Source organism: Nocardia sp. NPDC058499 (genome assembly GCF_042719915.1).
GTDB lineage: Bacteria > Actinomycetota > Actinomycetes > Mycobacteriales > Mycobacteriaceae > Nocardia.
The window spans coordinates 116,420-167,377 of record NZ_JBHXMZ010000002.1 but is presented as its reverse complement, the minus strand read 5'-3'; the positions used below and the strand labels follow the sequence as shown (position 1 = coordinate 167,377).

The following is a 50,958-nucleotide window of genomic DNA, read 5'->3' as shown; positions in this document are numbered from 1 at the left end:
AGGAAAGGGGGTAGGCGAGGGGTTCGTGGGCGATGCGGAAGAAAAACGAAAAAAAAACCAGAATCGCCCACCCCAACATCCCGCCCCCCCCCCCCCCCCACTGCTGTTCGTGGCTCAATCGCCCAGCCACTGCGTCGCATCGAGCCGGAAAGCATTCGGTGCGGCGACGGTGCGTAGACCGTCTTCCATCGCACGTAGATGCTGCTCGCCCAGGGCTTCTGCCCACTGCTCGCGCAGCCGGTCGAAGATCGCGGCCGAGAGGGTGAGCATGTCGTATCCGAGCGTGGTGAGGCGAACGAGCCGACGGCGCGCGTCGGTGGGATCGGCGGCGCGTTCCGCATAGCCGAGGGCGATGAGGCGGTCGACGGTTTTGCCCGCGGCCTGTTTGGAGATGCCGAGCCGGCGGCCGATATCGCTGGCGGTTGCTCCGTCGGGTCCGATCGCCTGCATAGCGAAACCGTGGGCGGGTCGCGCGTGCGGGTGGCCTCGGCGCGCGAGTTCGTCGTGTAGTTCGTCGATGAGGGTGCGGAATCCGGCCAGGAGGAGCAGCGGGAGTTCGTAGCCTGCCCGGGCGCGGTCCATGTCTTTCCCGGTCATCGCACGACCTTGGCAGGATGGACAACCTGGTTTACCATCATTTCGTCAACCATGTTGTCCATACTAGGAGTCGCGATGTTCGACCCGCATACACTCGAAACCGCCCCGGAGGGGTCACGCGCAACGATGGCCGCCATAACCGCCGGTGGCGGAGCGGTGCCCGACGCGGTCGCCCGGCTGGCCGCCTCACCGGAGCTGCTCACCGGATTCCTGGATATGACCGCGCGTTTCGACCGGTGCACGCTGGATCCGATCGCGCGGGAAGTGGTCATCATGACGGTGGCGGTACACAACGACTGCCATATCTGCATTGCCATGCATACCGGGAAACTGCGCACACTCGGTGCCCCGGCCGAACTGGCCGCGGCCCTGCGTGCGCAGCGGGCACTCGACGACCAACGCCTCGAAGCGGTCCGGGTGTTCACCCGCGAGGTCATCGCGACCGCCGGAGCCGTGGATACTCGGGCGCTCGACGCCTTCTCGGCGCACGGCTTCACCGAACGCAACGCGCTCGAAGTCGTCCTGGGTATCGGGACCTATACGATCTCGACGCTCGCCAACCGGCTGGTCAGGGCTGCGTAGGGGTGGCACGTTCGCGGGCGGCCGGAGTTCGGTTCGTCCAGCAGACACCGATCGCCCTTCGTGCACGAAAAATCTGGTAGCACCCGATAGCGTCGGGCGCTATGAAGGGTCCATGACGCGCTGGCCAGGTTTGCGGGTACTCCTGACGCTGCGGACGAACTTGCGGAAATCGACGCCGCGTTCGGAGAGGACGAGCTGGATGACTGAATGTCTGGATCCGTTGCCGACGGTGGTCTCCGCTGTGAAAGGCCGGGAGCGGAGTGATTCCCCGATGTACTGTCGGTCGGGGACCGGCCGGCCGAACGAACGGCGGGGCGGCGGATGGTGATCAAGGGGGCACAGTGGCTGAAACCACGCCGGTATTGCCGGTAACCGAACATCGGTTGGACGGTGTTCGGTGCGCGGTGTACGACAGCGGGCCCGCCGACAGCACGGAGGCTGTGGTGTTCGTGCACGGCAATCCGGGGCCGATGGACGATTGGGCGGAGCTGATCCCCGCGGTGGCGGGATTCGCGCGGGTGATCGCTATGGATATGCCCGGTTTCGGGCGATCGGAGCGGCCGCGTGCCTTCGATCACAGCATTGCGGGGCATGCGCGATACCTCGGCCTGCTGCTCGACCATCTGGGGGTCGAACGCGCGCATCTCGTCCTGCACGATTTCGGTGGGCCGTGGGGTTTGCGGTGGGCACTGGACCATCGCGACCGGCTGGCCGGGCTGGTCCTGATCAACACCGGTGTACTCGACGGCTACCGCTGGCATCGGTACGCGAAGGTCTGGCAGACACCGGTACTGGGCGAGCTTTTCCAGCTGGTGAGCAATAAGCGTGCCATGCATATCGCCCTCAACCGCGACAATCCCGTACCGCTGCCGGACTCCTATATCGACCGGGTCGACCGATACGCGGACTGGGCGCACAAGCGAGCAGTCCTCGAGCTGTATCGCAATTCCCGCGACCCGGTCAGCGCGTTCCCGGAAATGAACACCGATATCGCGGGAAGCGGTCTGCCGGTCTGTGTGCTCTGGGGCGACGGTGACCCCTACATCCCGGTTCGGTTCGCTGGGCTGCAGCGTAACTTCTTTCCCGAAGCCGAAGTCCATATCCTCGAAGGTCTCGGACATTGGCCTTTCATCGATGATCCGCAGGCAGTTCGGACCCCGCTGACAGCGTTCCTCCGCGCCCACGTGGGCGCCTGAATCCGCGATTGTGCCCCGGTCGCTGATGCCGGAGAAATCGGGGCTGTGGGTATTCCGGGCCACTGCGCGTATCGGCTCGGTGGACAATGGTTCGGTTCTTCCCCTTTCGCCGGGGCAGCTGGGCGGGTGGTTCGCCCGGCAGTTGGCGGCCGATGTGCCCTTCGTGGTGGCGCAGTACGTCGAGTTGCGCGGTGCTGCTCAGGACAGTGCCGGAAGCACTTCCCGTTCCAGGAGTTCGATACCGCTGGTGTCGTAGGCCGCTTCCGGGAAGTTGAAGATGGCGTAGCCCAGGCCGCGATCGCGGACGGCGGACAGCTTCTCCACGATCTGCTCCGGGGTGCCGACGGCGGCACCGCCGGTGGTCAGGTTGTCGATGTAGGCACGGGCCTTCTCCTCGCCCAGGACCGGGGCCAGCCGCGCCGCGTTCTCGGAGATGCGCTGCGCGACCTCGGCTTCGGTGGCGCCGATGACGACATTGAAGTTGGCGCTGCGCACGATGGCATCGAAATCGGTGCCGACATCGGCGCAGTGGTCGCGCAGGATCTCCGATTTGCGGGTGAATTCCTCAGGGTTACCGGCGAAGTTCGTATAGTTCGCGTATTTCGCGGCGATACGCAGTGTTTTCTTCTCACCGCCACCGGCGATCCACAGCGGGATCCCGCCCTCCTGCACCGGCAACGGCCGCACGATCGCGCCATCTACCCGGTAGTACTTGCCGTCCAGGGTGGCGGTGCCCGAACTCCACGCCTGCCGGAAGATCTGCACGCCCTCGTCCAGCCGGCCCAGCCGCTCCCCGGCGGTGGGGAAGCCGTACCCGTAGGCGCGCCACTCGTGTTCGTACCAGCCGCCGCCGATCCCCATCTCGGTGCGGCCGCCGGAGATCAGATCCACGGTCGCCGCGACCTTCGCCAGGTAGGCCGGGTTGCGGTAACTCATCGCCGTACACATCTGCCCGAGCCGCACCCGCGAGGTGGACGCGGCGAACGCCGACATCAGGCTCCACGCCTCATGAGTGGCTTCCTCGGTGGGTTCGGGCACGGTGTGGAAGTGGTCGTACACCCACAACGATTCCCACACCGGATTCGCATCGGCCCGCGCCGCGAGACCCCGCATCACCTCCCACTGCGCGGCGGGTTCGATACCCACCAGATCCAGCCGCCAGCCCTGGGGGATGAAGATTCCGAAGCGCACAGCACTCTCCTCCGTTGTCCGGGCCCGCGGGCCGCGCGAGATATATCTCGGCCTCCACTCTGTCGGCCGAATGGCGTCCGGGCAATGATTCCGCGCCGGCCGCGCGGAATCGGGTATTGCGTGCGGATTCTGTGGCCTTGACTGCGACGTAGCGTCACACCCCACGCTTGACGGTATGAGGATCAGTGAAATCGCCGCGGCCGCCGGAACCACCCCCCGCGCCGTCCGCCACTATCACCGGCTGGGCCTGCTCCCGGAACCCGTCCGCCCCGACAACGGCTACCGCGATTACGGCATGGCCGAACTGACCCGGCTCATGCGGATCCGCTGGCTTGCCGACAACGGCCTGCCGCTCGGTGCGGTGGCCGCCGTATTCGCCAACGAGCACGGCGCCTCCGATACCGAAGACCTGCGGGCCGACCTCGCCGCGCTGCACGACGAGATCACCCAGCGCATCACCCAGCTCGAGCGCAAACAGGAAGGTGTGGCCCGGATGCTGGCCGCGGTCGACGCCGGCCGCCGCCTCACCGCGCTCCCGGACGAGGTCGCCGATGCCTTCGACCGGGCCGCGAGCAGGCCGACGAACCGGAGCGCGCCGCACTCGACCAGGAACGCGACATGCTGGAGGTCTACGCCCTCTCCGGCGACACACCCACCGAAATGTTCACCTGGTTCACCCATGCCCTCGCCGACCCGGCCGCCCGCACCGGTTACCGCCGGCTGCTGCGCGGCTGGGAAAGATTGCACGGCCGCCCGGTGACGCAGTCCGCCGAACTGATCGAAGAGATGGCGCAGGAAATCGCCGGCCAGTTGCGGCGGCTCGATTTCGACAGCGTGGTCGCGGCGACCGCGGATATCCCGCACAGCGCACCCGCGCTGTCGGAGGACACCCTCGTCCCCGACCCCGCACAACGCCAGGCGGTCCGCCGCGCAATGGAACTGCTGACAGACACCAGTGGGGGACAGTCGTGACCGGGCTCGGGAGACGCCTCCGCAACCAGGCCCGGCTGTATCGCGGCCTGTGGCTGTGGCTACGCCGCACCACCGACCGCGACAGCCGCGACCAGCAGCCGCTCACCGCCGCCCGCGGCGTCCTCGCGCTGCCGATGGCCTTCCTCGCGGCGACCCTGATCGAAGTGGTCGTATTGCACCTGGTGATCCCCTGGGCGTGGCTCGGCATCACGCTGGCTGTGGTTTCGGTGTGGTCTCTGGTATTTCTGTTCGCAGTGGTCGTCGCCGATATCGTTTATCCACACTATGTGACCGGCCGAGAAGTGGTGCTGCGCCGATCCGGCCGCGTGATCGCGCGAGTACCACTCGACCGGATCGCGGCGGTCGCCGAATGCCGCCGCTTCAACCACACCGCGACCGCGTTCGATGACGGCAGGCTGTTCCTCGCGGGCCCCGACGGCACCACCACCGACCTGACCCTGCGCGACCCGGTCGCCGTGCATATCGACTCGCTACTACCCAGCGGTCGCATCACGGCCCGGACGACCCGGATCTGCCTCTCCCTCGACGACCCAGCCTCGCTGCGCACCGCGCTGAACGCACCGAACACCGCGACGGTCGCGTCGAACGCACCGACACGCGCCACCGTACCGAGCAGCGGGCCGACCGTGCCGAGCACCACCCGGGGCGCGGATGCTCAACCGAGCAGGTAGAAACGCCAGAATCCGAAATCCTCGATCGGCAGGACATCGAACCTCGTGAAACCCGCCTCGAGTGCGTAGTCCCGTAAGGTCGCGGCCCGCATCACGGTGCCGGTCCCGGCGCTCGGCGGGCTCGACATCCCGTCGGGCAGGCAGACGAACAAGCTGAACCCGTACATCAGCCGTTCCAGATCGTCCCCGCCGGGCGCGAACTCCGGCGCGACCGCCTCGTCCATCACCACCATGATCCCGCCGGGCCGCAGCGCCCGGCGCACGGCCGCCAATACCTCGACCGGCCGGGGCATATCGTGCACGCATTCGAACGCGAACGCGATATCGAACTCGCCCGCAAGTAGCTCCGCCGCATCCCCCATCGTGAACTCCACCCGATCCGCAACCCCCGCCGCGGCCGCATTTGCCACCGCACTCCGCACCGACGGACCATCGATATCCACCCCCCGCACCCGCGCCGCCGGATAGGCCCGGGCCAGCGCAATCGCCGACCAGCCCGCCCCACAACCGATATCGAGAACCCGCGCGCCGGGCGCCCCCAGCACCTCCATCACCTCGGCGTTGTCGTTCAACGCCGCCGCGAGCCGTTTCTCGTACCACGGCCGATTCCCGTCTGCCTGCCCTTCCCGCGCATCGTCGCCGAGCTCGTCCCAGCTCACCCCGCCACCGGTGCGGTAGGCATCGAGCAGTTTCGGCAGCGCCGGCCCCACCGCACCGAACAAACGCGCGATCGGGGCCAGATACTCGAGGCTGTGCTCGTCGGTGAGCACTTCCGCCGTCGCCGCTGGCACGGCGAACTCCCGCTCCGCGGCGCTCCCGTCCCGGTGCACACTCAGCAAACCGGTCACCGCCTGCTGTTCCAGCCATTCCCTGGCATACCGCGGATGGGTGCCGGTTCGCGCGGCCAGTTCGGCGGCGGTCGCCGGTCCGTCCGCGACGAGGCTCCGGTACCAGCCCAGGCGGTCCCCGACGAAGATCGCCAGTAGGTCGACGGCGCCCAGCACGGACTGGAATACGCGTTCGGCCGTCGCCGTCGCGGAACCCCTCTCGGTGTCCATGTGGGCCACTATCCTCCGCGGCCGGTGCATTGTCAGCAACCATTCGCCGGTGGTGCCTACTCGGCGGCGCGGTATGTGCCGGGCTCTTTCGCGCCATCGCCGACAGCGAAGTTACGACCGGACCTCGGTCAGCCGTCAGTCGATGCCTTCGACGATGCGAAAGTCGCGCTCGACGCCGTCGGAGAGGGCGGCCAGTGCCTCCTGGTAGGCCGGACTCTCGTGCGCCGCGACGGCCTGTTCGAAGCTGTCGAACTCGATCAGGATGGTGCGCTGGGCGATTCCGGCGTCATACGCCACGACCCGGCCGTCACGGGCGAGGATCCGGCCGCCCCCGGCCTTGACGGCGGGGCCGGCCAGTTTGTTGTAAGCAGCCAGTTTCTCGGGGTCTGAAATGGTGCGGTAGGCGCTGACCCAGTAGCCCTTGGGCATGGAACCTCCAGTGTTGGGGATGGGTGCATCTGAGTTACAGGTTGATCGTCGGTGGGTCATCGGACCTCAGGGAGGAAGTCGGCGAAGCGAGGCGCGCCGGGCTCGTACGGCACACGCGTAGCGCGCGCGGCGAAGCTGACGGCGTGGTACCACCCGCACAGCAGAAGAAGATCGAGCAGCTGGAGCTCGTCGAAGACCGATACGAGCCGTGCCCACAGCGCGTCATCGATATCGGAACGCTCGTGCAGCGCGTCGACGGCGAGGATGAGCAGCTGTTCCCGCTCGGACGTCCAGCAACTGTCGGCGGGGCCGCCGTGTACCAGGGATATCGCCTGCTCGCGGGTGAACCCGACCCGTTCGGCGAACATCATCATGTGTACGCCCCACTCGTACTCGCAGCCGCACAGCACGCATGTCCGGTCGATGGCGATCTCGCGCTCCCGCATGGTCAGAGTCAGCTGCCGGCCCAGCTCGTAGCGCCCCCATTCGTGCATGGCGGAGGCCATCGGGAGGTTCCGGGCGAACATCCGGAACAGCCCGATGGGCGGCGCGTCCCCGGGCATCATGCGTGCGAGCAGCGCACCGGCTCGGTCGGCGTACGGCGGTTCCAGCAGGGCTATTCGCGACATCGGAGCTCCCAGGTGAGATTGTTTCGGAATTCGAAACACGGTTTGGATGCTAGTGTTTCTGAAAACGAAACGCAAGGAGGCTTATGCCGACGCCACGCCCAGGAATACCGGTTCGTGGATCGACTACCGGCCGTCCGATCATGGCCGCGCTGGACCTCTTCGGCCGTCGGTGGGCACTTCGAATTCTCTGGGAAATGCGTGCGGGTCCGGTCGGTGCGCGTGCGCTGCTGACACGGTGTGCAGGTTTGTCATCCAGCGTCCTCTATCAGCGGCTTCGCGAACTCACGTCGAGCGGGATCGTTGCTCCCTCAGCCGATGGCTACGAGCTCACTCAGCTTGGGGCAGCACTCATTCAGGCCCTCCGCCCGCTCGACGAATGGGCGATCACCTGGGCACAGGCGCAAGAGCGGGACGAGCAGAATCCTGTGGAGGTATGAGATCGCGGACGCCGACAGTACGCCCGGAGAAGGTTCGGGGCCTTGTCGGCGGTCACCCCGCAGACACGCCCGGGAGTGTGAAACGCCGTGTGACGAACGTTGCGATGCCGGTTTCCCGGCCCGGGGATGTATCCTGCACAAGGATGCGTTCGCATTCATAGACTATTGATCCGGATGAGCGGCGTGCTCCGGCGCGCGGCGGTGACCGAGAAGGAGGTGGTGTTGCAATGCGCAGCGAACCTCCCAGTCGAAGGCCGCGCGGCGCCGTCCTCCCGCGTTTCCGCTAGCGATCTCTGCCGGCGGAGCGGCCCGGTTCGGCGCCTCGCGGTGTGACTTCTTTCGAATCACTCGCAAATCAACGCTGTGCCGAGGACTTCTCATGTCGCAGATCGAACTCATCGAAGCGCCGACGACGCTGTCGGAATCCCTCCAGAACGTGGTCGAAAGCCATCGCGTCGACGCCGCGCTGCACTGGCTGGACAATCATCCGCCGCATGTCATCGCCGACGAGCTCGCGCGTATGGACGCGGTCGAGGCCGGTGTGGCATTCCGCCTGCTCGACAAGGATCTGGCGCTGGCGGTGTTCGAGGAACTCGAACCCGTCGACCAGCAGCAGATCCTGCAGGGGCTGCGCGATCAGACCTTCCGTGAACTCGTCGAGGGGATGGCCCCCGACGACCGCGCCCGCATGCTCCGCGAAGCCCCCGCCAAGGTGGCGAAGAAGGTGCTGGCCGGGCTGAGCCCCCGCGACCGGCGGATGACCGCCGCGCTGCTGGGCTATCCGGAGGGGTCGGTCGGGCGGTACATGTCGCCCGAGGTCGTGGCGATTCCGGGCACCCTTTCCGTCGCCGATGCGCTGCGGATCGTGCGGGTCAAAGGCGAGAACGCCGAAACCGTCTACACCCTGCCGGTGGTCGATGCCGGCCGCCGCCTGCAGGGCATCGTCGAACTGCGGGAACTGGTGCTCACCGGCCCCGACACGATGGTCGCGGATCTGGTGGTCACCGAGCCCGCGTTCGTCCGTGCCACCGATTCGGCGGAGAAGGCCGCGCGCCTGATGCGCGAAACCAACGACATCAACCTGCCGGTTGTCGACAGTGAGGACCGGCTGGTGGGGTTGCTCACCATCGACGACGCCGTGGAGGTCATCGAAGCGGCCGACAGTGAGGACGTCGCCAAACAGGCCGGTTCGGCGCCGTGGGAGGGCCACTACATGGCGGCGGGCGTTTTCCAGCTCGCCCGTTATCGCGCGTTGTGGCTGATGCTGCTGCTGGTCGCCGCGACCCTCACCGTCAGCGTGACCGGTTTCTTCGAGACCACCCTCGAACAGGCGGCCCAGCTGGCGCTGTTCATTCCGCTGCTGATCGGTGCCGGCGGTAACGCGGGCGCCCAGGCCGCCACCGCTTGTGTGCGGGCGGTCGCGGTGGGGGAGGTCCGCGGCGGCGACCTGTTCAAAGTGATCTGGCGTGAATGCCGGGTCGGTCTGGTGCTGGGCGGGATGCTGTCGGTCGTCGGCCTGGTGATCGGGGGCCTGTTCGTGGGCCCGAAGGTTGCGGTGGTCGTCGGGATCACCCTGATCCTGATCTGCGCCTGGGCCGCCACCATCGGCGGCACCATGCCGCTGCTGGCCAAGCGGTTGCGTATCGACCCGGCGGTGGTCTCGGCGCCGATGGTCACCACCCTGGTGGACGCCACCGGACTGATCATCTACTTCACCACGGCGAAGTTGGTCCTGGGAATCTGAGACGACGCCTGGCTATGCATTACGTAGGGTCTGACCCTGCGTAATGCATAGTGGCCGACGATCCGGGCACCGGGTGCGAGCAGCGCGTAATTGCCGCAGTGCCTGTGGTGATTGCAGCCTCGAGCACCTGAGACCCGTCGCTTATCCGCGCTGTGAGGCGGTCGCCCAGGCCTTTCGGACGACTTTCAGTGCCGTGTCGGCGGTGATGGTGAGGCGGGTTTGTCCGGCAAGTTGCGAATTCCAGTCGTCCGCATGTGGTGGCCGATCGAAAAGATGTGGCCCCGGAAGCCGGTTGGTGGGTCCGAGCCGTCGATAGAGTTCTCCGGCAGCGCTATCGATGCCGCCGATAGTGCTCAATGCCCAGAGATCCCAGAGGTCGCGCGATGCTCGCCTGTCGTGCCATGTTGCGGTTTTCGCGGCCGCGAATGCCGGCAATGTGGGCACTAGCAGCCGCGCCGGTGGAGAGTCGCTGTACCGCTGTTCGAGCTCTCGGGTTTCCGCCGGCCACACAGTTCTGCCGCGTGATGAAAGCAGTTGAATCTTGACCGACAATCCTGCCGCTGAGCGAAGAAGGGAGGCCGAGGTGTTTGTGACCTCGGCCAGTGCGGGGGCCCATTCGAGTCTGCCGTGACTGCGTGCGACGGCACGCGGCAGTGCCGTATCGAGTTCCTGCGCGAGCGCGGTGCGATTACCGATCGCGACCAGGTCGATATCCTCGCTGAGCCGACCATCACTGAGGTGGGTGCGGGAGAGCGCCGTGCCGCCTATGAAGTGAAGGCGATCGGCAAAGTGGCTACTGATCGCTCCGAGGAGGTGCGAGATGAGGTGGTCCCGGTCGACCTGCTCGGTGGACACGCCGAACCGGGTGGCGACAGCGTCGCGTTCGTCGAGGTCCACTACTGTGCGTCCATCCAGGCTTCGGCGCGGCGCAGGGCCGCGATACGTCGTTGTTCTGCGGCGAGTTCCGTGAGCCGTCGAGGATCGCAGCGACGGTAGAGGACGGCTATCGCGCTGCGTACTTCCCGCTCGGCGTTGCCGAGCTGTGGGCGGTGCGCCAGATCGAGCACTGTCTGTTCGGGAGTTGTGGTCAGTGCCGGACCGAGCGATGTCTCGATTCGTTCGGCGTCGAGCGAATCGGTGTTGCGGCGAACGAATCTGACAATTGCCGGACGGTCGATCAGGGGGATGGGGCGGTGCTGCTCGGGAACCGCAACAATTGCGGTCGCCAACGCGCGGGGTATCGCACCCAAAACCCGGGCCGCGCTGATCCCCATCAGTACGGCCTGATCTGCACCGTAGACCGAGGCCGCGATACCGGCCGCGGTGGCTTCGAGGCCGGGAATCCATGAACGACCGACCTGATCCGGCGGTACGACTGTGTAGAAACCGCGGGCCACCCGGTGTAGTACGCCGTTGTCCACCAGTCGTGCGAGCTCCGGCCGGGGGTGTGCGTAGGTCGCCGCCGCATCCTGTGGGCGGAGGGTGCGCAGGGGGCGGCGCCACAGTGCGCTCGGAACCGATGTGGTGTGCGTCCTGGCCATATCCACCTGCCTTCTTTCCCTCAGTATGCACTATGTAGGCTAAAACCCTACGTTTTGCATACAGTGTCGCTGCGACTCGAGGTGTTGGATTCGTTGCAACCCCGTATTCACCGCAAAATATGCGGTGAATACGGGGTACTATCACCGCATGGCCCCCGAATACCGCAGGTACATCTGGCAGCATGCCGATTGGCCTGCGCTCGGGTACGACGCTGGGCGACTGGTAGGGCCGCTTGCCGAGGTCGCTCACCAGCAGGGGCGCCTGCTGGGACGCCTCGCCGAGACCGCCGAAGGCGTCAAAGACGAGGCGAGCCTGTCCGTGCTCACCCAGGATGTCGTGAAAACCAGTGAGATCGAGGGCGAACTGCTGGACGTGGCCTCCGTCCGGTCCTCGCTCGCCAGGCACCTCGGCGTGGATATCGGGGCGCTCGCTCCCGCCGACCGGCATGTGAACGGTGTCGTCGAAATGATCCTCGACGCCACCGCGCACCACGATCATCCGGTCACTGCGGATCGGCTGTTCGGCTGGCACGCCGCGCTCTTCCCGACCGGATACTCCGGCAGAACCCGGCTCACCATCGGCGGCTGGCGCACCGACGCCGCCGGTCCTATGCAGGTGGTATCCGGTGGTTACGGTCGGGAGCGCGTGCATTTCGAAGCTCCTCCCGCCGCCCGGCTGGACGCCGAAATGCGGAAATTCCTGGAATGGGTGAACACCGACGCGGCCGAATCTGCGCTGGTCAAAGCAGGCTTGGCGCATCTGTGGTTCGTCACTGTGCACCCGTTCGATGACGGAAACGGACGTATAGCCCGCGCCCTCGGCGATCTGTGGCTGGCCCGCGCCGACCACAGTTCCCGGCGCTTCTACAGTCTTTCAGCGCAGATCCAGAGCGACCGCGCGGCGTATTACCGAATCCTGGAGCGCACCCAGAAAGGCACTCTCGATGTCACGGACTGGCTCATCTGGTTCCTCGAGACGCTGCACCGGGCCATCCGGCATTCCGACGAGACGGTCGACAAGGTTCTCCAGAAACCCCGTTTCTGGCGTCTGCGGCAACCGGCCCGGATGAACGATCGCCAGATCGCGATGTTGAACCGGCTGCTGGAGGGTTTCGATGGAAAACTCACCACCCGGAAATGGGCGATCATCACCAAATGCTCACCGGACACCGCGCTGCGAGATATCAACGAGCTGGTAGACCTCGGCGTTCTGGAACGCTCGAACTCGGGCGGCCGCAGCACGTCCTATGACCTGGCCGCGTTCTGAAGTGGACGAGCTTACCGCCGTCGACATATTCGAGGCGTGGGCCGTCCTCCGCACGATCCGCTGAGCAGGCGATCGGGTGGTCAGCGTTCCCACAGCTTCCACATCGACAGCTCGTCGTCGTAACCGCAAACCCGGTCGACCGCATGGGCCATATCGCGGCCGGCGGTCAGTTCGTAGAACAGTAGGAGTACTGCCAGGAATGCGGAATGACCGTCCGGCGAGTCGGTGGGAGCGAAATACCTGCGCGCCCCGGCGTCCAGAAATGCCTGCGCCAGCGTCTCTTCGCCGGTGTCGCAGCCGGTGCAGATGACTGTGCTGCCCGGTATTCGCAGGTACTTACGAACATGTTCGGGGCGGAGTTCGTCGAGGAACGGTTGTGCGTCGGCCACGGGTCCGTCGAGTTCCTGGAGCAGGATTCGGCCGTCCGAGCCGTGACAGCTCAGGACCACGTACGGGGCGACAGGTCGTGCGCTACCCAGAGCAGCTGTCAGATGTCGGCTCTGACCGATCGGGAAATAGTTGACTCGGATACCGAACTGCTCCAGCGAGACCCGCACGAGCTCAGCGGACCGGTCGTCGATATCGAGTAGATCGACCTCGGTCCATCCGAGCTTGCCGTCGATCACTTCCTGAATACGCGATACGGTCACCGCTCCAACGTATCCGAGGTCGCGCATGCCGGCCCCTGTTGGGCAGGGGCGGTGCAGGCGGCCGCTGCGGCGCGGTTTGCGCCTCACGTTACGTCAGGGTTTACCGTCGGCTCGGTGACCATCACTGTTCTCGACTCCTACTCGGCGATGAAGCAGATCCTGCGGGCACCTGTGGCCGAACGCGAAGACCTGCTGCGCACGATGCTCGAACCGACGACCGGGATGTACCGGTACTTTCCGGGCGAGGTCGATCTGATGGCGTTCCACCATCAGTCGGCCGGGTTCCCGCTCGACCGCGACGAGCAGCGTTGCCTCGATGCTCTCGAAACGCTCGCGGCGGCCGATGCCTGGAAGCGTATGCAGCGGGCGGTCGACGATGCGGCGGCGGTACTGCTCGCCGCGACACCCGGATTCCAGGCCCCGGACATCACCGTGCTCCTGGTGCTCGGCGACCCGGGCGACACCAATTTCATGGTTCCGAGTCTCGGCGTCACCGGTTTCGGCGGTATCTCCGGTTACATCACGATCACCCTGTGGCCCTACCTGGAGAACCTGGAGCGCCTGGAATGTACTGCGGTGCACGAACTCCACCACAATCTGCGCTACAGCCCCGGCGGTGTGGTGTGGGATCCGATGACGGTCACTGTCGGCGAGCATGTGGTGGGCGAGGGTTTGGCCGACGCTTTCGCTCGCGAACTCTACGGTGACGACCTCGGCTACGCCCGCCTCGGCGTGCCCACCCTGCACGACGACGAGGCGTTCGCGAAAGTTGTTTCCGGGCTGGACGTCACCGGTATGCAGAACTTCTCGGCCTGGGTGCACGGCGACACCATTGCCGAGCACCTGGGCGTGACCCCGGTCGGCGTGCCGACGGGCGCGGGGTACTCCGCCGGCAACCGGTTGGTCGACGCCTACCTCGCGGAAACCGGTAAGACCGCAGCTCAGGCCCTGCACGCCGGCAGCGCGGAAATCATCGCTACCGCGCTCGCGGCGAACGGGTAGGTGCGGTCGCCGTGGTCCGGCGGTCGTGACCGGTTCCCCGGCGGAGCACTCGTGGTCCGATCCGGGACGACAGCAGCCCCTGGTCTCCAGGTATCGGGTGTTCGAAGGTGGTTTCCGATCAGGGTTTGAAGCGGTGGAACGCCGCCAATCGTTGGCGATGGTATTCGTGATCGTCATCGTCGTGTTCGATTCCACGCGCTACAGCGATGTCGAAGTAGGCGGCCTCTCTGCGTAGCCGATGCCGCATGAGCTGGCTGACCGCGAGGTCGTCGAGTTCACCTGCCGTGCCGCCCGCGGCGTGATATGCGGCGACGAAGGCGCGAACGCCGGTAAGGTCACCGCGGATCTCATCGGTGAATTCCAAGGCAGCCGAGGCGAGTTCGAGTTCTGGAGGGCCGATCAGGGCTTCGTCCCAGTCGAGGACGGTGGTGATATGCCCGTTGTGGCACAGGAGATTACCCGCGTAGTAGTCGCCGTGCAGGGGCTGGTGGCGGGCGCTGCGGGTGAATTCGGCGAGCCAGCGGTCGAGATCGGGGTCGGGCAGGTGCGCCGACGGTGTGCCGTCGAGCCCGATTTCGAGAAACGATCGCGCCGGCCGGGGTGGTGGCCGGTAGGCGGCGAGGGCGCGATGTAGCCGGGCAAGGAGGCCTGCGGCCTCGGCGAACTGGGTGGCGTCCGCGCTGTCGGCCCACTGTCCGTGGGCCAGCGGCCATACCGTGATCGGATGGCCGGCCACCACGGTGACCGTGGAACCATCGGCGCGGGGTAGCGGTGTGACGGCCTCGGGGACCGAACGTGCCGCGGCCGCGGCGACGCCGTTGCACCATTCGATCTCGGCGGGATCGCGGGCGGGCGAGCCGATACGGACGACGACCTCGCCGAGACGGTAGGCCGCGGATTCCTCGCCACCGTGCAGTCGTTCGCCGGTTCCGCGGTGGCCCCACTCGGCGGCGACGGCGTCCAGAATGTCCTCGGTCAGCGGGATATCGATGTACACCACGAAGCCACCAGTACCGATACCGATGGCCGGGGTGCAACCGATTTGTCACACCGCGGTGTGCGTTACGAACCTCGAGGTGCCTTCTTCTTTCCGGGAGCCCCCTGCCCGACACTGTGCAGGGGGCGGAAAACGCCCCGGACACCACGTGGAAGGTTGATACGAGTGACTGTCACACCGACAACACTGCCCGGCGGCACCTGGACATCGGGGGGCCTAACCGTCACGAAGTTCGGGTACGGGGCGATGCAACTGGCGGGCCCCGGCGCGATGGGTCCACCGGCAGACCGCGATGGTGCGCTGGCGGTCCTGCGCGAAGCGGTCGATCTCGGGATCACCCATATCGACACCAGCGCCGCATACGGGCCCTTCGTCACCAACCAGCTGATTCGCGAAGCCCTGCACCCATACCCGGACGGCCTGCATATTGTGACGAAAGTCGGCGCGAACCGGGACGCGCAGGGCGGATGGCCGCCGGCACGGAAACCGGACCAGCTGCGCCGCCAGGTCGAGGAAAACCTGGAAACCCTCGGACTCGACGTCCTGGACCTGGTGAATCTCCGCCTCGGCGACGCCGCGGGGCCTGTGGCGGGTTCGATCGCCGAAGCGTTCGAGACGCTGGCCGATCTCCAGCAGCAGGGGGTGATTCGTCACCTGGGCGTGAGCAACGCGACGGCCGAGCAGGTGGCCGAGGCGCAGCAGATCGCTCCGATCGTCTGTGTGCAGAACATGTACAACCTCGCGTACCGCCACGACGACCAGCTGATCGATCGCCTCGCAGGCGAGAACATCGCGTACGTGCCGTTCTTCCCGCTCGGCGGGTTCAGCCCCCTGCAATCCTCGGCGCTTTCCGCGGTCGCAACCCGCCTGAATACGACGCCGATGGCGGTCGCTCTGGCCTGGCTACTGCATCGCTCGCCGAACATCCTTCTCATCCCTGGTACTTCATCGGTCGCTCACCTCCGCGAGAACCTCGTCGGCACGGCCGTCACGCTCTCCACCGCCGACCTCGCTGCCCTGGACGGGATCGCGGAATAGGTTTCCGGGTTCGCGTCGCCAGGCCTTGTCGACGACGACAGCTTCCGAGTCGAACTGTTCGACGCGCATCGAAGCCAGGTCGCCCGCAGCCCGGCCGACTCCGGCGTCACGTTGATGATCATGCTGACGTAGTCGGCTACTCATCTCGGTGTGCAGGCATACCCGTCTTGCGACGATCGCGGCCATGGCGTCTAATCGATGAGGGTCTGGGACGAGCCGGATACGGCTCGGCGGAACAGTCCCGGCAATGACGCCTGGCTGTTCGAACGGCAAATGACCGCTGGTTGCGGTCCTGGCTATGTCATCGACAGAGTTGTCCGGATCGAGCCTGCTTCGGCTCGTGTCGAGTGTGCGGTCTCGGAATACCGCGGGTCTGTTTCGCTGCCGTCGGCGCGTATGACCCCATCAGCCGAGCCAGAGGTTCATTCCGTAACAAGGATCGAGATCGTGGTGTGGAAGTGGCCGTTGGTGGGAAGGGATGCCGAATTGGCATTCGTATCGGCGGCCATGCGGGGCCGGGACCGTTCACGGCCCGGAGTGGTGGTTGCCGGGCCGCCCGGAGTCGGTAAGACTCGGTTGGCGAGCGAGGCTTTGGCCGGCGCCGTCCGCAGCGGTGCCCGCGAACGCTGGGTGGTCGGTACCAAGTCGGGCCGGTCGGTACCGCTCGGTGCACTGTCCAGGTTTTTGGACGAAGGCGGCCCGGCGAGTGAATCCGGGGGGTCGGCGTTTCCCGCCGCACGCGCACTTGCCTCGCGAGTCGATGGTCGCCGCATCGTGGTCGGCGTCGATGACGCGCATTTGCTCGATGAGCAATCCGCGGTGGCGGTGCACCAGCTGGTGTTGACGGGGATGACCCCTGTGATCATGACAGTAGGGACCACCGACAGCGCACCGGATGCGATCACGTCGCTGTGGAAGGACGGGTACCTCGAGCGGATAGATCTGCTACCACTTTCGCTGCGGGAGGTCACGACTCTGCTGGAGACCGCGCTGGGCGGTGAAATGGAGCGTTCGAGCGCAGAACGCCTGTGGCGACTCGCCGGCGGTACCGTGTTGTTTCTGCGCCTGCTCGTTGCCGCCGAATGTGAGGCGGGCCGGTTGCGGCTCGAGTCCGGTGTGTGGAGATGGTCCGGTGACATAGGGTTACCCACCACACTGACCTGCTTGATCGAAGCGCAAATGGGTGCCCTCGACCCGCTTGTTCGCGAGGTTGTCGACATTCTTGCCATCGAGGAACCGCTCACTTTGAGTGCATTGGAAGAACTCACGGGACGTCGAGCGATCGAAGAGGCCGAGGAACGTGGGCTCGTGACGGTGCAACTCAGGGATGGACAAGGCTTGTCTGTGGGCCTCGCTCATCCTCTGTACGGCGAGGTCCGGCGCGATCGGGCGGGGACACTGCACACGCTGGCCCTGCGAGGAAGAGTCGCGCAGGCACTCGGCCGGTCGCCGTGCTCCTCCGCCGCCCGGTTGCGGGCAGCCGTCCTGACCATGCAGTCCGACCGCCCACCCGAACCGGAGCTCTTCATGGACGGCGCGCGCATAGCCCTGGGTCGAGGGGATGCGGAGCTGTGTGCGCAGCTCGCCGGTGCGGCAGCGACCGCGGGGAGAGGTGTGCCGGCGCGATGGTTGCGCGCGCACGCGTTGACGATGAACGGGGACGGCGCACAGGCAGAGCACGAGCTGGCGGCTTTGGCGGACGTGGGAGACGACGCTCAGCGTGTGCGGGTCGCGATCGACCGCGTGGCGAACATGTTCTGGAGCCTGGGCCGGGTCGGTGACGCGAAGCTGGTCCTGGCGCAGGCACGGTCGGCTATCACCGATCGTGACGCACAGCAGAGCTTGATCGCGCTCGGCGCCGTCCTCGATTTGTGCTGTGCCCTTCCACGGCCGGCCGCCCGGGCGGCGCGAGGAGTTCTCGACAGCGGCTGCGCGGACCCCGCCGCCGTCGCGCAGGCGTGTTATGCACTTGTCGGCGCACTCGGGGTCCTCGGTAGAACAGACCAGATCGGTCCCTTCGCGGACCGCGGTGCCATCGCAGCGCGCAGTCACGATACGAGTGTTTCGCCGATCACGGTGCATATGGAGCATGTCAATGCCTTGGTCAATGCCGGATATCTGCATCGCGCCCAGGCATTGGTCGCCGACGTCCGTGAGATGGTCGCCGATGCTCCGGCCCCGATCCGGACCGCGGCAGTGTTCGTGGACGGGCGCGCCGCACTGCGTTGTGGTCGCGTCGCCGAGGCGCTGCGCGCGTTGCGCGAGGCGATCTCCGGCCTGGGCGGGCACGGTACGTTCGGAATGCGGTATGCCTGTCGCGTTTCGCTCGTACAGGCCCTTGCACTCACCGGTGACGGCGACGAGGCGGCGGATGCGCTGACGGAAGCGGAGGCCGCCCGGCACCCGGGATACTCGTTCCTCGACCCCGAATTGATTCGGGTACGGGCATGGGTGGTGGCGACGCGGCAGCCGCCCATCGACACCGCGATCGCCGTCGCGCATGAGGCAGCGGACTTGGCCGCGAAGAATGCGCAGTTCACGCTGGAAGTCCTCGCGTTGCACACAGCGGTCCGATTCGGCGATATCTCCTGTGCCGAGCGGCTCTCGCGACTGGCGTCCTCGGTGGACGGCCCGCGAGCCCCCGCCGTGGCTCGTCAGGCCGCTGCGCTCGCCGACCGCGACGGGTCCGCGCTGGATGAGGTCTCCGCGGAATTCGAACGATACGGCGACCTGCTGGCCGCAGCAGATTGCGCTGCGCAGGCAGCAAGCGCACACGCGTACCGCGGGATGCGGGTTCTCGCGCTCGCATCGGCGGCACGCGCTCGCCGTATAGCCACCGAGTGCGGGGCGCACACGCCCGCTGTCCAAGCGATTATCGCGATCGACGCCAGGCTCACCGACCGGCAGCGTGAGATCGCGACCCTGATCGGACATGGCCTGACGAATCAGCAGATCGCGGACCGGCTGATCGTGTCGGTCCGCACCGTGGAAGGCCACATCTATCGGGCCGGGCAGCAACTCGGTGTCAATACGCGTGAGGCACTTGCCGCCATCGTCAGTGGACGTTGACCGACGGCCGCGGGAGATCGACTCGTGAGCGCGGATCGGCGTCGCGTACTCCACTGCCGTCGCTGAGGTAGTCCACTACGTGCGCCATCGGTGGCCGGCCGGGTCGATAATCGACTTCGACACCCGTGGCGGGTGCGGGTCGAGGGATCGGTTCATCCGCCACCTGCATGGAGTGCGGGGTCGTCAGAGTCCCCTGTTCAGCGGCTGGAGGGATCGCCCATGCCCGAAAGGTTCATTCCGCGTTACCGATGTGACTCACTGCTGCGCCCCGGCACGAGCGAACTGCGCGTGCGTCGTCGTGGGCCGCAGGAGCGCACCGAGCGGAATGTGGTAGGCGAGGGCGAGGGGGATTCGACCGCACAGGCCGCGGCCGGGCGGCAGCCGCAACTCGGTCACCGAGCTGATCGCGTCGTTGTGGCGGGGCAGTCGCGCGGCCTGGCGGGCCGTCAGATGGAACGGCATGGCTGGTCGGGGAGAGTCCGTGTCCTGGTGGGAGGGCCTGCGCAACCAGCCCGGAATCGTATCGAAGATCATTTCCCCGCCCGGAAAGGCGTGCGCACATACATCGATCAAGCCGAGCGCCTCCGCGGGCTGCAAATACCCCAGCAGTCCCTGTGCGGTGATCAGGGTCCCGTCTTCGGCATCGACGCGCCCGATCCAGCGGGTATCCAGCGCCGAGCACCCGATGACCTCGGCCCGAGCGTCTTGCGGCATGACCTGCTCACGGATCGCGATGACTCCGGGCAGATCCACCGACAGCCAGCGCAGCGAATCGGAGTTGCTACGCCAGAATCCGGTTTCGAGCCCGTCGCCCAGCGCCACGACGACACCTCGCGGATGCCGGCTTGCGAAATCGGCGACCCCGCGATCGAAGCACAGTGGCCGAAGCGCGTGCGATTGCCGTATCCGGCCGAACTCACCGAAGTCGTAGTCGATTCGCCGATACGCCTGAATCGCGACCGGATCGACGATCAGTGGTCGCGGCCGCATCGCCGCATGTGCGCGGTCTCGCAACGTCCACAGGGTAGTCGCCGAAACCTGGTCGAGTGTCACCGTCACCTTGCGTTCGGACATGAGTTCCTCGCTGGTGCAGTCAGGCCGTCGGATATGTCGCGGATTCCGGTGACACAACGCCCGGAACAGTGGGGTACGCGCCAGTACTTCGTTCGGCGTGTTTCGGAGTATTCCACATTCGATGAACGCGCAACTTCGGGGCGGTGCACGCTCCTGACCGAAGGGATAAGCGTATGAACTGCGAGGATTCGGCCGCGACCGCGGCGACCGCGTCCGCTCTGCCCCCGGGAGCATTCGAGCTGTCACCAGCACAGGCAGGTCTGTGGCATGCCCAGCAACTCCTGCCGTCGGTGCCGCTGTGCGTCGCTCAGGTTCTCGATATCGAAGCCGAGCTCGATGTGGCGCTCCTGCAACGGTGTGCCCTGGCCGCCGGGCATGAGCTGGGGTCGCCGTTCCTCACTTTCCTGTGCCGTGACGGCCGGGTTGTCCAGCGGGTGGACCACAGCGTGCAGCGCATGATTCAGGTCGACGATTACAGCGAATATCCCGACCCCACGACAGCCGCCCGGGCATGGATCGAGGCGGACCTCCGCGCGCCCATCGATCTCCTCGTCGATGAGCCGGGGTGCTCGCACTTGCTCCGAGTCGGCCGGAATCATTACTGGTGGTATTCGCGTGCACATCATGTGGGCATCGACGGCATCGGCGCGATGATCTTGTTGCGCCGCACTGCTGAACTGTATTCCGCCGCGTGCGCCGGAAGCGAAGCTGCGGCATCGGGCGCCCTCGCGCTGCCGGATATCGCCGACGGCGAGCGCGCATACCGCTGCTCCGCACGCGCCGAGCGTGACCGGGCCTACTGGCGGGAATGCCTCGCCGGCCTTCATACGGTGCCCTCGCTCAGCGACCGGGTCGCCCCGCCGTGCGCTGTCCCGCTCGCTGCACGCGCTGTACTGCCCCCCGAATCGGATGACGCATTGTCGGCTGCCGCCGGTCGCTTCGATGCGCAGACTCCGGTGCTCATCGTGGCGACGGTGCTCGCGTATCTCGCCCGGATGACGGGGACGCGCGACGTCGTCGTCTCGCTCCCGGTCGCTGCCCGAACCACCGCGGCATTACGTCGCTCGGCGGGCATGGTGGCAAATACCGTCCCCCTGCGTGCGCATATCGGTTCGGACACGACGGTCGGGAACCTGGTCCAGCAGGTGCGCCTGGCGGTGACCGGGGCGTTACGTCACCAGCACTACCGGCTCGAGGACATCCGGCGCGACCTGGGTCCGGGAGTCGCCGGCCGTGGTGCTCTCGGGCCGGTGATCGACCTGTTGCTCGTCGATGAATCGCTGCGGTTCGGTGCCGCGACCGCCGGCGTGGAGGTGCTGTCGGTAGGCCCCGTCGAAGACGTGGCATTGACCGTCTACCGATACGGCGCGCACGCTCCCCTGGGCATCGACCTCTCGGGGAATCCGGACCTCTACACCGACGCTGTCCTGACCGAACACCATGCCCGGCTACTGACCCTGTTGAATGCGGTGGCAGCGGCAGCGCCCGATACGTTGGTGTGCACCTTGCCGCTGCTCACGCCCACGGACGAGGCGAACGTGCACGATCGCGCGGTCGAGTACGACGAAATATCCTCCGCTGAGTTACTTCCCGACATCCTCGCCGAAGGTGTGGCACACGCACGCGCGGGCGCCGTCGAGGCAGGAGATGTCCGGTGCGCGTACGACGAACTCGATCGCCGATCCTCGCAATGGGCCCGTGAGCTCATCGCGGCGGGTGCGGGACCCGACACTGTGGTGGCGGTGCTCGTCGATCGGTCGCTCGTTTCGGTGCCGGCGTTCTGGGCCGTCGCCAAGACCGGTGCAACGTGGATGCCGATCGACCCCGCGACCCCGGATGAAAGGGTCGCCGGGATGCTCGCCGACGCTCGTCCGGTAGCCGGGCTCACCGTCGGCGAATACGCCGGTGGGCGATCCGGCGGGTTCCGGTGGATTGTCCTCGACGACGCGACAACGTGCGCCCGCGTCGGCGCGCGTCCGGCCTCGCCCGTTCTCGATTCGGAGCGGACCCGCCCGTTGCGTGGTACACACCCCGCCTACCTGATCTACACATCCGGGACCACGGGCTCGCCCAAAGGCGTGTCGGTCACCCATCGCGGACTTGCGAATCTGACCCGATACGCCGTGGAACAGTATCGGGTGCGGCCGGATTCCCGCGTATTGCTGGCGCACGCTCCCGGCTTCGACGCGGCATTGCTCGAACTTCTCGCCGCGTTCGGTGCCGGTGCCACCATGGTCGTCTGTCCGCCCGACGTCATCGGCGGCACCGCACTCACCCGGTTGCTTTCGAGTCGGCGGATAACCCACTACCTGTCCACCCCGGCGGTACTCGCGACATTGGATCCGGCGGCGCTGCCCGAACTGGAGACGGTCGTCACCGGCGCCGAAGCGTGCCCACGCACCATCGCGGCGGCGTGGAGCGAACGACACCGGCTGATCAACAGCTACGGCCCGACCGAGACGACCGTGATCGCCACCCAAACCGCACCCCTCAGCAGCGATGGGCCGATCACCATCGGCACCCCGGCCGCGGGTGCGGCGGTGGTCGTGCTCGACCGGCAATTGCAGCGGCAGCCGCGCGAGGCACGCGGTGAACTGTATGTATCGGGTCCAGGTATCGCCCGTGGCTATCACCACGCCCCGGCCTCGACCGCCACCCGCTTCGTCGCGAATCCCTACGGCCCCGCCGGTAGCCGGATGTATCGGACGGGTGACCTGGCGCGGCAGCGCCTCGACGGGGCTTTCGACTACCACGGCCGTGGCGACAGCCAGATCAGCCTGCGGGGTATCCGGGTCGAACCACATGAGATCGAATCCGCGTTGGCGGACGACCCGCAGGTCGCCCGCGCGGCGGTCGCGATCCGTCCCGGTTCCTCCGGTGACGTGCTGGTCGCCTATCTCGTCCCCGCCGGCACCGAACTCGCCGCCGATTCGGTGCTCTCGCGCGCACGGCGCATACTGCCGCAACCGCTCGTACCGTCCACCGCGATCGTGTTGCCGGAACTGCCGCGGACCGCCAACGGCAAACTGGATCGCGCCGCGCTGCCCGCTCCCGCGCTGACCCCGGCGCGCTACCGCGCGCCGCAGACCCCCACAGAGCAGGCGGTCGCGTCCACGGTCGCGGAGCTACTCGGCATCACGCGGGCAGGGCGCGACGACGACTTCTTCGCCCTCGGCGGCCACTCACTGGCCGCTACTCAACTCGCGTCACGGCTGTCCGAATCCACCGGCGCGGTGATCGGGGTACGTGACATTTTCGAGCATCCGACCGTCGTTGCATTGGCACGTCGTATCGATGACGGATCCGCGAGCGCCACGCGTGTGATCGATGAACTCACCCGGCAAGATCCACGGCGGGGACGCATCCCGCTCGCGCCGGCACAGCGACGATTGTGGATCGCCAACCAATTGGACCCGGACAGCCCCGCGTACAACATGCCGTTCGCGGTCCGGCTCGACGGACCGCTCGATACCGGCGCGCTGACCGATGCGCTCCGCGATGTGCTCGAACGGCACGAACCGCTACGAACGGTGTTCCCGGCCGATGCGCAGGGGCCGGCCCAACGCGTACTGCCGGTAGCCGAGATACAGCTCGAACTCGCCCCGCAACCGATCGAACCGGAGAAACTCGGCGCACGGCTCCACGCGCTGGCGTCTGCGGGTTTCGACGCTTCCGTCGAGCCGTGTTTCCGGGCTGCGCTGCTGCAGCCGGCGCCCGCCGAGCACGTGCTGGTACTCGTCCTGCATCATCTGGTGGCCGATGGCTGGTCGATGGGGCCGCTGGCCGGCGATCTCGCCGCCGCCTACTCCGCTCGCTGTGCCGGCCACCCGCCGGGATGGTCCCCGCTACCGGTCTCCTATGCCGACTACGCGCTATGGCATACGCAGGCCCTCGGCGATACGTCGAACCCCGGCTCATACGGCGCAGAGCAGATCCGCGGCTGGCAGCAGCGGCTGGCGGGCCTGGCACCGGAGCGCGTACCGCCCTCCCGTCCCGGCGCGATCCGACGCACGGATCGCGGCGACCACATCACATTCACTGTGGACCCGGTGTCGTGTCAGCGACTGTCGCGCATCGCGCACACCGTCGGTGCGACAGATTTCATGGCCTACCAGGTGTTGACCGCAGTGTGGCTGCAGCGCCTGTCCGGTGGCGGCGACACCGTCGTCGCCACACCGACCAGCGGCCGTGGTGATCGCCGGCTCGACGGGCTGGTGGGAATGTTCGTCAACACGATCCTGCTGCGCGCGCAGGCGCACCCCTTCGACAGTTTTCGCCGCATACTGTCGCGAGTCCGGGACTTCGACATCGCCGCATTCGCGCAATCCGACGTTCCGTACGAACAAGTTGTCGCGGCGATCGGCGAGTCCGATATACAGCAGGTGCAGACGATGCTGATCGTGGAAACGGCCGTCGGCGAGCAACCGCCGCTTCCCGGGCTGCGGCTCACCGAGGTTCCCCTCGAACTGTCGGTCGCGCGGTTCGACCTCGACATCACCCTGACGCAGCGGCGTGACGGTGCCGGGACTCTGATCGGCGTCGACGCGCGACTCGGCTACGCCGCAGACCTTTTCAGCCGACGCACCGCTGAGGCCTACGCACGTATGTTCTCGACGCTGGCCACGACGCTGGCCGAAGGCCCGGACGTCGAGCTCAGCCGCCTCGAACCGACCGCTCCGCCGGTCGCACCACCCGATCCACCGCCGCCCGCCCGGACACTGCCCGAACTGCTCACCGCCGGCGCCCATCGAAACCCTGACGGGCTCGCGATCCGGGACGGCGACCACACCTTGTGTTACAGCGCCCTGGAATCGCAAGCAGCCCGGTTGGCGCGCGAGCTGATCGAAATCGGCGTGGGACCCGAGCAGATCGCCGCCATCGCGATCCCACGCAGCCTCGAATCGGTGCTCGCCTGGTGGGCCGTCACGATGACGGGGGCCGCGACGCTGATGATCGACCCCGGCCAGCCGCGCGGGCGGATCACGACGGTCATGAACGACGCGCGGCCGGTATCCGGGGTCACGTTCGCACGCCATGCCGCGGTGCTGCCATCACCAGCCCGCGGCTGGGTAGTCCTCGACGATCCCGAGACCAGGACGCGTATCGCCAGCCGGTCCTCGGGCGTGGTGACCGACGACGAACGCACGGCGGGATTGCACATCGATCATCCCGCCTACGTGACGTTCACCTCGGGCACCACCGGACGGCCGAAGGGGGTCACAGTCACCCACCGCGGGCTCGCGGCCCTGACCGCACATCTGGCCGACCGCTATCGCGTCGGAGCCGAAGCACGGATCGCGCACGCGCACGCCCCCGTCTTCGACGCCTCGTTGCTCGAATTGCTCGCCGCATCGAGTTGCGGCGCGACCCTGGTCGTCGTTCCGCCCGGCATCGTCGGCGGCGCCGAACTGACCCGGCTACTCGCGCGCGAACGCGTAACCCACTACCTGTCCTCTCCCGTCGTACTGTCCAGTCTCGACACCGAACAGCTGACAGATCTTCGAACAGTGGTCACCGGCGGCGAGCCGGTCGATACCCGGGTGATCACCCGGTGGGCACACTCGCAACGCCGCCTGATCAACAGCTATGGACCGACAGAAGCGACCGTGGTGTCCACACAAAGTGAGCCGCTCACACCGGGCGAACCGGCGTCCATCGGAGCACCCATACCCGGCGTCAGCGCACTGCCACTGGACAGGTGGCTCACCCTACGCCCGCCCGATGTACCCGGAGAGCTGTATCTGGCCGGCCCCGGACTCGCACGCGGCTACCACCGCGCCGCCGCCACCACCGCCGCCCACTTCGTCGCCAATCCCTACGGCCCGCCGGGCAGCCGCATGTATCGAACGGGTGATCTCGTATGCCGGCGGGACAAGGGGAGACTGGACTACCACGGGCGGGTCGACAATCAGATCAACCTGCGCGGGCACCGAATCGAGCCGGGAGAGATCGAATCCCTCCTCGCTACCCACCCACAGGTGTCGCACGCGGCGGTCGCGGTGTACCACCAGGGGCTGCCCGACGCGCGACTGGTCGCATATCTGGTCCCCGAAAACGGTGCGGTCGATTCGGATGACGTGCTCGCCAGGGTCCGCGAGTTGTTACCGAGCCACCTTGTTCCCGCCAGTGCATCCGTGGTTGCCGCGCTGCCGACGAACCAGGCCGGCAAACTGGACCGCGCTGCCTTGCCCGCACCCGCACCCGCGCCCGCGTCGGCGCGCCGACCCGCTGCCGGTGATTCCGAGAAACTTGTCGTGCAGACTGCCGCAGAGCTACTCGGCGTCGAAGACATCGCCGCAAACGACAACCTCTTCGCACTGGGCTTGCATTCGCTCACTGCCACCGAACTGGCGGGGATCCTGCACGCGCGAACCACGACTCCGATCACTGTGCGGGATATCTACACCCATTCCACACCCGAATCGATTGCTGCACATCTCGATCGAGGTGTGGCCGCGGACCTGCCCGATCCGGATGCCGCACTCCGCACTGTCCTGCCGATCAGTACGGCCGGGACACTGCCGGCGTTGTGGTGTATCCACTCCGCGGTCGGTCTCGCGTGGTCGTTTGCCGGCTTGACCGCTCACCTCGACCCCGACACACCGATCTACGGACTACAACTGCCCCAACTCACCGATCCCGCCGCCGAATTCGACTCCGTCGAACAGCTCGCCGACCACTATCTGACCGAGATCCGGGCTCACCAGCCGAGCGGGCCGTACTGCCTGTTGGGCTGGTCGGTCGGCGGCGTGATCGCCCATGCGCTCGCCGTGCGGTTACGGGCCGACGGCCAATCCGTCGCGCTACTCGCGATGTTGGACAGTGCGGTGCCGGCCGACGAGGCTTTCGTGAACGACACACCGGACGCCGCTCGAATACAGCACCTGCTGAACCAAGTCGCGATACACACCGAATCGCTGGACGAGCAACATTGGGAAAACCTGCGCCGCGGCGGTGTGCGCACTATCGAGATCTGCCGGCGCTACAGTCCGGCACGCTTCCCCGGCGATCTCTTGTACTTCGGTGCCGCAAGACGGTCGGAGGCGGATCTCGGTGTGAACTCGTGGCGGCCATTCATCGACGGAACGATCACCACACTGCGCGTCGCCGCCGACCACGACGAAATGACAAGCGCCGCGGCCTGGAACGCTATCGGCCCGCAGCTACGACGGTACCTGCCGCGCCACGCACACCCTGTAGATGGCTCCGACCCCGGAGGGACACCATGACTACGCCGATTACCACACTGACCGGACAGCATTCCGGCTTCGAGTGGATCAACCTCTTCGACCCGGACCAGCTGGACCCCCGTGCGGCTCGGTTGACGCAGTGGTCTCGCGAATATCTCACTCAACCGCACGAGGAACTCGGCAGACCGGGCGCCGTATGCCCGTTCATCAGCCAAGCGATCACGAAGTGCCTGCTATGGGCGACCTTCATCGACGGCGATATAGGCACATCGATACTCGACACTGTGGTCGACGATATGTACGACCAATTCGTCCACCTCACAACAATCTCGGATTGGAAGCGCCCGCACGCGCTGATCACCGTGCTCGGGGAGCTCTCCGATCACACCGTCATCGATGAGGTCCACGCCGCCCGCAAGACGCAGTTCGTCGAGCAGGGATTCATGCTTGGGCAGTTCTACCCCGGTTGCGCGCAGCCCGGACTGTGGAATCACGATTTCCATCCGCTCGACACACCCTGGCCGATGGTCGTGGCGCGCAACATGATGACAACAGACCTGCCATTCCTGATCGCCCGGCCCGACTGGCTGCGGGCCTATTTCAAAACTTTCGCCCCCGCGCTGCCCACTGCCCTCCGGCGTCGTCTGGCCGACGATTTATGTGACCACGGGGACGCGGTAGCGGACATCACCGCCAATCACGCGCTCGTCGGCTCCGAGTACGCCCACTGACGGAGGTGATTGCGCAAATGTGGGGCGGATCAAGAATTGGCCGGAGCGGCGTCACGGGCTGCGAGACGGAGCATTTCCAGGTTCAGTTCGGGGATCGAGAATCTGCGAGATATGGCGTGGGTGACGAGGTCTGGTTCGGGTAGGGTTCCGTGTTTTCTGAGGTAGTGCGGTACGGAGCCGGGCCAGAAGTTGCACAGCGGATATCTTCATTCCCTCGGATATAGATGTACCCCTCAATTTCCGAAACGACGGAGTGTGGAAGAACCCCTCGCCCTCCATCCGTCGCGTTTCCGTGTTGTGGGTCCGTCGTTCGCCGGAATCGGTGACAACTTCTTGGATGGTTCCGTCGAGGCCGGTGATGAACAGTCCTCGGTCGCGTCCGGACCGGTCGGTGACACGGTAGGCGGTGTCGGGTTCGAGGGGCACCGGGTTGCCGCTGCGGTCCCGCCCGAAGGGCCTGCTCCGCCTCGGCGACAGCGGATCGTCCGGCGTAATGGTGCGGGAGGGACGGCCACCGGTGAGATCTTCGTAGGGCACCCGGGGGTGCGCATCCTGGGGGCGCCGGAATGCGCTTCGGTCGCGGGCGGATTCGGTGTCGAGTGTGTCCGGTTCAGGCGTGCGGGCACTCGGCGGATGACCGGTGCCGGCGGGGGTGGTCGTGCCGTCCGGATGATGGGTGTTCCAGGCGCCGTCGGGTGGGATGCGCGCAGGATGTCGATGGACTCATAATGCTTCGACCTCTTGCAGGAGGCCCCAACTGAAACCCGCTCCATACTCATTACCGAAAGAATCTCTGAAAAGATACTCCTCGTATGGTGGCCAATGATCGCCGTCTCTCAGCGGACCGAAGGCGGCCGACAGTTCGGCAATCGTGAGGTTCCAAGGTTCGAGTTCTTCGGGAGATTCGACTCGAGGTCCTACGATCCCAGAGCTGCGTTCGAAGCGAGCTTTTCCAAGAAACCCCATTCTTCCCGGAGCGATGACGAAATCGAAGCCTGGCCAAAGTTGGAGACGGTGTGAAATCTCCGCATCTGTCCCATGATTGTCCGCCGGCGCCAGTATCTGCCTCACTCTGGCGAACTGCCCGGTGTCCAGCTTCGTGATTGGACTTACGCTTTCGCGAATAGCATGGGCGCGGCTTTCTGTTAAGCCGATCTCCTTCATCTTGGCGCGTACCAAGCGTTCGCACTTCATTCCGGTGAGTAGGTAGATCTCGAAATCTATCGATTCTACTGTTCGGTCGGTCAAAAATATCTCCTCGACTATTGTGCCATGAAGTCCCATATAGGACCACGTTCAACTATGACTGATCCGTCCGGCTTGACGATGAGAACTACTTGCTGAGTGGCCAGCTCGGGCAAGATAACCGTCCCACCGCCTTTGGCTGCAGCCGTTCCGCCCACCCCTGTAAAGGCTGATTTCGAAGCTTCCACCGCTGCCTGTACGGCGTCATCGTGAGAAAGATTCATTTCACTTAGTTTACTCGCCAAGATATCTGGCTTTCCGGATCCCTTCGGTAGACCCTTGACCTCCTCGCCGATCTGCTGAGCGCGTTGTCGAATCTCTTCAGGGGTCATCTTCGTCTTCTTGGCTTCATCACCGTGTTTTTTTGTCAGGTCGATGATGCGCTCGAGTTCCTGATTTTCGGCGTTTGGCGGGTTTTTGAGGGAGACGTTCTTTCTCAGCGGCAAGTCGTTGATGACCTTGCGGAGCCTATCAACCCAGTCCTTGACCTTTGTCGCGAATTTTCCGCCACGGATGGCTGTGACTGCCACGCTGCCCATTCCGAAGGTGACAACGGATGCCGCTACAGTCAGGGCGACGTTCACGAGGATCTCTTTCCCGATGTCCTCGGCAAACTGCTCTAGTACCGAGGCGAGTTCGGCACGCACTCGGCGGTGCGCCGCCTCCTGGTCTCGGCAGGAAGTCGAGAGGTCAGCGAACACGCTGAGAAGATCTACCGCGGCCGACTTCAGCGCACGCAGATCTTCGTCGATGAAGGAGACATCAGGTGAGGTGACCTCTTGGAACAACGCCGCGGCGCGTTCCAGTTCGGCCGGCAGGTTCGTGGTGGCCTGCTCGGTCGCCAAGGTGTTCCAACAGGTAGCGGCTTTCGCTAGTTTATCGGCGTCGCCGTCAGGGATCGGGACCCCGATCCTGGTCGCGAGGTCGAGACCGTCGTCGAGCAGTCCGTCGCCGGTGCCTCCTGCCGAGGGCGGCGAGGCCGGGCAGGAAAGGAGGGAGGAGTTCGGTACGATCGGCCTTTCCGGGCCGGGCCCAATTCCGTCGTAATCGGCAATGGCATAGTTGTATCCGGCCTCGATGATGATACCGGCGTAGTTGTCGATGGCGCCGATCAAGGATTTGACGAGGAAGTACGTTTCGGTCGTCTGCTGGTCGTACGAAATCGCCCAGGTCTTGCCGTCTCCGATACTTCCGGCCATGTCTTTCGTATGTCCGGCGAGGTCACCGAATTGTTCGGTGACGGCCGCGAAGAAGGCGGCAGCGGACTCTCCGCATATTCTCGCTGCGTCGAAGTAGACACTTGGAGCAACGTTGATGAACGTCACCGGCCGAACATCCGCCGGTTCGTCTCGATAGCCGTGGTGTACCGGTCGTGCGCAGACTGTGCGGCTTGCCGCATTACATCGATCCCATCAGCGACATCTGTGGCGCCAGTCGCCCACTGCCGGAATGCATCTCTCTGGGCCGCGGCCGCATCGCCGCCCCATGTCTGATGCAGGGTCGCCATGCGCTGTTCGAGGCCGGTGAGGCTGTCGGCGAGAAACCCGACGAAGTTTCCGACACGTGCGGTGATGTTCTCCAGCTCCACAAGGTCGACCTGAAACGCTCGTTCGTCCATCACTTGCCCCTCCTGGCTTCCCTTGTCAAATGTTCAGTGATCCGTAGCTCTGGGAATTGCTTTCGTCTTGTTCGACATAGCTGCGGCTGTTGACACCGAGGAGATCGGCGATCTTTGCCAGGGCCTCGAGCACGTTCACTGCGCCTTGCTTCGTCTCCTGCCAGCCGGCCTGGTAGCTGCCGGCCGAGAGGCCCTTCCATACACCAAGCAGGCCGTCGATATCGGTGTCGAGAGAGTGCAGGGCATTCACCAGTGCGTCCGCGGTTTGCTGAACGTACTGGCCGGCGTCGACCACCTCTTCGGGAACGACCTGTAGATCCGGTGCTTGATTCTCGGATTCGGAAATGTTCTCTCCCCCAATACTTGCCGTCCGAGCCGACCATACCTCAGGTCTGGCGATGCAAGCCCGACGCGACACAGTACTGTGTACTGCGCCTAGGTGGAAGCACGTTTCAGGTCTCGGCAACTGGTTCTGATCACGAGGAGAGTCGGGGGGCGTGCAGGTACGCGTCGGTGTTGCGCCGGGTCGTGACCGTCGGTAACGTCTGCCCGAGCCGGCAGCAGGGGGCGGAGACGCCGGTCCTCCCCGGGGCCGGACCAGTGGTGGTATCGGCGGTGGAGGTCGGCATTGGTGATCGCGGGGAAGCGGCGGCTGCTGATTGCGGTGGTCAGCGGGGCGGTGCTGGCGCTTACGGCGTGTGAGTCGTCCACCACCGAGGGGGAGGCTGTCGAGTCGACTGCCTCTATGGCACCAGATGCGCCTACCAGCTATGACCCGTGCACAAATGTCCCCCAGTCCGTATTGGACTCGGAGGGCCTCCGGATGAAGAAAGACGATGACTTCAGTGCGGGGGAGGTCAAATGGGAAGGGTGTATGTGGGGGCAGCCGGATGGCTACGCCGCTAGCATCCAGACGACCAACCTGACACTGCAGATGGTGCGAGACAAGGGTTACCCCGGAACCGTCGAGTTCACCATCGATGGCCGGAAGGCGATCGCCTCGCAGCAGCAGGAAACAGACACCGATGCATCTTGCAACGTAAATGTTGAGATGGATGGTGGCAGCCTGGAATTCGGACTGACCAATCCACCATATGTCGAAAAGACTGGACACTTGGACACGTGCACATTGGCACGGACACTGGCCGAAAAGGTTGTTCCGACAATACCGGCCGGCGCGTGATCGAGTAGGTGACCGGGAGGCATGAGTTGTGAGTGACGAGCCGGCGCCTCGGCCAATGACCAACCTGATCAATGCGGCGAACGACGGGCAGGTTTCTGTCCAGATGACGCCCGAAGAATTCATCTACTTGGACCGAGATTGCGATACGTTCAAGACAACAATTCTTCAGATTCAGCGCTTGGCGGAAGAGGTTTCGATACAGGACACCTGGGGTCTGGGCGAAGCCAACGACGCGTTGGTATCCGCTCGCGCGATGGTCGGGCGCTACAAGGTGAAAGCCAAGGGCGCGCCGGACGGGAATGGTATCTGGGAGATCATGCGGCAGCACTATCTGATTGTCGAAGACATCCAGAATGTCTACCGGACTATCCGCGATCGGATAATGCAAGCCGATGATGAATGGGCGGCCGCGTACAACTCGCTGAGCGCGAGCTTGCCGGAACGTCCGCCCGTTGTGGTGGCCACCGGCCGCCCCCTGCCCGATGGATCTACCGAATGACGGAATACGAGGACCCGATCATCGGGCTCGGTGGCGAGCACCCCAAGAGCTGGAACCATGCCAGTATCAAAAGTGCATTCGACCCGCTGGTTGTCCAGGATGCGATAGCCCAATCCGATAAGTATTGGGCGATGCGAGTGTCGTGGGAGGAGGGAGTGGAGACTTTCATCCGGTCGATCAATACCTCGCTCGCCCAGGCATGGTCCGGCCCGGCCGCCGAGCAGTCCCGGCAGGCGATCCAGGACTACATCGAAAAGCATGCGCGACCGGTGACTCCTGCGCTGGAGGCACTGTCCAACGGGGTCAGTAATGCTGCCGAGTACATTTTGAACACCAAGCGGCACGTGGGGGACCCGCTGATCACCGAGGGTGAGTGGTTCACCATGGACGGCGCCAAGGGGTTTTTCAACAGTATGATCAGCCAGGATGAGGCGGATCGACGTACGGCAGAGGCTCAGCAAGCCATGACCACCCAGTACGTCGAACCCTTCGGATTGCTGGATCAGCAGGTCCCTGTGATTCCCGTCCCCGTAGGGCCCACCTCGACCACTGACATTCCTGCACCTCCACCCGGCGGCTACAACACCGATACGGGTAACCCGTCTACTACGACTTCGGGTAACCCGAACGGGACCACCCCCGGCGACACCCCGAACGGTGAAACACCGGGGACCTCGGAGGATCCGCAGGGGGAGACGCCCGGCGAGGAACAGAACGGTCAGCCCACGACCACGTCGCCCGGTGAGACCGCGACCAACCCAGCCGGCACCGAAACACCGAGCACCGCACCCACGGTCCCGGCGAGCACCACACCGGCCGGGGTAACCACCGGTCCCGGCTCGCCGGGTGGTACACCATCGGGTACACCAGGCATGCCAGGAAGCCCTGGCACGCCGGAAGCACCAGGCCCTGGCCGCACCGTTCAGGGCGGCCCCACCACCGGCCCGGGCGCCCCTGCCGGTGTCACTGCCGCCGGCGGGACCACGGCCGCCGGAACTCGCGGTATGGGCGGTATGCCGATGGGGGCGGCGGGGGCCGGGCGCGGTGGCGGGCAGGACGACGAATCGAACCGCTCTGTGCCGGACTACTTGATCAACCAAGAGAACACCGATGAGCTGCTGGGTGAGATACCGCCGACCATCGAGGGTGGTGTGATCGGCTCCAACCCCGAATAAGCTCAGCCTTTTCGGTTCGGCCCGAGTGCCGACCGACCACAGGGTGGGTCCGCTCCGGCGTGGAGACACACGGTTATCGCGCACCTGCCGGAATCGTTGTATCGCATCGAATAAAGGGAACGAGAGATGTCCGAGTGGACCTGGGAACCGGATGACTTCGCGTCGCTGTGGTACAGCGACGCCTACGATCGGTTCCCCAGCCCGCTCCGCTACATCAGCCGATTCGCGTTCAACGACGAATTCCGAGCACATCGAGTCGCGGTGCGGGAGCGGTATTCGCGCGAGGAGCGTGCGGCGATTCAAGTGGCGCTGGATACGCTGGGCACCTCGGGCATGCAGGTGGCGATATTCGGCGGGACAGTAGCGCACAAGCGCAGCACCGGTCGTGGTGACATGCGCAATTACCGGGTCATCGGGGCACGCACCGATGCCCATGCCGTGACGCTGAGTCAGGCCGGCAACGCAGACGATTTCGGTTCGATCCAGGTGCGGTTGTTTCGTCCGGAGAATTTGGCGGCCCGCCTCGTTGCCGCACTTCCCGGATGTGCGCCGGGGTCCGCGGAACCGGTGACCTTTCATCCCGATGATCTCGGCAAGCGTACGGAGCAGTTCGAAGACCCTCGCCGGACTCGTGCGCGTGAGGCCTACCGTCGGCTGCTCGGCCGAGAAGCCGACGGCGGTGGGTGCGCGATCCTTCGGATCGGCCGGTACGACGCCGCTCTGGATCCGATTCGCAAACTGGAGTGGTACGACATCACCGGTGACGGCCGCTATACCGAACATCGTGGCACCCACGTGACGGTTCGACCGGCTACCCCTGCCGAGTTCACCAAGCATTTCAGCACCTGGCTGGATCTCGCCTGGAATCGGTTGGAAGAGGAACGCGCCGACGCCTGGTGAGCTGCCCGGACGCGCTGGTTCTGCTACCCGGAACCCGCCGTGGGCGCGGGAGCGGCGGCCGTCGCCGCCGTGCCGTTCGGATACTGCGCTCACCGGGCCGAGCTCGAATCCGGGTGTGCAGTGCGCAGGCGCAGCAGTGCGTCATGGTTGCGGTCGTCGAGTGCGAGCGCAGCGGTCCACAGGGAAGCATCGAGGCCTTCGGGAATCCGCCAGTTCTCCGGTGGGGTCGCGGGTAGGCGCAAGAGGATGGGCTCCAGATTCGGAACGTGTCGGGGTACCACCGCCCACCACTGCCGGCCGGTTGCGTCGATGATGGCGGCCGCGATCAGGTCCTCGGCGGCGGGTAACCGCGCGGCCGCGGATCGAACCGGCTGGGGAATATGGCGGTTCTGCGCACCGGAATCGAGCTGATCGGCGAACACCGGAAAGACGAATCCGAACCCGAACATGCCGGCGCCGAGAATGGTTCGTAGTTGGGCTGCTTTCACGTGAAGCGGGTTGGGCTCGTCCGCCTTGCGGTCGTGATCCAATTCGACTCGTACGCAGTCGGTGTCGATCGAACGACCGTCGAACCGGAACCCATACAGCATGGGCAACAGCCCGGCAGGCATGGCGAGTAGATAGTGCGCGGTGATCTCCGCGATGGATTCGTCGTCCGGATACTTGATCGTGCTCATCCGGTGTGGCCTTCCGGCATGGCATTCGCCCAGAACTCGTGGCGGATCGCATCCCACAAGCGGCTGTGCTCGGGGAATCGTTCACGCATCTCGGCCAGGTCCGGGACGTACGGGCCGACTGTCGACAGCTCGACCGGGGCGCCGGACGACAAACGCACCCGGAGGATGCGGATATTCTCGCGATCGCAGCGCCATGCGGCCGACCAGCCGTCGACCTCGGTGTATCGCGTGCCTCGAGCTGCCGGACGTGACACGCTCGGGAGCCTTGTGATGGGCCGGTCGGCGAATGCTCCAGTGCGCGGACCGGTGTGCGCTGGGGCGGCCAACCCATTCGCGTTGATTCCGAACCAGGTCCGGTTCGCTCGGCCGGTACTGCGCATCCGCGGTAATGCTCCTTTGCGCCAACGGCTTCCGTGTCTCTCGGGCATGTGGTTATGTTGCTGCACGTCAGAGGCTTGGAATATCTCGATGAGGGGCCTTCGCAGGTTTGGTGTATCTGCCCAGCACGACTCCCAGGGCACGCCTACGATGATTCTCGACCTGAGAAACGCCGAGCGATTCCATTGAGAAACAGGGGAGGCGCTATGCCGAGTAAGGCGGATCTCAGCGGCACCACATTGCCGCGGCGGCAACTCGGGCGGGCGTTGCGCGATGCCCGCCACGCGCTCGGGTCCACGTTGGACCAGGTGGCGCGGGAGACCGAGTTCAGCCGGGCTACGCTCAGCCGGATCGAGCTAGGGCAGTACGAGAAGATCAAGGTCCGAGAGGTCGAGTATCTCTGCCGTTATTACTGCTTGCCGCAGGAGCGGACCGCATACCTGATGGCTGTGGCGGCAGAATCGAACACCAAGGTGTGGTGGCAGAACTACCGGCACTTCCTCCACGAGGGTTTCAGTTCGTATCTCGAACTCGAGTCCTATGCCACTGAATTCCGCTTCTTTCAACCCCTGCTGATCCCTGGACTTCTGCAAACGCCCGACTACGCCAGGGCCGTCTACCGCGCGTCTGCACCTGACGATCCCGATTCGGAGGTCGAGAAGTGGGTCGAGATGCGGATTCAGCGCCGGGCCAGACTCGTACAGCGGCGTTGGAAGGTTGTCCTCGAGTTCTTGCTGCACGAAAGTGTGCTGCACACGGTGGTCGGCTCGAATCGCATCATGGCTTCGCAGTGCCGGCATATGGCAGATGTGAGCACGCACGAGAACACCGTGGTCCGAGTGGTTCCATTCGGTGCGGGTCTCCCGACCGGCCACGTAGTCCCGCCGTTCATCGTGCTGGACTTTCCGGACAGTGAGCCGTCGGTAGTGCATACCGAGGGCGCCATCGGTTCGATGACTTTCGAAGACAACGATGATGTCCAACGGTTCCGGGCGCTGTACGACACACTTCGGTCGGCAACTCTGGACGACGTGAGTTCGCGGGATCGAATCAGAAAGATAGCAAGGAGATACGACCAGTGACGAACGATCTATCGAATGCGGAGTGGTTCAAGTCATCACACAGCGGGAGTGGTGGAGATTGTGTCGAAGCTGCCTGGCTCGACGGGGGACTTGTCGGTGTTCGCGATTCCAAGAACCCGACCGGGTCCGCGCTGGTGTTCAGCCCGGCAGCGTGGGCCGCCTTCACCGCCCGGATGAAGGGCCATGGGGGCCTCTGCCTTTCGCTCTGATCACCATCTGATACCTCTCCACTTTCCTGTTGTGGCGAGGAGTGTAGGGCTTGGTCTTCTGGTGTCGACTCCGGACTCCAACGATGCGCGATTATCGGGTGATCGGCGTGGCGCCGGTCACGGCGAGAGACAGGGACCAGAGCCGGGCCGCCTCGTCCGGGTCGATGGCGTATGCGCGGACGCCACCGTCATCCATGGGGGTGCCTGGAGCCGAAACATAGGCAACGTCGCAGTCCTCCAGGTAGAGGCCGCCGCGGCTGTCGAGGAGCGGGGACGTGGCGGCCCACAGACCGGTGGCGGCCCCCTGGGAGGGGGTCTTGAAACCATCGCCGATGACGTTGCCGTGCTCGTCCACCCAGCCGCGGTCGATCTGCTCCTGGAGGGGCATCTCCCGCTGGAGCCCGGTGATGATCTTTCCGGGATGGAGGGCGAATGCGCGGACGCCGTCGCTTTTCCCGAGGGTGTCGAGGTGTACGGCGAACAGAGCGTTGGCGGTTTTGGCCTGGCCGTAGGCCAGCCACTTGTCGTAGCCGGTGCGGAAGTGCGGGTCGTGCCAGCGGATGCCGGTCAGGGTGTGCCCGGCCGAGCTGTTGACGATGACGCGCGCGCCGTCTGCGGCGGCCAGGAGCGGGTAGAGCTCGCAGGCGAGGGTGAAGTGCCCGAAGTGGTTGGCGGTGAGTTGGCCTTCCCAGCCGGGTCCGACCCGCCGCTCCGGGGTGGCCATGACTCCGGCAACGCCCATCAGGAGATCGAGCCCGTCGAGCCGGTCGCTGAGGTGCGCGCAGGCTGAACGGACGCTGTGGATGTCGGCCAGGTCCATGGGGATGACCTCGCAGTTCTTCACCTCCTTCAGAGCAGCACGGGCAACATCGGGGCGGCGGGCGGGAACGATGACCCGGACTCCGGCGGCCGTCAGAGCCCGGGTGGTCTCCAGGCCGAGCCCGGAGTAGCCCCCGGTCACCACGGCCGTCTTGCCGGAGAGGTCGAGGCCGGCCACGACGTCCTCGGCGGTAGTGGATGCGGAGAAGGCCGAGCCGAGCGGCTGCTGATCAGTAATGGTCATGCCGCCGACGCTACGATCTAGAGCGAGGTCTAGATCAAATCCAGGAGTGAGCGGGATGACGACCACCGAGGCTGCCGTGCAGTCGCTGAGCATCGGCGAGGTAGCCGAGCGGACCGGACTGAGCGTGCACGCGCTGCGCTTCTATGAGCGCAAGGGCCTGCTTGTCGGGCCGGTCCAGCGCACGTCGGGCGGCCGACGACGCTACACCTCTGTCGATGTCGAGTGGTTGCTGATCTGCGTCAAGCTCCGCGAATCCGGCATGCCGCTAACCGACCTCGAGCACTTCGCCGAACTCGTGCGCCGAGGACCGGGCAACGAGGAGGAACGTTTGCGACTGCTGGACGCCCATCGGCAGCGCGTCGACGCACAGATCCAGGCGCTGGAGGAGTGCCGGTCCGTCATCTCCTGGAAGGTCGGCGTCTACGCCGAGCATCTTGCTCGTGGTGAAGCCGACGGACTTTGGGATCCGACCAGCCGGTCGAGGTAGCCGTCCACGGAGGTCCTACCGCAGGCGGGCGACCACCTGCTGCGTGAGCACGATGAGGTCCGCTAGCCGCTTGTCCGACCGTCAGCGGACCGGCCACGGCAGTCGCCGAAATGCCTGCCACTCCGCATCAGTCGCACAGTGCGTGGGTGAGCAGGCTGCGGCTATCGGTGTCGGTGGGTGTCCCGGTGAAAGAGAGGGTGACAGCCCGACCGGCCGAGGTGGCGCCGGTGATCGCGGAGAAGCCGAAGATCCCACCGTTGTGCCCGATGAATTGCGTCCCGCACGGTAGCTGGGTGTATCCGAGGCCGAGACCGTAGAACATGCCGTCACCGGTGCCCATATCCACACCGTCCAGCATCTGCCGCAATTGGGGCTGCGGCACAACCTGCCCAGCCGACAGGGCGGTGTAGAAACGGTTCAGATCGGCACCGGTGCTGACGAGTGCGCCCGCACTCCACGGCAGCGACGGTTCGATGTGGGTGACATCTGTGACTACGCCATCGAGGGCCCGGTATCCGATGGGGTGTGGTTCCCGCAGATCGGTGTCACCGGCAGCCGGCAGATAGGTATCGGACAGGTTCAGCGGCGCGGTAATGCGGTCGCGCAGCTCATCGCTGTAGCGGTGGCCCGTCACCACCTCGATCAGCCGGCCGGCGACGAGGTAGTTGGTGTTGGTGTATTCGAACCGTGCGCCGGGGGCGAACTGCGGGGGATTGCGCAACGCCTGCGTAATCACCTGATCCGGATCGAAAGTGCGGCCATCGTGCGCGGCATGGTATTCGCTCTCACCAGGGGAACCGGTCAGCTCGGGCAGGCCACTACGGTGGCCCAGGATCTGACGGACGGTGATGGCCTGCCCGTTCACGCCGGTTCCGGTGAACAGCTCGGGCAGGTAGGTGGCGATCGGGCGGTCGAGATCGACTGTGTGCTCTGCCGCCAGTTGCAACACGATTGCGGCGGTGAATGTTTTGGTGACGCTGCCGACGCGGACATGCTGCGGACGGTCGGCGGGGATCGGTGACCGGGTGCTGATATCGGCGACTCCTGAGGTCAATACGGTTTCGGAGTCCCCTTCGGTGAGTGTGGCAATGGCACCGACAGCACCTGAACCGATCGCTGAATCAAGGTCTGCTTGCACACTGTCCATGCGAGCGGCGGATACACGAGGTGCAGTGGAGTGTTCCCCGGCCGTGCTGCAGGCGGTGAGCAACACCGAGGCGGTACAGATCGAAGCGGCGACAGCCTGTATACGCATGAATCGACGGTAGGAAACCGTCACCGGCGCGCGCACCGGACTGTAGTACGACATCGGTGTGGCACCGGAGTACGAGGGGAGATCGAGTCTGCAGGAACGAAGTCGAGCGGTCGAACGCCACCCCCGGCGAGAAGCCCACCGGCCTCGTTGTCACGAAGTGGGTTTCGTCGTGAGTAAACCGTCGCTGAGCCGGTGACGGAACCAGTCGCCCACGAAATCCGTGCGTTCGGCGGAGTGGTTGTAGATGGTGTGCTCGCCGTCCTCCCATACTCGCAGCGACGAATCGGCCGACAAGTCGAGGAAGGCACGCTGCTGGTCCAGTGCGATCAACGGGTCGGCCCCGCCGTGCAGGACGAGCACGGCCGCTGACGTGCGGTCGGTTGCCGGATCGATCCAGAGCGTACGGAAAACCGCGGCGACTTCATCGTCGCTGCTCACACCGAGCAGGGCTTGCGACTGCTCGCCGGCCGTACGGAAGGGTGCGGGTTCCGGCCGCGCGGGAGCGCCGTTGACGCAGCATGCGGCGAAGCGGCTGTCGTGGAGGGCAGCGCGCGCGGCGATCAGTCCGCCGAAGCTGTTGCCCCATACCCCGGATGGGCCGGCGAAACCCGTGCGCTCTCGAACGGCATCGAGGGTCGCGCTGAACGCCTCGTCCGCGTGCTCGTCGAGATGTAGACCGTTGACAATCCGGGTTTCGCCCTGGCCGGGGGCCTCGAGCAGGACGGCGGACAGTCCGCGCCGGACGAGGGCTCGGGCTTGCCGGTGGTACGCGGGCCCCCATCCACTCTGTCCGCCCACGATGATGACCGGCGGGGCCGGACGATCCGTGCGCGGCCGGAGGAACCACGCGTTGCAGTGGCTGGATTTGTAAGGGACCTCCAGTCGTTCGATGTGCATATCGGTGTCGAGCCGGGCTGCGTCCTGGTAGGCCTGCGACATTCGGGCGTACAGCCAACGCTTGGCGGCGTTGTCGAAGTTGTAGGCCATCTGGGCGGCCACCAGTGCTGCTGCCGCCCGTCGGTAGCAGCTTACCGCCGTCTCGATATTGCCGTGCTCGACGGCGGTCGTGGCGCGGGCGAGCTGAGCTTCGGCGAGTCCGGCCGCGACTTCGTCCCAGGCTTGTGTGGCCGGTGCCCCGACGAGTTGGGTTGCGTCCCAATGATCCATGCCGTAGTCGAGCATTCGGGTCAGCGTCATGGAGCGCAGGAGCGCGGCTCGCTGCTTGACGGCGTCGTCCGCCGGTCCCGCGGACGGTGCGGTGCGTTCGGTCATGAGGCTCCGATAATCGACGATGGTAGTAAGACTCGAGTAACAAAAATCGTTGTTTCCGACCTCGAAAGGCTTGATCGCCGATGCCGACCGGCCGTAACCGCAAGCTGCTTCCTGCCGAGCTCGACGCTGCGCAGCGAGCGTTGTACGACACGATCCTCGGCGGCCCCCGGTCCGGGCAGCCGGGAGCGGCATCCCTGACCGACGAGGACGGACGTTTGGAGGGTCCGTTCAACGGATTCCTGCTGCAGCCGTCGCTGGGGCACGCATTGCAGGCAGTCGGCGCGACCCTGCGGTACGAATCGGAGTTGCCGGATCGGTGTCGCGAGATCGCGATCCTGGTGGTGGCGGCACGTCGCTCGTCGGACTTCGAGAGCCACGTCCACGAGCCGATCGCCCGATCGCTGGGTGTCACCGATGAGCAGCTGGCCGGAATCCGCGACGGTGACTACGCCGTCCTGGACCCCGCCGAGGCGGTGATCGCCCGCGCCGCGGACGAGATGGTCGTGTCCGGAGACCTGTCCGATGCGACGTTCGCGGAGCTTCAGGCCTCGATCGGGACAGCCCAGGTGTTCGAGCTGACAGCGGTGGTCGGCTACTACGCTCTGCTCGCTCTCCAGCTCCGTGTTCTCCGGGTCCCACTGCCGGAGTAAGCGCCGCACCGGTATCAGCTGCGGTCGAGAGGGTGGACAGGGTCGGCGGCGACGATCGTATTGCGCAGGCTCCCGAGTCCTTCGACGGTGGCGACCACCTCGTCGCCCTCCTTCAGCCACGGGTAGGCCTCTTCGCTGTGGGTGCGCGACAGCTCGAGGATGCAGCCGGTACCGCACGTGCCCGATCCGATCACGTCTCCCGGACGGACCTGGGTTCCGCGTGATGCGTACGAGATCATCTGCGGGAACGACCAGTGAACATCGGCCCAGTTCGCCTCGGCGTAGCGCCGGCCGTTGACCGTGAGCGTCATAGCCCTGTCGAAACCGCTGCGCGTGGCGAACGGAGCGAGCTCATTCCTGGTCACGAGGTAGGGCCCGAGACCGGTTGCCGTGTCCTTGCCCTTGACCGGGCCCATCGACAGCGTCATCTCGCGGTGCTGCACATCGCGACCGCTCCAATCGTTCAGGACGCAGTAGCCGATGATGTGATCCGCTGCCTCTTCGACGGTCAGGTTGGCACCCGCTTTGCCGACGACCGCCGCTACCTCGAGTTCGAAATCGAACTTCGCGGCCCCGGGAGTCATGGGGATCTCGCCGTCGGCGCGGAACGCGTACGGATTGGAGAAGTAGAAGACGGGGATTTCGTACCAGGTGGGGTCCATCTCGAGCCCACGCCAGGCGCGGCCGGCCCGGACGTGTTGTTCGAAGGCGTAGAAATCCCGAAAGGTGGGCGGCGTCTCCAGCGGCGACAGGATCTGCACGGCTGCGGGATCCACCTCGTCGCCGGAAGTCTCGGCCTCGCGTCCGGCCGCCAGGAGTGCTGCCTCGCCGGACTCGATCAGCGGGAGGAGATCGGTGTAGCCCTGCAGGACACGGAAGCCCTCCGGGACGACTACCGCTACCTGGACCTCACCGCCGGGGCGGGCGTATCGAACGAACTTCACTTCGCGACCTTCCTGCTCGTGACCGCATCCTCCGGACCCGATTGGTCGCGGGTCCAGCGCTCGTAGCTCTCTTCGGTGAACCCGCTGGCACCGTACTTGTCGACCGAGGCGCGGATGGCGGTCATGAGCTCATCTGCCGGGGTCTCGATATCGATGGTCTCGACGAACGGCTGGCGCGCCACCAGGCCGGTCTGCCAGTACACCTCGGCCCGATTGCCCTCCGGGTCGAAGAAATACACGCCGACCGCGTTGCCGTGGGACACGATCATGTCGAACTCGGTCCCGTACTCCTTCAGCTGGCGGTACAGCCCGACGACATCTTCGAAAGTTTCGCAACGGAACGAGATCTGCTGGATCAGCCGGCCGTCGACGGGCACGTCGCGACCCTTGGCGAGCAGGAGCTCGTGGTGCTCGTCCTCGGGACGAGCGGAGAGGAAGTAATTACCGAGGGCTGGATCATGATCGGTGACGACCAGCCCGAGCACCTCGGTGTAGAACGCGAGCTGCCTGTCCACGTCGAGACAGCGGATGCCGACGTGGCCGAGCTCTGCGACCTTCCGTCGGGGAATGTCGGTGTGCGCGTGCATGGGGCGTGTCCTTTTCGGTGATGAGCAGTCCATGGCCTCGGCCTGTGATAATTCTGCTCAGCAAACAATGTTCCTGTCAACAGAACAAATACGAGAACGCGAAGAGCCGACTGCGGCAGCGATGGGAATGATTCGACGAGGGGCCGGCAGCTCGTCACGGTGGCTCCCGCGAGTACGCCGAAGGTGCTCTCCGGCCATGTCCGGGAGCAGCTGCGTGGTCGGCGAGGCCCTGCTACGGCTCGCCGAGCAGCGGGAGATCACGGCCGGATCATGACGCAGAGCCGGGGAGGGGCCCTGGCCGGCACCATGGTCTTCCGCATACACGGTTCTGCACAACAGAATACTTTGCCCCGGGTGCGTGGTAGGGTTCGACCGCCACCAGGGGTGGTCTTCATACTTCTCATCATCAGTGGAGGGCACCGATGTCGGCGCTGGCAAGCTATCCGATCGAGTCGGTCGAGAATGCCGCCCGTGTCCTCCTGATGCTCCGCAGCCAACGCGTTCTTCGCGTGGCCGAGGTCGCAACGGAGCTGGGTATCGCCCGGTCCAGCGCCCACCGCATGCTGACGACCCTCCAGGCCCAAGGGCTGCTGCGCCAGGAACCCACGACGCGAGGCTATGCCGCAGGCCCCCAACTCGTGCAGCTCGGCGTCGCCGTCATCGGAGCGAACGACCTGCGGGCAGATGTGCGGCCCACACTCGAGCGGCTCTGTCACGACATCGGCGAGACGGCGCACCTGATCGTGCTCGACGGCGCGACGATCGTATTCCTCGACGGTGTCGAAGGGCGGTTCGCCATCCGCGCTGTGGAACGGACCGGAGACCGGGCGCCCGCGCACGCGTCGGCGGCGGGCAAGGTGCTGCTGGCGTCGTTGACCCGCGAACAGCTGCGAGAGCGATACCCGGGCAGCCGCCTCCAGGGTGGCACGGCCGAGGCGGTGACCAGCCGGCGCCGGCTGGAAGAAGAACTCGAGATCGTCCGCAGGCAGGGTTACGCCATGAACCTCGGCGAGAGCGAGCTGGGTCTGCATGCCATCGCGGTTCCTCTTCGCAATGCGGCCGGCAATGCCCGTGCCGCCATCAGCATCTCCGGTCCCTCGTTCCGGCTGACCGAGGATGAGCTCGCCGGTCACGCTGATGCGCTGCTGGAGGCAACCGGCCAGCTCAGCGCGGCGCTGAGCTAGTCGCCGGCCGAACTTTCCCCGGGGCGACGCCGGGTCAGCGACAGTGCCGGTCGTAGCGCGGCGAGCAGTGCCGATACGTCGGCGGGCTCGGACACCGACCCGAGGACGTAGAAGTCCGGGCGAACCAGTACTGCGACCACGCCGGCCTCCGCCATCCACCGGCTTAACGTCTCGCCCTCCTCCTGAAGCCCGTCGGGTGTACCCACCACGACCGAGCGAAGGCCGATCGAGCTTTCGAGATCGGCCGCCGCGGCACCCGCGGCTGCGTCGAGTTCGGCAAGACTGAAGAGAGTGAACCCGTTGCCCAGGGCGTCGTCGGAGCGCTGGGTCCTGCCGTCCTTGGTGCGCAACAGGGGCTGGATACCGAGGTGCCCGGCCAGCGGATCACCTTCCCGAAAACCTGCCGCGGCGGGCGGCTGGAACGGCGGTGGCAGTTCGGTCGCGGAGCGCAGGGTCTCGCGGCGTTGCGCCGCGCGAACCGGATCGGTCTCGCAGACGACGGTCCCGATCCGGATCGACTCCTCGATATACGCCAAGACCTGCGGCCTTCGCGAGGCGGTGTACAAATCCAGGAGCTGCGGGTCCGCGGCCCCGCGCAGGACGAGGTCGAAAATCCAGCCGAGCGTTGCGGCGTCGCGGATGCCGGAGCTCATGCCCTGCCCCAGGAACGGTGGCATGACGTGCGCGGCGTCGCCCGCCAGCAGGACCGGACCGGCGCGGAACGTATCGGCCACGATGGATCTGAACTGGTAGACCGTCTGCCGGATGAGCTCGCCCTCGTCGGGCCCGATCCAAGGCTTCAGCAGCTTCCACACAGTGTCCGGAGTCGCCATCTCCGCGGGATCGTCACCGTCGACGAGCATGAACTCCCAGCGAAAGTATCGCTGGGCCACCCGACCCATATGATTCGGCCGCGCGGGGTTCAAGACCTGTCCGGTGTGCGGGATGTCCAGCGCGGGTGCGCCGGGCCTCGGGCGGATATCGGCGACCAACCAGTCCCCGCGGAAGCCGAGATCCTCGGTACCGATGCCACAGAGGTCCCGCACCACGCTGTTCGCGCCGTCCGCGCCGACGACGTAGCGGGCGGTGAGGACGGAGCCGCCCTCCAGGGTCACGGCGACGTGGTCGGTGCCTCGGCGGAGGTCGACGACGGCATGCCCGAAGCGGAGGTCGACCGTGGGAATTTCACGGACCGCCGCGTCGAGGACTTCCTCGAGTTCGGGCTGGTAGAAGTGATACGACGCCTCCCATCCGGACGGGGCGTCCCATTCCCGGGGGAGACGGGCGAGTACCTCTCCGTCGGGATCGAGGAACTCGTACAGTCGCGCGGGATCGGCGATACGATCGACCGCTTCGGCGGTACCCATCGCCTGGAATATGCGCATGATCTCGTGGTCGAAGTGACCGGCACGTGGCGTCTCGTAGCGGCCAAAACGCCGTTCGCACACGATCACGCGGTGCCCCGCCCCACCGAGCAGAGCGGCCAGGCTCTGACCGACAGGGCCGTACCCCACGATCAGGACGTCCGTGTCCAGAGTATCGGCCGAGGTGGTGCGAGGGTCCTCGGAAGGAGTCATGTGCTGCCTTTCGCCTTGCCGTCATCGGCCAGTGGCGCGGCCGGCGGGCCGCGCGGGACTTGCACCACGACAGCGGTCGAGTGCGAGCACCCACATTCTGTGAAGCAGACGGTGTTCTGTCAAGCAGATCGAACAGGTCGGAGTCTTCTTCCGGAATTCTTTGCGAGAGAGGCTCTTGTGCGAGTGCGGATTGTGTTCTACTTTACAGACCGCGTTCTGGTGAACAGATAACCGATCGCCCTACTTCGCGCACGTCGGCTTGTCCGTCTTGCTCCGCAATCCGATAGCCGGCAAATGAACGGGATGGTTTCGACGATGGGAAGTGCAGTAGAGAACGCGATCGACCGAGCACTCTCGCGTGGCGAGGTGGGCCTGCAGGTCGCGGCGTACCACCGGGGTGAGCTGGTCGTCGATATCAGCGCCGGGCAGGCGGGGGAGGACCGGGGTGAAGTCGATTCCGGCACGATCTTCTGGGTGGCATCTGCAGGGAAGGTGTCGACGGCGACTGCCCTTCACGTGCAGGTGGAACGGGGGCTGCTCGACTACGGCCAGACGATAGTGTCGATCTGGCCGGAGTTCGGCGCCCACGGCAAAGAGTCGTTGACGGTGCGCGATGCCCTCACCCACCGTGTCGGTCTGCCCGATTTGCCCAGCGACGCGACACCGGAACTCCTCGGCGATTGGGAGTGGATGGTCGAACGGCTCGCCCGCTCGGCCCCGAGTGACGATCCGGCCCATCGCAACACCTATCACGCGCGCACCTGGGGGTACATAGTCGGCGAGATCGCTCGGCGGGTGGACCCCGTGGGCCGGTCGTTCGAGGACCTCGTTCGTGAGGAGGTCCATGCGCCTTTGGGAATCACCGAGATATGGCACCGGCTACCGGAATCGGTGCAGCCGGACGCCGCCGTAGTGAAGGGGGAAATCCTCGGCGGGGAATTCACTGTCACTGCTGACCACGAGATCAACACGGCCGCGTATCGAGATCGGATCGACCCGAGCGGGGCATGGGTGACAGCACGAGCGGCTGCGCGCCTCTGGGCGCTGTACGCCCAGGGGGGCGAGCTCGACGGCGGGCGGCTGGTGCCCGCCGATCGCATCGAGACCTTCCTGGCGCCGCGGGCGTGCGCCTTCCCGGCCGGTGCGATCGCCGGCCCACGGGCTGTCATCGGTATGGGCGGACTCATGGTGGGCGGAGCCGTCACCGCATGTGACGAGCTCTTGGGTTTCCGGGGGAATCGTGTCCTCTGGCATCCCGGCGCCGGGGGCGCCCTCGGGTTTGCCGACCTGGACGCGGAGCTCGCCGTCATGATCTGTCACAACGAGTTCTTCGACGAGCGGCCACATCCGCAGCATCCGTTCGCATCCCTCGTCCGCGCCGTATACGCCGATATCGCCGGGTGAACGCCGAACCGTCGAGATCTGTTGAGCTGTAACGAAAGTGATCAACGCCGCCCAGGCCGGTCCCGCTGACCGAGCGAGGTTCGATCCCGGCGCTGCTGCGGTGTCACGAACTCGGCGCAGGGGTGGCGGCTTGTTGGTCGAGACGCCGAAACCCGGGCCGTCTATCCCGGTCCGCGGGACGAACGAAAAATTGAGACTAGACACACATCTGGCACTGTGCCAAACTGCAATCTGACGAACAGTCAGATTGTGTAAGAGAGGTACAGAACTCATATGTCAGGCCTCCCGAAAATCATCAGCGTCGACGACCACATAGTCGAGCCCGCCCATTTATGGCAGAACTGGCTGCCGCAGAAATATCGTGAGCACGGCCCTCGTGTCGAGCGCCGCGGAATCGGCGAAATTCGACATGTCGGAGGCGGACGATACGAGCAGACCTTCGACTCAGACGGGCCGTTGGCGGACTGCTGGGTATTCGAAGATCTCGTATATGTTCATAAACGTCACGTTGCCGGGGTCGGATTCAGCCGTGACGAAATGACGATGACCCCGATGACGTACGACGAGATGCGCCCAGGATGCTACGACCCGATCGAGCGTGCCAAAGATATGCTCGCCAACCACGTCGACGGATCGCTCTCGTTCCCGACCTTTCCCCGGTTCTGCGGACAGACGTTCACCGAGAATTCGGACAGAGAGCTGGGGCTGGAATGCATCAAAGCCTACAACAACTACATGGTCGAGGAGTGGTGTGGTGACAGCGATGGAGTTCTTATTCCGCTGATTATCGTGCCACTGTGGGATGCCGAATTGGCCGCCGCCGAAGTCCGGCGCAATGCCGAAAGAGGCGTCCATGCCGTCTGCTTCAGCGAAATTCCACCACATCTGGGGTTGCCGAGTATCCACAGTGGGTTCTGGGACCCGTTCTTCCGGGCCTGCGAAGAGACGTCCACCACGATCAACATGCATATCGGGTCCTCGTCGAGGATGCCTGCGACCTCGGCGGACGCGCCGGACGGAGTCGCTGCCACGCTTTCCTTCAACAACTCCATGACATCGCTGGCCGACTGGCTGTTCTCTGGAAAGCTCGTCCAGTTTCCCGATCTGAAAATTGCTTATTCCGAGGGCCAGATCGGCTGGTTGCCATATCTCCTCGAGCGCGCGGATACCGTCTGGGAAGAGCACAGAGCATGGGTGGGACGTAACGGTATCACCCCGGAACCGCCGTCGGAATATTTTCGCCGCAACGTGTTCGGCTGCTTTTTCAAGGATTATCACGGAATCGCCTCACGAGACGTGATCGGGATCGATAACATCACGTTCGAGACCGACTACCCCCATACCGACTCCACATGGCCGGAGTCGAAAACGGTCGCCGAGAAGCATCTGCTCGGTTTGAGTGATGATGAGAAGTACAAAATTCTTCGCGGCAATGCCATCCGAATGCTGAGCCTGGAACGAGTTTAACGGAACTGGCGCACTTCTGAATCCGAACCACCCCGTTCCGGCGGTGCCGGCCGCCGTAAGGATATCGCCATCCAGTTCAGAATCGAATGGGACCGATCAGCTATCGGATCGGTCGCATTTGGAAGGTCCAGATGAACGACAAGATCTATATCCATGAGTATATCGACATAATCGGCCACAACCGAGACAAGTACATGTACCATATGGCCGCGAATTTCAGTCCCATCGGTCAGGAAGAACGCAACCAGAGCTGCTACGGAATCTGGGGAGTGGTGGGGAGCAGCGGGTATTGGCCGCAGGTGGTGAATATTTGGGAAGAAGAAGGGCTTTCCGGACTCGCCGCATCTTTTCGGCACGAGCTACAACATGAAACGCTACAAGATCCGAAGCTCGCAAAATGGTGGGCCACCGCAGCACAGTTTCGTTCGGGTGGCCGTGATCGTCTCCTGCTCCCCGCACCCTGGACCCCCACCTCCGCGGATCTCTGCGCGGCCGGAGTGACCGGCGATGTCTACGCCCAGGAGGAGGTGCACGTCGCCCCCGGCAAGGCCGGTGAATACCTGCTCAGAGTTCGTGAGATCGCCGTACCACTCTACGAGCGCTTCGGGTGGCGGCTCGTCGGAGCCTGGGAGACGTTGCTGACCAACGACAGTGAGGCCTTCCTGCTCTGGGCCATACCGACGTGGACCCAGTGGGCCGAACTGGAGAAAGCCCTGCGCACGGACCCCGCCCTCTCGGCCTGGCGAGCGCAGAGCAACGAGCTGACCACCGGCTTCAACCGGTATCTCCTGGTCGATGCGCCCCTTTCCCCGTTCCGGACCGGCCGCCAGCCGAGGCGAGAGGATCGCACCGAGCAATGGGTGGAGTGATCCAGGGTGCGAGATCGACTGCGGCGCAAAGCCGGTCGTACAGCGACTTACGGCGCACCGAACCCCGTGTTGCGATGGCGGCACCACGAGCCTCAGTGGGAAGGACAGACCGGTCATGACGATCGCGCGCCTGGATTCGATGATGGCGGAGCTGGAGGTCCGCGACCTCCTCGGCCGTTGCGCCCTCTGCGCCGACGAGGGCCACCCTGAGGACTACCGGAACTTCTACAGCGAGGATGTGGTCTGGGAGACCGCCGATATGCGGCAAGCCGGCATTGCCGACGTGGTCGCCGCCGCAGCTGAGCGGCGCAGGATGGGCATCAGTGGACCTGGGTCACACACACGTCATGTGATCACCACGCTCACGGTGGCCATCGACCACTCGGAGGCGTATGCGGTGAGCTATCTGCAGTTCTACCGGAACACCCACGCCACACCGATATTGGAACTGATCGTGCGGTACTCCGACACGCTCTGCCGTGGCGACGACGGCTGGAGAATCACCCACCGCCGCATCAGCCCCGGATAAGCGCCGGATGCCGAACTCCGGAGTCGGCACAGCTATTGATTGGAGCGCTGAACCTCGCGCGACCGAGTCCCTGCCAGCGAATCGGTCGTGGACCGCCGGGTGATACCGAGTTCCGTCGAGCACGGCTCACCCAATTCATGTTGAAGGTATAAAAATGACTTCGAACAGCTCTGTCGATTCGGGAACCCGAGAACAGGTACGTACCAGCTCCTCCTCCAGTAGTTCCCCTCCGAAGATAATCGCGAATGGTGTCGAGCGGTCTTTCGGGTCAGGCGATAGTGGTGTCCACGCGCTGGGCCCGATGGATATCAGTATCGATGAGGGCGAGTTCGTTTGCATCGTCGGTCCTTCGGGCTGTGGTAAATCCACTTTCCTGAGGATAGTGGCCGGGCTGCTGCCGCCGTCCAAGGGAAAAGTCGCAGTGGCCGCGAAATCGGCTCATCCGGCGTCGATGATATTCCAGGATTACGGAATCTACCCTTGGAAGACAGTCGAGGCCAACGTTCGTTTCGGCCTCGATATCCAGGGGGTCCGTAAATCAGAGGGCCGTCGACGTGCACGTTCATGGCTGGAGAAGATGAGACTGGCCGAGTTCGCCGATGTTTATCCGGCTCAGCT

At 65.3% G+C, this 50,958-nt stretch carries 49 protein-coding genes (1 of these 49 running past the window's edge); 27 read left to right on the top strand and 22 right to left on the bottom strand.

Annotation, left to right across the window (positions count from 1 at the left end; genetic code table 11):
• Nucleotides 1–114 precede the first annotated feature (114 nt).
• Nucleotides 115–597 carry a MarR family winged helix-turn-helix transcriptional regulator gene (locus ACFWPH_RS05870; protein ID WP_378748411.1) on the bottom strand — a complete coding sequence of 161 codons (483 nt, stop codon included), beginning with the start codon at nucleotides 595–597 and terminating at the stop codon, nucleotides 115–117.
• Between the two features lie 75 nt (nucleotides 598–672).
• Here ACFWPH_RS05870 and ACFWPH_RS05865 point away from each other — a divergent pair, with 75 nt between their 5' ends.
• Nucleotides 673–1,179, top strand: a complete 507-nt coding sequence (locus ACFWPH_RS05865) for a carboxymuconolactone decarboxylase family protein (protein WP_378748410.1) — start codon at nucleotides 673–675, stop codon at nucleotides 1,177–1,179.
• A gap of 341 nt (nucleotides 1,180–1,520) precedes the next feature.
• Entirely contained in the window at nucleotides 1,521–2,375 is an 855-nt protein-coding gene (locus ACFWPH_RS05860; RefSeq protein WP_378748409.1) for an alpha/beta fold hydrolase, read from the top strand.
• Between the two features lie 198 nt (nucleotides 2,376–2,573).
• Here the strand turns inward: ACFWPH_RS05860 and ACFWPH_RS05855 are convergent, their stop codons facing one another.
• A complete protein-coding gene (locus ACFWPH_RS05855) occupies nucleotides 2,574–3,566 on the bottom strand; it encodes a TIGR03560 family F420-dependent LLM class oxidoreductase (protein ID WP_378748407.1) in 993 nt (330 codons plus the stop codon).
• Nucleotides 3,567–3,741: 175 nt separating this feature from the next.
• Between ACFWPH_RS05855 and ACFWPH_RS05850 the strand changes: the two genes are divergently transcribed.
• From ACFWPH_RS05850 to ACFWPH_RS05840, 3 genes are read left to right on the top strand one after another with little or no spacing between them, the layout of a single operon-like run.
• Nucleotides 3,742–4,326 (top strand): MerR family transcriptional regulator, encoded by a 585-nt coding sequence (locus tag ACFWPH_RS05850; RefSeq protein WP_378748406.1) that lies wholly within the window; start codon nucleotides 3,742–3,744, stop codon nucleotides 4,324–4,326.
• Nucleotides 4,323–4,538 carry a hypothetical protein gene (locus ACFWPH_RS05845; RefSeq protein ID WP_378748405.1) on the top strand — a complete coding sequence of 72 codons (216 nt, stop codon included), beginning with the start codon at nucleotides 4,323–4,325 and terminating at the stop codon, nucleotides 4,536–4,538. Before ACFWPH_RS05850 ends, ACFWPH_RS05845 begins: the two co-directional genes overlap by 4 nt.
• On the top strand, nucleotides 4,535–5,230 hold the full coding sequence (locus tag ACFWPH_RS05840) for a hypothetical protein (protein ID WP_378748403.1): 696 nt from the start codon (nucleotides 4,535–4,537) through the stop codon (nucleotides 5,228–5,230). Before ACFWPH_RS05845 ends, ACFWPH_RS05840 begins: the two co-directional genes overlap by 4 nt.
• On the opposite strand, the gene ACFWPH_RS05835 is transcribed toward ACFWPH_RS05840, so the two are convergent.
• From ACFWPH_RS05835 to ACFWPH_RS05825, 3 genes are all read right to left on the bottom strand, one after another.
• Nucleotides 5,215–6,288, bottom strand: coding sequence for a class I SAM-dependent methyltransferase (locus tag ACFWPH_RS05835; protein ID WP_378748401.1), 1,074 nt, complete (start codon nucleotides 6,286–6,288; stop codon nucleotides 5,215–5,217). The two genes, ACFWPH_RS05840 and ACFWPH_RS05835, sit on opposite strands and share 16 nt — an antisense overlap.
• 135 nt (nucleotides 6,289–6,423) lie before the next feature.
• Entirely contained in the window at nucleotides 6,424–6,717 is a 294-nt protein-coding gene (locus ACFWPH_RS05830) for a DUF1330 domain-containing protein (RefSeq protein WP_378748400.1), read from the bottom strand.
• A gap of 56 nt (nucleotides 6,718–6,773) precedes the next feature.
• A complete protein-coding gene (locus ACFWPH_RS05825) occupies nucleotides 6,774–7,346 on the bottom strand; it encodes a carboxymuconolactone decarboxylase family protein (RefSeq protein WP_378748399.1) in 573 nt (190 codons plus the stop codon).
• A gap of 140 nt (nucleotides 7,347–7,486) precedes the next feature.
• On the opposite strand from ACFWPH_RS05825, the gene ACFWPH_RS05820 reads away from it, so the two are divergent.
• Together ACFWPH_RS05820 and mgtE are read left to right on the top strand one after the other, a co-directional pair.
• Nucleotides 7,487–7,783, top strand: a complete 297-nt coding sequence (locus ACFWPH_RS05820) for a winged helix-turn-helix transcriptional regulator (RefSeq protein ID WP_378748398.1) — start codon at nucleotides 7,487–7,489, stop codon at nucleotides 7,781–7,783.
• A 379-nt stretch (nucleotides 7,784–8,162) separates the two neighbouring features.
• On the top strand, nucleotides 8,163–9,527 hold the full coding sequence (mgtE, locus tag ACFWPH_RS05815; protein WP_378748397.1) for a magnesium transporter: 1,365 nt from the start codon (nucleotides 8,163–8,165) through the stop codon (nucleotides 9,525–9,527).
• Nucleotides 9,528–9,668: 141 nt separating this feature from the next.
• Here mgtE and ACFWPH_RS05810 read toward each other — a convergent pair whose 3' ends face one another.
• Complete coding sequence (locus ACFWPH_RS05810; protein WP_378748396.1) at nucleotides 9,669–10,424, bottom strand: nucleotidyl transferase AbiEii/AbiGii toxin family protein; 756 nt, start codon at nucleotides 10,422–10,424, stop codon at nucleotides 9,669–9,671.
• Nucleotides 10,424–11,068 (bottom strand): type IV toxin-antitoxin system AbiEi family antitoxin, encoded by a 645-nt coding sequence (locus tag ACFWPH_RS05805; protein WP_378748395.1) that lies wholly within the window; start codon nucleotides 11,066–11,068, stop codon nucleotides 10,424–10,426. Before ACFWPH_RS05805 ends, ACFWPH_RS05810 begins: the two co-directional genes overlap by 1 nt.
• A gap of 148 nt (nucleotides 11,069–11,216) precedes the next feature.
• Here ACFWPH_RS05805 and ACFWPH_RS05800 point away from each other — a divergent pair, with 148 nt between their 5' ends.
• Nucleotides 11,217–12,335 carry a Fic family protein gene (locus ACFWPH_RS05800; protein ID WP_378748394.1) on the top strand — a complete coding sequence of 373 codons (1,119 nt, stop codon included), beginning with the start codon at nucleotides 11,217–11,219 and terminating at the stop codon, nucleotides 12,333–12,335.
• Between the two features lie 80 nt (nucleotides 12,336–12,415).
• Here the strand turns inward: ACFWPH_RS05800 and ACFWPH_RS05795 are convergent, their stop codons facing one another.
• On the bottom strand, nucleotides 12,416–12,985 hold the full coding sequence (locus ACFWPH_RS05795) for a hypothetical protein (protein ID WP_378748393.1): 570 nt from the start codon (nucleotides 12,983–12,985) through the stop codon (nucleotides 12,416–12,418).
• 114 nt (nucleotides 12,986–13,099) lie between these two features.
• Between ACFWPH_RS05795 and ACFWPH_RS05790 the strand changes: the two genes are divergently transcribed.
• The gene (locus ACFWPH_RS05790; protein ID WP_378748392.1) at nucleotides 13,100–13,987 is read left to right on the top strand and encodes a DUF2268 domain-containing protein; all 888 of its coding nucleotides are present in this window, start codon (nucleotides 13,100–13,102) and stop codon (nucleotides 13,985–13,987) included.
• A gap of 118 nt (nucleotides 13,988–14,105) precedes the next feature.
• Here ACFWPH_RS05790 and ACFWPH_RS05785 read toward each other — a convergent pair whose 3' ends face one another.
• Nucleotides 14,106–14,987, bottom strand: coding sequence for a phosphotransferase enzyme family protein (locus tag ACFWPH_RS05785; RefSeq protein WP_378748391.1), 882 nt, complete (start codon nucleotides 14,985–14,987; stop codon nucleotides 14,106–14,108).
• 162 nt (nucleotides 14,988–15,149) lie between these two features.
• On the opposite strand from ACFWPH_RS05785, the gene ACFWPH_RS05780 reads away from it, so the two are divergent.
• Together ACFWPH_RS05780 and ACFWPH_RS05775 are read left to right on the top strand one after the other, a co-directional pair.
• A complete protein-coding gene (locus ACFWPH_RS05780; protein WP_378748390.1) occupies nucleotides 15,150–16,022 on the top strand; it encodes an aldo/keto reductase family oxidoreductase in 873 nt (290 codons plus the stop codon).
• A 447-nt stretch (nucleotides 16,023–16,469) separates the two neighbouring features.
• Nucleotides 16,470–19,091 (top strand): LuxR C-terminal-related transcriptional regulator, encoded by a 2,622-nt coding sequence (locus tag ACFWPH_RS05775; RefSeq protein ID WP_378748389.1) that lies wholly within the window; start codon nucleotides 16,470–16,472, stop codon nucleotides 19,089–19,091.
• Between the two features lie 255 nt (nucleotides 19,092–19,346).
• Here the strand turns inward: ACFWPH_RS05775 and ACFWPH_RS05770 are convergent, their stop codons facing one another.
• Entirely contained in the window at nucleotides 19,347–20,165 is an 819-nt protein-coding gene (locus ACFWPH_RS05770) for a class I SAM-dependent methyltransferase (RefSeq protein ID WP_378748388.1), read from the bottom strand.
• A gap of 173 nt (nucleotides 20,166–20,338) precedes the next feature.
• Between ACFWPH_RS05770 and ACFWPH_RS05765 the strand changes: the two genes are divergently transcribed.
• Nucleotides 20,339–27,394: an amino acid adenylation domain-containing protein gene (locus tag ACFWPH_RS05765; protein ID WP_378748387.1), complete on the top strand. Its 7,056-nt coding sequence runs from the start codon at nucleotides 20,339–20,341 to the stop codon at nucleotides 27,392–27,394.
• The gene (locus ACFWPH_RS05760; RefSeq protein ID WP_378748386.1) at nucleotides 27,391–28,086 is read left to right on the top strand and encodes a DUF6875 domain-containing protein; all 696 of its coding nucleotides are present in this window, start codon (nucleotides 27,391–27,393) and stop codon (nucleotides 28,084–28,086) included. Before ACFWPH_RS05765 ends, ACFWPH_RS05760 begins: the two co-directional genes overlap by 4 nt.
• Before the next feature lie 723 nt (nucleotides 28,087–28,809).
• On the opposite strand, the gene ACFWPH_RS05755 is transcribed toward ACFWPH_RS05760, so the two are convergent.
• The 4 genes from ACFWPH_RS05755 to ACFWPH_RS05740 are packed head-to-tail and all read right to left on the bottom strand — an operon-like array spanning nucleotide 28,810 to nucleotide 31,367.
• Nucleotides 28,810–29,334, bottom strand: a complete 525-nt coding sequence (locus ACFWPH_RS05755; RefSeq protein ID WP_378748385.1) for a hypothetical protein — start codon at nucleotides 29,332–29,334, stop codon at nucleotides 28,810–28,812.
• 14 nt (nucleotides 29,335–29,348) lie between these two features.
• Nucleotides 29,349–30,656, bottom strand: a complete 1,308-nt coding sequence (locus tag ACFWPH_RS05750; RefSeq protein ID WP_378748384.1) for a hypothetical protein — start codon at nucleotides 30,654–30,656, stop codon at nucleotides 29,349–29,351.
• Complete coding sequence (locus ACFWPH_RS05745) at nucleotides 30,653–30,949, bottom strand: WXG100 family type VII secretion target (protein WP_378748383.1); 297 nt, start codon at nucleotides 30,947–30,949, stop codon at nucleotides 30,653–30,655. The genes ACFWPH_RS05750 and ACFWPH_RS05745 overlap by 4 nt, the downstream gene beginning before the upstream one ends.
• 25 nt (nucleotides 30,950–30,974) lie before the next feature.
• A complete protein-coding gene (locus tag ACFWPH_RS05740) occupies nucleotides 30,975–31,367 on the bottom strand; it encodes a WXG100 family type VII secretion target (RefSeq protein WP_378748382.1) in 393 nt (130 codons plus the stop codon).
• Nucleotides 31,368–31,580: 213 nt separating this feature from the next.
• Between ACFWPH_RS05740 and ACFWPH_RS05735 the strand changes: the two genes are divergently transcribed.
• The 4 genes from ACFWPH_RS05735 to ACFWPH_RS05720 all read left to right on the top strand — a co-directional run bounded on the left by ACFWPH_RS05735 (nucleotide 31,581) and on the right by ACFWPH_RS05720 (nucleotide 34,706).
• The gene (locus ACFWPH_RS05735) at nucleotides 31,581–32,132 is read left to right on the top strand and encodes a DUF3558 domain-containing protein (RefSeq protein WP_378748381.1); all 552 of its coding nucleotides are present in this window, start codon (nucleotides 31,581–31,583) and stop codon (nucleotides 32,130–32,132) included.
• Nucleotides 32,133–32,187: 55 nt separating this feature from the next.
• Nucleotides 32,188–32,631 (top strand): hypothetical protein, encoded by a 444-nt coding sequence (locus ACFWPH_RS05730; protein ID WP_378748380.1) that lies wholly within the window; start codon nucleotides 32,188–32,190, stop codon nucleotides 32,629–32,631.
• Nucleotides 32,628–33,806, top strand: a complete 1,179-nt coding sequence (locus tag ACFWPH_RS05725) for a hypothetical protein (protein WP_378748379.1) — start codon at nucleotides 32,628–32,630, stop codon at nucleotides 33,804–33,806. The genes ACFWPH_RS05730 and ACFWPH_RS05725 overlap by 4 nt, the downstream gene beginning before the upstream one ends.
• A gap of 126 nt (nucleotides 33,807–33,932) precedes the next feature.
• A complete protein-coding gene (locus tag ACFWPH_RS05720) occupies nucleotides 33,933–34,706 on the top strand; it encodes an ESX secretion-associated protein EspG (protein WP_378748378.1) in 774 nt (257 codons plus the stop codon).
• An 89-nt stretch (nucleotides 34,707–34,795) separates the two neighbouring features.
• Here ACFWPH_RS05720 and ACFWPH_RS05715 read toward each other — a convergent pair whose 3' ends face one another.
• A complete protein-coding gene (locus ACFWPH_RS05715; protein ID WP_378748377.1) occupies nucleotides 34,796–35,383 on the bottom strand; it encodes a hypothetical protein in 588 nt (195 codons plus the stop codon).
• Nucleotides 35,380–35,637: a hypothetical protein gene (locus ACFWPH_RS05710; RefSeq protein ID WP_378748376.1), complete on the bottom strand. Its 258-nt coding sequence runs from the start codon at nucleotides 35,635–35,637 to the stop codon at nucleotides 35,380–35,382. The genes ACFWPH_RS05715 and ACFWPH_RS05710 overlap by 4 nt, the downstream gene beginning before the upstream one ends.
• Before the next feature lie 330 nt (nucleotides 35,638–35,967).
• Here ACFWPH_RS05710 and ACFWPH_RS05705 point away from each other — a divergent pair, with 330 nt between their 5' ends.
• A complete protein-coding gene (locus ACFWPH_RS05705; RefSeq protein ID WP_378748375.1) occupies nucleotides 35,968–36,843 on the top strand; it encodes a helix-turn-helix domain-containing protein in 876 nt (291 codons plus the stop codon).
• The gene (locus tag ACFWPH_RS05700) at nucleotides 36,840–37,052 is read left to right on the top strand and encodes a DUF397 domain-containing protein (protein WP_378748374.1); all 213 of its coding nucleotides are present in this window, start codon (nucleotides 36,840–36,842) and stop codon (nucleotides 37,050–37,052) included. The genes ACFWPH_RS05705 and ACFWPH_RS05700 overlap by 4 nt, the downstream gene beginning before the upstream one ends.
• 91 nt (nucleotides 37,053–37,143) lie before the next feature.
• Here ACFWPH_RS05700 and ACFWPH_RS05695 read toward each other — a convergent pair whose 3' ends face one another.
• Entirely contained in the window at nucleotides 37,144–38,115 is a 972-nt protein-coding gene (locus ACFWPH_RS05695; protein WP_378748372.1) for an SDR family NAD(P)-dependent oxidoreductase, read from the bottom strand.
• 55 nt (nucleotides 38,116–38,170) lie between these two features.
• Here ACFWPH_RS05695 and ACFWPH_RS05690 point away from each other — a divergent pair, with 55 nt between their 5' ends.
• A complete protein-coding gene (locus tag ACFWPH_RS05690; RefSeq protein ID WP_378748371.1) occupies nucleotides 38,171–38,602 on the top strand; it encodes a MerR family transcriptional regulator in 432 nt (143 codons plus the stop codon).
• A 127-nt stretch (nucleotides 38,603–38,729) separates the two neighbouring features.
• Here ACFWPH_RS05690 and ACFWPH_RS05685 read toward each other — a convergent pair whose 3' ends face one another.
• Nucleotides 38,730–39,857, bottom strand: coding sequence for a serine hydrolase domain-containing protein (locus ACFWPH_RS05685; RefSeq protein ID WP_378748370.1), 1,128 nt, complete (start codon nucleotides 39,855–39,857; stop codon nucleotides 38,730–38,732).
• A gap of 150 nt (nucleotides 39,858–40,007) precedes the next feature.
• The gene (locus tag ACFWPH_RS05680) at nucleotides 40,008–41,129 is read right to left on the bottom strand and encodes an alpha/beta fold hydrolase (RefSeq protein WP_378748368.1); all 1,122 of its coding nucleotides are present in this window, start codon (nucleotides 41,127–41,129) and stop codon (nucleotides 40,008–40,010) included.
• Nucleotides 41,130–41,209: 80 nt separating this feature from the next.
• Here ACFWPH_RS05680 and ACFWPH_RS05675 point away from each other — a divergent pair, with 80 nt between their 5' ends.
• Nucleotides 41,210–41,779, top strand: coding sequence for a carboxymuconolactone decarboxylase family protein (locus ACFWPH_RS05675; protein ID WP_378748367.1), 570 nt, complete (start codon nucleotides 41,210–41,212; stop codon nucleotides 41,777–41,779).
• A gap of 14 nt (nucleotides 41,780–41,793) precedes the next feature.
• Here the strand turns inward: ACFWPH_RS05675 and ACFWPH_RS05670 are convergent, their stop codons facing one another.
• Nucleotides 41,794–42,723 (bottom strand): fumarylacetoacetate hydrolase family protein, encoded by a 930-nt coding sequence (locus ACFWPH_RS05670; RefSeq protein WP_378748366.1) that lies wholly within the window; start codon nucleotides 42,721–42,723, stop codon nucleotides 41,794–41,796.
• The gene (locus tag ACFWPH_RS05665; protein WP_378748365.1) at nucleotides 42,720–43,310 is read right to left on the bottom strand and encodes a VOC family protein; all 591 of its coding nucleotides are present in this window, start codon (nucleotides 43,308–43,310) and stop codon (nucleotides 42,720–42,722) included. The genes ACFWPH_RS05670 and ACFWPH_RS05665 overlap by 4 nt, the downstream gene beginning before the upstream one ends.
• A gap of 422 nt (nucleotides 43,311–43,732) precedes the next feature.
• Here ACFWPH_RS05665 and ACFWPH_RS05660 point away from each other — a divergent pair, with 422 nt between their 5' ends.
• Nucleotides 43,733–44,494: an IclR family transcriptional regulator gene (locus tag ACFWPH_RS05660; RefSeq protein ID WP_378748363.1), complete on the top strand. Its 762-nt coding sequence runs from the start codon at nucleotides 43,733–43,735 to the stop codon at nucleotides 44,492–44,494.
• Here ACFWPH_RS05660 and ACFWPH_RS05655 read toward each other — a convergent pair.
• On the bottom strand, nucleotides 44,491–46,071 hold the full coding sequence (locus tag ACFWPH_RS05655; RefSeq protein WP_378748362.1) for a bifunctional 3-(3-hydroxy-phenyl)propionate/3-hydroxycinnamic acid hydroxylase: 1,581 nt from the start codon (nucleotides 46,069–46,071) through the stop codon (nucleotides 44,491–44,493). The genes ACFWPH_RS05660 and ACFWPH_RS05655 overlap by 4 nt on opposite strands.
• Before the next feature lie 315 nt (nucleotides 46,072–46,386).
• On the opposite strand from ACFWPH_RS05655, the gene ACFWPH_RS05650 reads away from it, so the two are divergent.
• The 5 genes from ACFWPH_RS05650 to ACFWPH_RS05630 form a co-directional block, all read left to right on the top strand.
• On the top strand, nucleotides 46,387–47,475 hold the full coding sequence (locus tag ACFWPH_RS05650) for a serine hydrolase domain-containing protein (protein WP_378748361.1): 1,089 nt from the start codon (nucleotides 46,387–46,389) through the stop codon (nucleotides 47,473–47,475).
• A 273-nt stretch (nucleotides 47,476–47,748) separates the two neighbouring features.
• Nucleotides 47,749–48,942, top strand: a complete 1,194-nt coding sequence (locus ACFWPH_RS05645; RefSeq protein ID WP_378748359.1) for an amidohydrolase family protein — start codon at nucleotides 47,749–47,751, stop codon at nucleotides 48,940–48,942.
• A gap of 86 nt (nucleotides 48,943–49,028) precedes the next feature.
• The gene (locus tag ACFWPH_RS05640; protein ID WP_378748358.1) at nucleotides 49,029–49,811 is read left to right on the top strand and encodes a hypothetical protein; all 783 of its coding nucleotides are present in this window, start codon (nucleotides 49,029–49,031) and stop codon (nucleotides 49,809–49,811) included.
• A gap of 115 nt (nucleotides 49,812–49,926) precedes the next feature.
• On the top strand, nucleotides 49,927–50,340 hold the full coding sequence (locus tag ACFWPH_RS05635; protein ID WP_378748357.1) for a nuclear transport factor 2 family protein: 414 nt from the start codon (nucleotides 49,927–49,929) through the stop codon (nucleotides 50,338–50,340).
• Nucleotides 50,341–50,641: 301 nt separating this feature from the next.
• A protein-coding gene (locus ACFWPH_RS05630) for an ABC transporter ATP-binding protein (RefSeq protein WP_378748356.1) crosses the window boundary here: on the top strand, nucleotides 50,642–50,958 show its 5' end (the start). It continues 388 nt past the right edge of the window; 317 of the gene's 705 nt are visible here — the first part of the coding sequence; it begins with the start codon at nucleotides 50,642–50,644; its stop codon lies beyond the right edge, outside the window.

Coding starts and splice junctions, on each gene's coding strand:
- ACFWPH_RS05870 (WP_378748411.1), bottom strand. CDS start 597: ATGACCGGGAAAGACATGGACCGCGCCCGGGCAGGCTACGAACTCCCG.
- ACFWPH_RS05865 (WP_378748410.1), top strand. CDS start 673: ATGTTCGACCCGCATACACTCGAAACCGCCCCGGAGGGGTCACGCGCA.
- ACFWPH_RS05850 (WP_378748406.1), top strand. CDS start 3,742: ATGAGGATCAGTGAAATCGCCGCGGCCGCCGGAACCACCCCCCGCGCC.
- ACFWPH_RS05835 (WP_378748401.1), bottom strand. CDS start 6,288: ATGGACACCGAGAGGGGTTCCGCGACGGCGACGGCCGAACGCGTATTC.
- ACFWPH_RS05830 (WP_378748400.1), bottom strand. CDS start 6,717: ATGCCCAAGGGCTACTGGGTCAGCGCCTACCGCACCATTTCAGACCCC.
- ACFWPH_RS05825 (WP_378748399.1), bottom strand. CDS start 7,346: ATGTCGCGAATAGCCCTGCTGGAACCGCCGTACGCCGACCGAGCCGGT.
- ACFWPH_RS05820 (WP_378748398.1), top strand. CDS start 7,487: ATGGCCGCGCTGGACCTCTTCGGCCGTCGGTGGGCACTTCGAATTCTC.
- mgtE (WP_378748397.1), top strand. CDS start 8,163: ATGTCGCAGATCGAACTCATCGAAGCGCCGACGACGCTGTCGGAATCC.
- ACFWPH_RS05805 (WP_378748395.1), bottom strand. CDS start 11,068: ATGGCCAGGACGCACACCACATCGGTTCCGAGCGCACTGTGGCGCCGC.
- ACFWPH_RS05800 (WP_378748394.1), top strand. CDS start 11,217: ATGGCCCCCGAATACCGCAGGTACATCTGGCAGCATGCCGATTGGCCT.
- ACFWPH_RS05770 (WP_378748388.1), bottom strand. CDS start 20,165: ATGTCCGAACGCAAGGTGACGGTGACACTCGACCAGGTTTCGGCGACT.
- ACFWPH_RS05765 (WP_378748387.1), top strand. CDS start 20,339: ATGAACTGCGAGGATTCGGCCGCGACCGCGGCGACCGCGTCCGCTCTG.
- ACFWPH_RS05760 (WP_378748386.1), top strand. CDS start 27,391: ATGACTACGCCGATTACCACACTGACCGGACAGCATTCCGGCTTCGAG.
- ACFWPH_RS05745 (WP_378748383.1), bottom strand. CDS start 30,949: ATGGACGAACGAGCGTTTCAGGTCGACCTTGTGGAGCTGGAGAACATC.
- ACFWPH_RS05730 (WP_378748380.1), top strand. CDS start 32,188: ATGACCAACCTGATCAATGCGGCGAACGACGGGCAGGTTTCTGTCCAG.
- ACFWPH_RS05725 (WP_378748379.1), top strand. CDS start 32,628: ATGACGGAATACGAGGACCCGATCATCGGGCTCGGTGGCGAGCACCCC.
- ACFWPH_RS05720 (WP_378748378.1), top strand. CDS start 33,933: ATGTCCGAGTGGACCTGGGAACCGGATGACTTCGCGTCGCTGTGGTAC.
- ACFWPH_RS05715 (WP_378748377.1), bottom strand. CDS start 35,383: ATGAGCACGATCAAGTATCCGGACGACGAATCCATCGCGGAGATCACC.
- ACFWPH_RS05705 (WP_378748375.1), top strand. CDS start 35,968: ATGCCGAGTAAGGCGGATCTCAGCGGCACCACATTGCCGCGGCGGCAA.
- ACFWPH_RS05695 (WP_378748372.1), bottom strand. CDS start 38,115: ATGACCATTACTGATCAGCAGCCGCTCGGCTCGGCCTTCTCCGCATCC.
- ACFWPH_RS05690 (WP_378748371.1), top strand. CDS start 38,171: ATGACGACCACCGAGGCTGCCGTGCAGTCGCTGAGCATCGGCGAGGTA.
- ACFWPH_RS05685 (WP_378748370.1), bottom strand. CDS start 39,857: ATGCGTATACAGGCTGTCGCCGCTTCGATCTGTACCGCCTCGGTGTTG.
- ACFWPH_RS05680 (WP_378748368.1), bottom strand. CDS start 41,129: ATGACCGAACGCACCGCACCGTCCGCGGGACCGGCGGACGACGCCGTC.
- ACFWPH_RS05675 (WP_378748367.1), top strand. CDS start 41,210: ATGCCGACCGGCCGTAACCGCAAGCTGCTTCCTGCCGAGCTCGACGCT.
- ACFWPH_RS05665 (WP_378748365.1), bottom strand. CDS start 43,310: ATGCACGCGCACACCGACATTCCCCGACGGAAGGTCGCAGAGCTCGGC.
- ACFWPH_RS05660 (WP_378748363.1), top strand. CDS start 43,733: ATGTCGGCGCTGGCAAGCTATCCGATCGAGTCGGTCGAGAATGCCGCC.
- ACFWPH_RS05655 (WP_378748362.1), bottom strand. CDS start 46,071: ATGACTCCTTCCGAGGACCCTCGCACCACCTCGGCCGATACTCTGGAC.
- ACFWPH_RS05650 (WP_378748361.1), top strand. CDS start 46,387: ATGGGAAGTGCAGTAGAGAACGCGATCGACCGAGCACTCTCGCGTGGC.
- ACFWPH_RS05645 (WP_378748359.1), top strand. CDS start 47,749: ATGTCAGGCCTCCCGAAAATCATCAGCGTCGACGACCACATAGTCGAG.
- ACFWPH_RS05640 (WP_378748358.1), top strand. CDS start 49,029: ATGGGACCGATCAGCTATCGGATCGGTCGCATTTGGAAGGTCCAGATG.
- ACFWPH_RS05635 (WP_378748357.1), top strand. CDS start 49,927: ATGACGATCGCGCGCCTGGATTCGATGATGGCGGAGCTGGAGGTCCGC.